This is a genomic window from Kangiella sp. (assembly GCF_048265365.1).
Classification (GTDB): domain Bacteria; phylum Pseudomonadota; class Gammaproteobacteria; order Enterobacterales; family Kangiellaceae; genus Kangiella.
Genome location: NZ_JBLXBT010000001.1, coordinates 1,439,414 through 1,497,084 on the forward strand (window position 1 = coordinate 1,439,414; position 57,671 = coordinate 1,497,084).

At 43.4% G+C, this 57,671-nt stretch carries 50 protein-coding genes, 1 tRNA gene and 1 riboswitch (2 of these 52 running past the window's edge); of the genes, 27 read left to right on the plus strand and 24 right to left on the minus strand.

The genetic code is table 11. The features are described from left to right. The 4 genes from metB to metF all read left to right on the plus strand — a co-directional run. Nucleotides 1–562 carry the final stretch of a cystathionine gamma-synthase gene (gene metB, locus ACN0VI_RS06705; protein WP_417446209.1) on the plus strand. 617 nt of this gene lie to the left of the window's left edge, so 562 of the gene's 1,179 nt are visible here — the last part of the coding sequence; its start codon lies beyond the left edge, outside the window; it ends in the stop codon at nucleotides 560–562. After that, nucleotides 555–2,135 (plus strand): aspartate kinase, encoded by a 1,581-nt coding sequence (locus tag ACN0VI_RS06710; RefSeq protein ID WP_417446210.1) that lies wholly within the window; start codon nucleotides 555–557, stop codon nucleotides 2,133–2,135. The genes metB and ACN0VI_RS06710 overlap by 8 nt, the downstream gene beginning before the upstream one ends. Nucleotides 2,136–2,207: 72 nt before the next feature. Continuing rightward, complete coding sequence (locus ACN0VI_RS06715) at nucleotides 2,208–3,029, plus strand: hypothetical protein (RefSeq protein WP_417446211.1); 822 nt, start codon at nucleotides 2,208–2,210, stop codon at nucleotides 3,027–3,029. Beyond that, nucleotides 3,029–3,952, plus strand: a complete 924-nt coding sequence (metF, locus tag ACN0VI_RS06720) for a methylenetetrahydrofolate reductase (protein ID WP_331892470.1) — start codon at nucleotides 3,029–3,031, stop codon at nucleotides 3,950–3,952. Before ACN0VI_RS06715 ends, metF begins: the two co-directional genes overlap by 1 nt. A 71-nt stretch (nucleotides 3,953–4,023) precedes the next feature. On the opposite strand, the gene ACN0VI_RS06725 is transcribed toward metF, so the two are convergent. The 5 genes from ACN0VI_RS06725 to metH all read right to left on the minus strand — a co-directional run bounded on the left by ACN0VI_RS06725 (nucleotide 4,024) and on the right by metH (nucleotide 14,422). Continuing rightward, the gene (locus ACN0VI_RS06725; protein ID WP_417446212.1) at nucleotides 4,024–7,155 is read right to left on the minus strand and encodes an efflux RND transporter permease subunit; all 3,132 of its coding nucleotides are present in this window, start codon (nucleotides 7,153–7,155) and stop codon (nucleotides 4,024–4,026) included. Continuing rightward, nucleotides 7,152–8,753: an efflux RND transporter periplasmic adaptor subunit gene (locus ACN0VI_RS06730; RefSeq protein WP_417446213.1), complete on the minus strand. Its 1,602-nt coding sequence runs from the start codon at nucleotides 8,751–8,753 to the stop codon at nucleotides 7,152–7,154. The genes ACN0VI_RS06725 and ACN0VI_RS06730 overlap by 4 nt, the downstream gene beginning before the upstream one ends. A 16-nt stretch (nucleotides 8,754–8,769) precedes the next feature. Further along, nucleotides 8,770–10,128 (minus strand): TolC family protein, encoded by a 1,359-nt coding sequence (locus ACN0VI_RS06735; protein WP_417446214.1) that lies wholly within the window; start codon nucleotides 10,126–10,128, stop codon nucleotides 8,770–8,772. Between the two features lie 148 nt (nucleotides 10,129–10,276). Further along, nucleotides 10,277–10,642 (minus strand): hypothetical protein, encoded by a 366-nt coding sequence (locus ACN0VI_RS06740; protein WP_417446215.1) that lies wholly within the window; start codon nucleotides 10,640–10,642, stop codon nucleotides 10,277–10,279. Nucleotides 10,643–10,738: 96 nt separating this feature from the next. After that, nucleotides 10,739–14,422 (minus strand): methionine synthase, encoded by a 3,684-nt coding sequence (metH, locus tag ACN0VI_RS06745; RefSeq protein WP_417446216.1) that lies wholly within the window; start codon nucleotides 14,420–14,422, stop codon nucleotides 10,739–10,741. Nucleotides 14,423–14,570: 148 nt separating this feature from the next. Then, a riboswitch (cobalamin riboswitch) is annotated at nucleotides 14,571–14,780 on the plus strand. Nucleotides 14,781–14,854: 74 nt separating this feature from the next. On the opposite strand from metH, the gene ACN0VI_RS06750 reads away from it, so the two are divergent. The 3 genes from ACN0VI_RS06750 to ACN0VI_RS06760 are packed head-to-tail and all read left to right on the plus strand — an operon-like array spanning nucleotide 14,855 to nucleotide 17,911. Beyond that, nucleotides 14,855–16,804, plus strand: coding sequence for a TonB-dependent receptor (locus tag ACN0VI_RS06750; protein WP_417446217.1), 1,950 nt, complete (start codon nucleotides 14,855–14,857; stop codon nucleotides 16,802–16,804). Between the two features lie 25 nt (nucleotides 16,805–16,829). Continuing rightward, the gene (locus tag ACN0VI_RS06755) at nucleotides 16,830–17,378 is read left to right on the plus strand and encodes a cob(I)yrinic acid a,c-diamide adenosyltransferase (RefSeq protein ID WP_331891833.1); all 549 of its coding nucleotides are present in this window, start codon (nucleotides 16,830–16,832) and stop codon (nucleotides 17,376–17,378) included. An 11-nt stretch (nucleotides 17,379–17,389) separates the two neighbouring features. After that, nucleotides 17,390–17,911 (plus strand): DUF6580 family putative transport protein, encoded by a 522-nt coding sequence (locus tag ACN0VI_RS06760; protein ID WP_417446218.1) that lies wholly within the window; start codon nucleotides 17,390–17,392, stop codon nucleotides 17,909–17,911. A 66-nt stretch (nucleotides 17,912–17,977) separates the two neighbouring features. Here the strand turns inward: ACN0VI_RS06760 and ACN0VI_RS06765 are convergent, their stop codons facing one another. The 5 genes from ACN0VI_RS06765 to ACN0VI_RS06785 all read right to left on the minus strand — a co-directional run bounded on the left by ACN0VI_RS06765 (nucleotide 17,978) and on the right by ACN0VI_RS06785 (nucleotide 22,389). Beyond that, the gene (locus tag ACN0VI_RS06765) at nucleotides 17,978–19,504 is read right to left on the minus strand and encodes an amidohydrolase family protein (RefSeq protein WP_417446219.1); all 1,527 of its coding nucleotides are present in this window, start codon (nucleotides 19,502–19,504) and stop codon (nucleotides 17,978–17,980) included. Between the two features lie 140 nt (nucleotides 19,505–19,644). Further along, the gene (locus ACN0VI_RS06770; RefSeq protein ID WP_417446220.1) at nucleotides 19,645–20,760 is read right to left on the minus strand and encodes a helix-turn-helix domain-containing protein; all 1,116 of its coding nucleotides are present in this window, start codon (nucleotides 20,758–20,760) and stop codon (nucleotides 19,645–19,647) included. Nucleotides 20,761–21,022: 262 nt separating this feature from the next. Further along, nucleotides 21,023–21,113: transfer RNA gene (locus ACN0VI_RS06775), tRNA-Ser, on the minus strand. A gap of 86 nt (nucleotides 21,114–21,199) precedes the next feature. After that, nucleotides 21,200–21,769, minus strand: coding sequence for a PhnA domain-containing protein (locus ACN0VI_RS06780; RefSeq protein ID WP_331891827.1), 570 nt, complete (start codon nucleotides 21,767–21,769; stop codon nucleotides 21,200–21,202). Between the two features lie 86 nt (nucleotides 21,770–21,855). Continuing rightward, nucleotides 21,856–22,389, minus strand: coding sequence for a hypothetical protein (locus ACN0VI_RS06785; RefSeq protein ID WP_417446221.1), 534 nt, complete (start codon nucleotides 22,387–22,389; stop codon nucleotides 21,856–21,858). 296 nt (nucleotides 22,390–22,685) lie between these two features. Here ACN0VI_RS06785 and ACN0VI_RS06790 point away from each other — a divergent pair, with 296 nt between their 5' ends. Beyond that, nucleotides 22,686–23,204 carry a hypothetical protein gene (locus tag ACN0VI_RS06790; RefSeq protein WP_417446581.1) on the plus strand — a complete coding sequence of 173 codons (519 nt, stop codon included), beginning with the start codon at nucleotides 22,686–22,688 and terminating at the stop codon, nucleotides 23,202–23,204. Nucleotides 23,205–23,207: 3 nt separating this feature from the next. Here ACN0VI_RS06790 and ACN0VI_RS06795 read toward each other — a convergent pair whose 3' ends face one another. Next, nucleotides 23,208–25,058 (minus strand): tetratricopeptide repeat protein, encoded by a 1,851-nt coding sequence (locus tag ACN0VI_RS06795; RefSeq protein ID WP_417446222.1) that lies wholly within the window; start codon nucleotides 25,056–25,058, stop codon nucleotides 23,208–23,210. A gap of 274 nt (nucleotides 25,059–25,332) precedes the next feature. Here ACN0VI_RS06795 and ACN0VI_RS06800 point away from each other — a divergent pair, with 274 nt between their 5' ends. The 9 genes from ACN0VI_RS06800 to arfB all read left to right on the plus strand — a co-directional run bounded on the left by ACN0VI_RS06800 (nucleotide 25,333) and on the right by arfB (nucleotide 34,417). Then, the gene (locus tag ACN0VI_RS06800; RefSeq protein ID WP_417446223.1) at nucleotides 25,333–27,534 is read left to right on the plus strand and encodes a M3 family metallopeptidase; all 2,202 of its coding nucleotides are present in this window, start codon (nucleotides 25,333–25,335) and stop codon (nucleotides 27,532–27,534) included. A gap of 698 nt (nucleotides 27,535–28,232) precedes the next feature. After that, nucleotides 28,233–29,429, plus strand: a complete 1,197-nt coding sequence (locus tag ACN0VI_RS06805; RefSeq protein ID WP_417446224.1) for a GNAT family N-acetyltransferase — start codon at nucleotides 28,233–28,235, stop codon at nucleotides 29,427–29,429. Nucleotides 29,430–29,504: 75 nt separating this feature from the next. Further along, nucleotides 29,505–30,191 carry a DUF502 domain-containing protein gene (locus ACN0VI_RS06810; RefSeq protein WP_331891820.1) on the plus strand — a complete coding sequence of 229 codons (687 nt, stop codon included), beginning with the start codon at nucleotides 29,505–29,507 and terminating at the stop codon, nucleotides 30,189–30,191. A 6-nt stretch (nucleotides 30,192–30,197) separates the two neighbouring features. Next, complete coding sequence (locus ACN0VI_RS06815; protein ID WP_331891818.1) at nucleotides 30,198–31,193, plus strand: serine/threonine protein kinase; 996 nt, start codon at nucleotides 30,198–30,200, stop codon at nucleotides 31,191–31,193. An 89-nt stretch (nucleotides 31,194–31,282) separates the two neighbouring features. Continuing rightward, nucleotides 31,283–31,792 (plus strand): C40 family peptidase, encoded by a 510-nt coding sequence (locus tag ACN0VI_RS06820; protein WP_331891817.1) that lies wholly within the window; start codon nucleotides 31,283–31,285, stop codon nucleotides 31,790–31,792. A 20-nt stretch (nucleotides 31,793–31,812) separates the two neighbouring features. Then, nucleotides 31,813–32,106 (plus strand): GIY-YIG nuclease family protein, encoded by a 294-nt coding sequence (locus tag ACN0VI_RS06825; protein ID WP_417446225.1) that lies wholly within the window; start codon nucleotides 31,813–31,815, stop codon nucleotides 32,104–32,106. A 17-nt stretch (nucleotides 32,107–32,123) separates the two neighbouring features. Continuing rightward, nucleotides 32,124–32,804 carry a M48 family metallopeptidase gene (locus tag ACN0VI_RS06830; protein WP_417446226.1) on the plus strand — a complete coding sequence of 227 codons (681 nt, stop codon included), beginning with the start codon at nucleotides 32,124–32,126 and terminating at the stop codon, nucleotides 32,802–32,804. A 128-nt stretch (nucleotides 32,805–32,932) separates the two neighbouring features. Then, complete coding sequence (locus ACN0VI_RS06835) at nucleotides 32,933–33,997, plus strand: rhodanese-related sulfurtransferase (RefSeq protein WP_417446227.1); 1,065 nt, start codon at nucleotides 32,933–32,935, stop codon at nucleotides 33,995–33,997. Between the two features lie 3 nt (nucleotides 33,998–34,000). Continuing rightward, nucleotides 34,001–34,417, plus strand: a complete 417-nt coding sequence (gene arfB / locus ACN0VI_RS06840) for an alternative ribosome rescue aminoacyl-tRNA hydrolase ArfB (RefSeq protein ID WP_331891811.1) — start codon at nucleotides 34,001–34,003, stop codon at nucleotides 34,415–34,417. On the opposite strand, the gene ACN0VI_RS06845 is transcribed toward arfB, so the two are convergent. Next, on the minus strand, nucleotides 34,414–35,451 hold the full coding sequence (locus tag ACN0VI_RS06845) for a 3-deoxy-7-phosphoheptulonate synthase (protein WP_417446582.1): 1,038 nt from the start codon (nucleotides 35,449–35,451) through the stop codon (nucleotides 34,414–34,416). The genes arfB and ACN0VI_RS06845 overlap by 4 nt on opposite strands. A gap of 20 nt (nucleotides 35,452–35,471) precedes the next feature. Beyond that, nucleotides 35,472–36,668 (minus strand): prephenate dehydratase, encoded by a 1,197-nt coding sequence (pheA, locus tag ACN0VI_RS06850; RefSeq protein WP_331891809.1) that lies wholly within the window; start codon nucleotides 36,666–36,668, stop codon nucleotides 35,472–35,474. Nucleotides 36,669–37,443: 775 nt separating this feature from the next. On the opposite strand from pheA, the gene ACN0VI_RS06855 reads away from it, so the two are divergent. Then, complete coding sequence (locus tag ACN0VI_RS06855) at nucleotides 37,444–37,635, plus strand: PspC domain-containing protein (protein ID WP_331891808.1); 192 nt, start codon at nucleotides 37,444–37,446, stop codon at nucleotides 37,633–37,635. A 66-nt stretch (nucleotides 37,636–37,701) separates the two neighbouring features. Here the strand turns inward: ACN0VI_RS06855 and ggt are convergent, their stop codons facing one another. Continuing rightward, the gene (gene ggt, locus ACN0VI_RS06860) at nucleotides 37,702–39,444 is read right to left on the minus strand and encodes a gamma-glutamyltransferase (RefSeq protein ID WP_417446228.1); all 1,743 of its coding nucleotides are present in this window, start codon (nucleotides 39,442–39,444) and stop codon (nucleotides 37,702–37,704) included. Between the two features lie 104 nt (nucleotides 39,445–39,548). Here ggt and ACN0VI_RS06865 point away from each other — a divergent pair, with 104 nt between their 5' ends. After that, nucleotides 39,549–40,022, plus strand: coding sequence for a peroxiredoxin (locus tag ACN0VI_RS06865; protein ID WP_417446229.1), 474 nt, complete (start codon nucleotides 39,549–39,551; stop codon nucleotides 40,020–40,022). Nucleotides 40,023–40,081: 59 nt separating this feature from the next. On the opposite strand, the gene ACN0VI_RS06870 is transcribed toward ACN0VI_RS06865, so the two are convergent. The 7 genes from ACN0VI_RS06870 to ACN0VI_RS06900 form a co-directional block, all read right to left on the minus strand. Further along, nucleotides 40,082–40,738: an ABC transporter substrate-binding protein gene (locus ACN0VI_RS06870; protein WP_331891804.1), complete on the minus strand. Its 657-nt coding sequence runs from the start codon at nucleotides 40,736–40,738 to the stop codon at nucleotides 40,082–40,084. 216 nt (nucleotides 40,739–40,954) lie between these two features. Then, nucleotides 40,955–41,281: a TusE/DsrC/DsvC family sulfur relay protein gene (locus ACN0VI_RS06875; protein WP_331891802.1), complete on the minus strand. Its 327-nt coding sequence runs from the start codon at nucleotides 41,279–41,281 to the stop codon at nucleotides 40,955–40,957. 10 nt (nucleotides 41,282–41,291) lie between these two features. Then, on the minus strand, nucleotides 41,292–41,564 hold the full coding sequence (gene tusB / locus ACN0VI_RS06880; protein WP_331891801.1) for a sulfurtransferase complex subunit TusB: 273 nt from the start codon (nucleotides 41,562–41,564) through the stop codon (nucleotides 41,292–41,294). A 9-nt stretch (nucleotides 41,565–41,573) separates the two neighbouring features. After that, complete coding sequence (gene tusC / locus ACN0VI_RS06885) at nucleotides 41,574–41,939, minus strand: sulfurtransferase complex subunit TusC (RefSeq protein ID WP_331891800.1); 366 nt, start codon at nucleotides 41,937–41,939, stop codon at nucleotides 41,574–41,576. A gap of 6 nt (nucleotides 41,940–41,945) precedes the next feature. Continuing rightward, a complete protein-coding gene (gene tusD, locus ACN0VI_RS06890) occupies nucleotides 41,946–42,338 on the minus strand; it encodes a sulfurtransferase complex subunit TusD (RefSeq protein ID WP_331891798.1) in 393 nt (130 codons plus the stop codon). 163 nt (nucleotides 42,339–42,501) lie between these two features. Beyond that, complete coding sequence (locus ACN0VI_RS06895) at nucleotides 42,502–44,253, minus strand: dipeptidyl-peptidase 3 family protein (RefSeq protein WP_417446230.1); 1,752 nt, start codon at nucleotides 44,251–44,253, stop codon at nucleotides 42,502–42,504. Between the two features lie 36 nt (nucleotides 44,254–44,289). Then, nucleotides 44,290–45,021, minus strand: a complete 732-nt coding sequence (locus ACN0VI_RS06900) for an FAD-binding oxidoreductase (RefSeq protein ID WP_331892723.1) — start codon at nucleotides 45,019–45,021, stop codon at nucleotides 44,290–44,292. Nucleotides 45,022–45,242: 221 nt separating this feature from the next. Here ACN0VI_RS06900 and ACN0VI_RS06905 point away from each other — a divergent pair, with 221 nt between their 5' ends. Both ACN0VI_RS06905 and ACN0VI_RS06910 read left to right on the plus strand, forming a co-directional pair. After that, entirely contained in the window at nucleotides 45,243–46,493 is a 1,251-nt protein-coding gene (locus tag ACN0VI_RS06905) for a choice-of-anchor H family protein (protein ID WP_417446231.1), read from the plus strand. Nucleotides 46,494–46,674: 181 nt separating this feature from the next. Then, complete coding sequence (locus ACN0VI_RS06910) at nucleotides 46,675–48,921, plus strand: DUF5916 domain-containing protein (RefSeq protein ID WP_417446232.1); 2,247 nt, start codon at nucleotides 46,675–46,677, stop codon at nucleotides 48,919–48,921. Nucleotides 48,922–48,988: 67 nt separating this feature from the next. On the opposite strand, the gene ACN0VI_RS06915 is transcribed toward ACN0VI_RS06910, so the two are convergent. Next, on the minus strand, nucleotides 48,989–49,972 hold the full coding sequence (locus ACN0VI_RS06915; RefSeq protein WP_417446583.1) for an HpcH/HpaI aldolase/citrate lyase family protein: 984 nt from the start codon (nucleotides 49,970–49,972) through the stop codon (nucleotides 48,989–48,991). Between the two features lie 173 nt (nucleotides 49,973–50,145). Here ACN0VI_RS06915 and ACN0VI_RS06920 point away from each other — a divergent pair, with 173 nt between their 5' ends. The 6 genes from ACN0VI_RS06920 to ACN0VI_RS06945 all read left to right on the plus strand — a co-directional run bounded on the left by ACN0VI_RS06920 (nucleotide 50,146) and on the right by ACN0VI_RS06945 (nucleotide 55,992). Next, nucleotides 50,146–51,267 carry an aldolase/citrate lyase family protein gene (locus ACN0VI_RS06920; protein ID WP_331891361.1) on the plus strand — a complete coding sequence of 374 codons (1,122 nt, stop codon included), beginning with the start codon at nucleotides 50,146–50,148 and terminating at the stop codon, nucleotides 51,265–51,267. 8 nt (nucleotides 51,268–51,275) lie between these two features. Continuing rightward, nucleotides 51,276–52,937 (plus strand): acyl-CoA synthetase, encoded by a 1,662-nt coding sequence (locus ACN0VI_RS06925; protein WP_417446233.1) that lies wholly within the window; start codon nucleotides 51,276–51,278, stop codon nucleotides 52,935–52,937. A 32-nt stretch (nucleotides 52,938–52,969) separates the two neighbouring features. After that, a complete protein-coding gene (locus tag ACN0VI_RS06930; RefSeq protein WP_417446234.1) occupies nucleotides 52,970–53,875 on the plus strand; it encodes an HpcH/HpaI aldolase/citrate lyase family protein in 906 nt (301 codons plus the stop codon). Nucleotides 53,876–53,927: 52 nt separating this feature from the next. Then, nucleotides 53,928–54,989, plus strand: a complete 1,062-nt coding sequence (locus tag ACN0VI_RS06935; protein ID WP_417446235.1) for a MaoC family dehydratase — start codon at nucleotides 53,928–53,930, stop codon at nucleotides 54,987–54,989. 105 nt (nucleotides 54,990–55,094) lie between these two features. Beyond that, the gene (locus tag ACN0VI_RS06940) at nucleotides 55,095–55,751 is read left to right on the plus strand and encodes a DMT family transporter (protein WP_417446236.1); all 657 of its coding nucleotides are present in this window, start codon (nucleotides 55,095–55,097) and stop codon (nucleotides 55,749–55,751) included. Continuing rightward, nucleotides 55,726–55,992, plus strand: a complete 267-nt coding sequence (locus tag ACN0VI_RS06945; protein ID WP_417446237.1) for a DMT family transporter — start codon at nucleotides 55,726–55,728, stop codon at nucleotides 55,990–55,992. Before ACN0VI_RS06940 ends, ACN0VI_RS06945 begins: the two co-directional genes overlap by 26 nt. A 16-nt stretch (nucleotides 55,993–56,008) precedes the next feature. On the opposite strand, the gene pyk is transcribed toward ACN0VI_RS06945, so the two are convergent. Together pyk and ACN0VI_RS06955 are read right to left on the minus strand one after the other, a co-directional pair. After that, a complete protein-coding gene (gene pyk / locus ACN0VI_RS06950; protein ID WP_417446238.1) occupies nucleotides 56,009–57,454 on the minus strand; it encodes a pyruvate kinase in 1,446 nt (481 codons plus the stop codon). Between the two features lie 197 nt (nucleotides 57,455–57,651). Beyond that, on the minus strand, nucleotides 57,652–57,671 hold the end of the coding sequence (locus tag ACN0VI_RS06955; protein ID WP_417446239.1) for an efflux RND transporter permease subunit. The gene runs 3,163 nt beyond the window's last position; only the last 20 of its 3,183 coding nucleotides appear in the window; its start codon lies off the right edge, out of view — the gene reads right to left on this strand; its stop codon occupies nucleotides 57,652–57,654.

Sequence of the window (57,671 nt, forward strand, 5' to 3'; positions counted from 1 at the left end):
AGGTGCGGTGATTGCCAAAGAACAGGAGCTGTTTGAACAGCTTACCTGGTGGGCTAATTGTATCGGCGTTACGGGTTCGCCTTTTGATAGTTTTATTACTAGTCGCGGACTTCGCACCTTGTCTGTCCGCATTCGTCAGCACCAGGAAAATACTCAGCAAGTTATTGAGTATTTACAGAAACAACCACTGGTAAAAAATATCTACTACCCCGGTCTAAGCTCGCACCCCACACATGATATCGCTAAAAACCAGCAAAAGGGTTTTGGCGCGATGTTGTCCTTTGAGTTACATACAGAACAGGCCAATCTGCGAACATTTGTTAATAGCCTAAAGCTTTTTTCGTTAGCTGAGTCATTAGGTGGGGTCGAGAGTTTGATTTGTCATCCGGCAACCATGACCCATGCTGCAATGGCTCCTGATGCTCGATTAAATGCAGGCATTAGCAGTAGTTTACTTCGCCTCTCAGTCGGTATTGAAGATGCTGATGACTTAGTGAGAGATTTAGACAGTGCCTTTCAACGATGTCAAATTAAAGTATTACACGGTGAGCAACATGCCTGAGCAAGTGCATATCAATTCAGCTGAAAGCACCAAGCCTATTGTTGACGCAACTAGCTATAAAAACTTAGGCATTAATGTTCATAAGTTTGGTGGCTCAAGCTTGGCAACCTCTGAGCAGCTGTTAACAGTGTGCAATATAGTCATCGAACAAACCAGACCCGGCGATATTATCGTTGTCTCAGCCAACGGTAATGTTACAGACACTTTGTTGGATGCCATTCATGGTCGAGTCAACTCGTTATCAGGCATTAAGTCGTTCTATAAGAGGTTAGTGTCTGGTCTAAATATTAATACTGAACATTTTATTGAGCTGATTAATAATGATATTGAAGAGGTTCGAGAGTTGTGTCGACACTGTCCTACCCACAATGATGAAATACTTTCTTTCGGTGAGAAGTGGTCAGCACATTTATTGACTCAATTATTGGCTAATTTGGAATGCGAAGCGCAGGCGGTTGATGCAAGCAATTATCTGAAACTGACTTCCTTGCATGAATACAACCAGTTTGATGAAAAGTTTGCGGAAGATAATTTTTCAAACTTGTATCAAGTGCTATATGAAGGTCACAAAGACTGCTTGATACGTTATGTATTCACAGGCTTTATTGCCCGCAACAATAATGATCAGTTAATTACTTTAGGCAGAAATGGTAGTGACTACAGTGCAACTATCATTGCTCAGTTAGTTAAAGCTAAATCCGTAACCATTTGGACTGATGTTGATGGTATTTTTACAGCTGATCCTAATATTGTTCATAATGCCAAAAGAGTAGAGCATTTATCATTGTGTGAAGCACAAGCAATTTCTGAGTTGGGCGCAAATGTGCTACACCAAAAGACTGTCACGCCTTTGTTAACCTATAAAACAGAAGCTTTCATAAAAAGTTCCTTTATTGAAGATTCTTCAGGGACACAGATTACACAACTCCCTGTTTCATCGGGTTATGTTAAGACGATTGCCATTAAGCAATCACTGACACGCATTGTTGTTAATAATATTAATGAACTGAGTGCTCGAACTATTCAGCAGCGTATATTGCTAAACCAGATTGCCAGTTATGCCAGCAACTTTGATCGAACTCTGGATCGGCTGACTTTATATGTGGCAGAGTCTGATCGCTTTAATACCGTTTCTATTATCCAGGCTGCTCAATTTTATCCGATTGTTGAGAAAAACAACTTGTCTTTGATCAGTTTGGTCGGGCAAAGTATTCGTCAGAATCAAAAGATTATCAGCAAGTTTGTTAACAGACTAGAGCGCTTTTCTGTTGAGGAAATTCACTATCCTGCTAATGCACATACTCTGTGTGTTCTGATTGAAGATAAACAGGCTATTACTTTACTGCATGACTTGCACGATACTTTCTTTGTTTTAGAGCCTTCAATTCCAATTGTGGTTTTGGGCTTTGGCAATATCGGCAAGCAGTTCATTCGAATATTGCAGGATAATAAAAATGAGATTGAGACTTCCTTGAACCGATCCTTATCTTTGTTGGGAGTAGCCAACAGTCGCAACTATACATTGTCTAAAGCTTGTTTACTCGATAACACTGATGCTATTGATCTACTTTAGCAGGAAGCGTTACCGCAAAGTTCTCAATCTGAAAATGTTATACACAGTAATCATCGTAATGAAATTCTTGATGTGCTTAATAACTATGTTCACAAAGAGCTGGTGATAATTGATCTGACTGCTAGTAATGATATTGCTGAATTATATCCCAGTTTTGCCTCTAATGGCTGGCACTTAATCTCTGCTAACAAAATAGCAGCATCTAATCATCAGCTTGCTAGTCAAGTTGAAAAGATACTGCAAGACAATAGGCGCTTTTGGTTTAAAAATACTACTGCTGGTGCTGGCATACCTATTCAATCCAGTATTAAAAAGCTTAAAGAGTCAGGCGATAAGATTATCAGTATTTCTGGAATTTTCTCGGGCTCACTTTCCTGGTTGTTTGGGCAGTTCAATGGCCAGCAAAAGTTTAGTGACTTATTGCTGCAAGCCAAGGCCAATGCCTTCACAGAGCCTGACCCAAGAGAAGACCTTTCAGGTAACGATGTTATTCGTAAAATTCGAATTTTAGCTCGCGATGCAGGTTTCACTGATGCCATTGAAAACTTCGAGCCTGCATTGGATAAAGCCTTACTGGAAGGCAGCCTACACAATTTTTGGGATAACTCAAGCCATATTGATGAGTATTATGAAAAGTTATACCAGCAGGCAGAAAAACAAGGCGGTTTGCTGCGTTATATCGCCACGCTCACTAACGATGAGCTTAGTTTAAAGCTGGAGATCATTGAGCCAAGCCATCCTTTCGCCAACCTTAATCCCTGTGACAACGTGTTTGCTATTCGTAGTCAATGGTATAACGACAACCCGCTTATTCTTCAGGGGCCTGGTGCGGGTAGAGAGGTTACCGCCGCAGGCGTGTTAAATGATTTATGCGATTTGCTAAGGAGTGCCTAATGAGCAGAGTGGAGCACCAGTATTTTCATGCAAAAGAATTGGAGCGTATCAACCATGACTTTGCCAGCTTGTCGGGTAACGTCAATATTTCATTTGAATTTTTCCCGCCCAACAGCAATGAAATGAACTCGATATTATGGAGTAGCATCAAAAAGTTAGAGCCATTGCAGCCAGACTTTGTGTCGGTGACTTATGGAGCGGGGGCCAGTACCCGCGAAAGAACTCATGGTGTAATCGAGAAAATTCTTACCGAAACCAGTCTTAATGCTGTACCTCATTTAACCTGTATTGATGCAACTGAGTCTGAGATTGAGACTATTGCTCATCGCTATTGGGAGCTAGGAGTTCGCCATATCGTGGCCTTGCGTGGCGATAAGCCTGATGAGGATTCACATGTGGGTGACTTCAATTATGCCACTGATCTGATTTATAAGCTGAAAAGTTTATATGACTTTGATATCAGTGTGGCAGCTTATCCTGAAGTTCATCCCGAAGCATTAAGTGCTCAGGCCGATCTTGATAACCTTAAGCGCAAGGTCGATGCTGGCGCTAATCGTGCAATAACCCAGTTCTTTTTCAATACTGAAAGCTTTCTGCGATTCAGAGATAAGTGTGCACAAAACAGCCTAGATGTTGATTTAGTACCTGGCATTTTGCCGGTAACTAATTTTATTCAGCTTCTAAAATTTGCCCGTTTTACTCAGGTTGAAATTCCAGGATGGATGCACAAGCTTTATCAGGGGCTTGATCAAGATGTGATTACTCGACAGTTGATTGCTTCGCACATTGCCATTGAGCAGGTTAAGCTGCTCTCGAAAGAGGGTATTAAAAACTTTCATTTTTACACTTTAAATCGAGCAGATTTAACTTATGCTATTTGCCACAGCTTAGGGCGAAGAGATTGCTTTGCAGCAGCAAGTTAATACCACTGATGCAATATGCATCAGTGGTATTAGTCACAAAAAATCAAATGCGAGAGACTAGCTACAAGAGATTAACTTTTCTTTATTGATGCTGAGCGCCAAAGGAAGTATACCAATGGCAAGACAATAAGAGTTAATATTAGAGCACTGATCATGCCTCCTACCATTGGCGTAGCAATGCCACTCATTAGCTCTGAACCTGCGCCACCGCCAAACAATATCGGTAGCAAGCCCAAAATGATAGAGGCAGCAGTCATCATAATCGGGCGTACACGCATTGATGCTCCTTCAACAATTGAGTCCCGCAAGTGCGACTTATCTATTTGACGAGTATTATCACTGATAAGAGCCTGGTAAGCTTGATTGAGATAGACCAGCATGATGACTCCAATCTCAACCGCCACCCCTGCAAGTGCGATAAAGCCAACCCAGATTGCCACTGAGAAATTAAAGCCCATTAAATAGGTTAACCACAAACTGCCGATAATGGCTAAAGGTAGGGTGCCCATAATAATGATAACTTCAATCACGTTTCTGAAGCTCAAGTACAGTAGCACCATGATTATGGCTAGAGTTAATGGCAGCACGTAACTGAGTTTTTCTTCTGCCCGTAACATATACTCATATTGGCCTGCCCAGGTTAGCGAGTAGCCAGCGGGAAGTTGCAACTGATCATTAACCGCTTGTTGAGCTTGCTCAATGTAGTGTCCAATATCTACATCATCAATATCGATAAAAACAGTACCATTAATGCGCGCGTTTTCACTTTTGATTGCGGGTGGTCCATCGATGATTTTGATTTCAGCTACATCACCCAAAGCAATCCTTTGGCCAGCTGGCGTTACGATAGGTAACAGCTTTAACTGTTCGGGAGAATTGCGGTACTCTTGTGGGTAGCGAAGATTGACTGGATAACGTTCAAGACCTTCTACGGTCTGTGTGATATTCATGCCACCGACTGCTGTTGCTATCACTTGTTGTATCGCTGAGATATTTAATCCGTAACGTGCAGCTTGTTGCCGATCAATATCAATATCAATATAGCGGCCACCTGCAACTCGCTCAGAGTAAACCGATGCGGTTCCTTCAACATCCGTCAGAATATTTTCTAATTGGCTGCCAATATCTTGTATCACACTTAAATCAGGCCCAGACACCTTGATACCCACTGGTGTCTTGATACCAGTTGCCAGCATGTCAATGCGCGTTTTAATCGGCATGACCCAGGCATTGGTTAAACCAGGAATGGTAACCAGTTGATCCAGCTCCTGTTTTAAGCTGTCGGTAGTGACGCCTTCGCGCCATTGATCGCGTGGCTTTAACTGAATAAAGGTTTCGATCATAGTCAATGGTGCAGGATCAGTCGCGGTATCGGCACGGCCAATTTTACCAAACACTGTCTCAACTTCAGGGATAGTTTTGATAAGCTTGTCCGTTTGCTGAAGAATTTCTCGTGCTTTACCGATCGACAAACTTGGATAAGTAGTTGGCATGTACATCAGGTCGCCTTCATCCAGAGTTGGCATAAACTCACTACCAATTTTGTTTAAAGGCCACAACCCTATGAGGAATACCACCAGTGTTATACCTAGTGTTGTTTTGGGATAATTGAGAATGGTTTTAAGCAAAGGTTTATATACGGCAATGAGACCACGGTTAATTGGATTATTGTTTTCAGACTTTATTTTGCCACGCACAAAATACCCCATTAACACCGGTATCAAGGTGATGGCCAAAGCCGCTGATGCCGCCATGGCATAGGTTTTGGTGAATGCTAATGGAGAAAACATTCGACCTTCCTGTGCTTCCAGGGTAAAGACAGGAATAAAGCTGGCGGTAATAATCAGCAAACTAAAGAATAGGGCGGGGCCAACTTCAGTTGCTGATTTTGCGACAATCTGCCAGCGTCTTTCGCTGCTCATGGACTGATTGGTTTCTGCTTCTTTTTCCAGATGCTTGTGCATATTCTCAATCATCACAATGGCACCATCAACCATGGTTCCGATTGCAATGGCAATACCACCAAGTGACATAATATTGGCGTTTAAACCTTGCCAATGCATGATGATAAATGCGGTCAGAATTCCAACGGGCAAACTGATCACTGCGACCAATGATGAGCGAACATGGAACAGGAAAATCATGCAGACCAGCACAACGATGATCAGTTCTTGCAGTAGTTTCTGCCAAAGGTTATCAACTGCTCGCTCAATCAAGCCACTTCGGTCATAGACAGTGACCAGTTCTACCCCATCAGGCAGACTCGATTTTAAATCAGTTAATTTCTCTTTGACTGCATTAATGGTTTCCTGAGCATTTTCACCATAGCGCATGACAATGATGCCGCCCACGGTTTCACCTTCGCCATTAAGTTCAGCAATACCGCGACGCATCTGTGGGCCAATACTTATTTCGGCAACATCTTTCAGTAGCAGGGGAGTGCCTTGATCGTTGACGCCTAATGGAACATTGCCAATGTCTTGCTGGTTTTTGAGATAGCCGCTGGCTCTGACCATATATTCAGCTTCGGCCATTTCTACCACAGAAGCTCCCACCTCCTGATTGCTTAGCTTGATGGCTCGTTGAATTAGATCCAAAGGAATGGAGTAAGCTCGTAGCTTTTCAGGATCAACTTTGACCTGATACTGCTTGACCATACCGCCCACCGTGGCCACTTCAGACACACCGGAAACCGTTTGCAGTTCATACTTTAGAAACCAGTCCTGCAAACTACGCAATTGACTGATGTCATGCTGACCTGTTTTATCGATTAAGGCGTATAAATAAACCCAACCCACTCCAGTTGCGTCAGGTCCTAATTGTGGCTTAGCAGTCTCGGGTAATGAGGGAGTAACTTGACTGAGGTATTCCAACACACGTGAGCGAGCCCAATACATGTCAGTGTCTTCATCAAAAATAATATAGACATAAGAGTCACCAAAAAACGAAAAGCCGCGTACTGTTTCTGCGCCAGGCACCGAAAGCATGGCGGTAGTTAGTGGATAAGTGACTTGATCTTCCACTACTTGCGGCGCTTGACCAGGATAACTGGTTTTAATAATCACCTGCACATCCGATAAATCGGGAATGGCATCCACCGGTGTTTTCTTTAGCGAATAAATGCCTAGACTGATTAGGATTAAGGTCGCCAATAAAACGAAAAACCGATTATGGATCGACCAGCGAATAATAGACGCTATCATTGATCACTCTCCTCATGGTTCATGCCAGAATGGTCCATGTTGGAGTGATCCATGCTTGAATGATCCATCTCAGAATGATCCACCTCAGGTTGTTCTTCTTCAATTTGTTCTTCTTCAGTTTGTTCGGGAATATGAATCTGAGTAATCAGGTAACTATTATCAGGGTACTTGGTTATTTGAATATGGACTGTCATGTCTTGTTTTACTGACGATAAATCTAGATTCTCAGCGGTATCCAGATCCATAGTCATTGATGGCCAACCCCATTCTTTAACTGGGCCATGGCTGACGTTCAACATATTGTGGTGAGCCATAACGCTTTCGATAGTGGCTTCGACCCACACAGATTCTTCAGCCGCTTCATTATTAGTTGTGTCGTCTGATTGATTGCTCTGGCTCATGCGCTTAAAGTCTGAGTTCTTGCTCGACTCCGAATCAATAAGGAACTGCGCTGAGGTTACAATGCGATCACCGGTATTCAATCCATCGACTACTTCCACATAATCTTGACCAAACTCACCGAGTGTCACCGCAACCGACTTGAACTTACCATCGCCAACAGCGAGAACCACTCGGTCTTGTTTTCCAGTACGAATCACCGCTTCATGAGGAGTCAATATCGCTTGTTTCTTGCCATTCACATGTATGGTGACGTTGCTAAACATATTTGGCTTTAGCGCAAAATCGGGGTTATCAAATCGAATGCGCACTCGTGCGGTGCGATTGCTTGCGTTGAGTGTTGGGTAAACGTAATCCACTTCACCTTGCCAGGTGTCTTTTGCGCCAGTATCTAAGGTCATAGTTACTGCAAGTCCTGGCTCGAGTAGTCCAATTTGGCGTTCAAAAACTTCTGCTTCAACCCAGACTTTATCTAAAGCACCAATCGACATCATGGTAGTGCCGGGTTTAACAAAGAAACCTTCACGAATATTCAGCTCATTAATAAAGCCATCGGTTGGAGCATAGAAAACCACACTTTGACGTATAGTACGCTTTGTTTTTATATCCTTAATAACCGAGTCTGAGAGTTGCAATGCTCGTAGGCGGCTTTCTGACGCACGAATTAATTCGCGATTATTGCGCTTTAATGCAAGCAATAACTCTTCTTGTGCATTGACTAATTGTGGGGAATAAAGCTCATAAAGCGGTTGGTCCTTACTCACTGGGTTACCAGCGGCTTTGACATACAGTTTTTCGATCCAGCCTTCGACTCTTGGATGAATATGAATCAGCTTGTCTTCATCAAACTGCACATAACCGACGGTATTAATTTCATGAGAAATGTAACCTTCCTTAACCTCAGCAGTCCTCACCGATATATTATTTTCCACCGCAGAAGAGATCTTAATGGTGCCTGGTGAATCTTCACCTGCGTCTTCTTCATAAACGGGCACCAGATCCATGCCCATAGGTGACTTGCCTGGTTTGTCACGTCTGTAATTGGCATCCATTGGTGCTACCCAATATAAAGGTTCTTTTTTGCCTGAGGTCTGTTCCGTTGAATCACCGGAGCCACTAAATAATGCCATTGCAGTTACGCCCAGGATGGTACCGACTATACCGGCAATGATAATGCTTACTAGAGATTTGTTATTCATAGTTTCACCCTGGAGTTTACTGTTTAGCTTGAGTTAAAAGGTAGTTAAGTTGTGCAACGGTCTTGAGATAATTGATCTCGACGTTTAGCGCTTCAATTTTGGTGTTGAGCTCATCAATTCTGGAACGCATCACTTCAGTGAAATCACCGTTGTCATTGGTGTATGCATTGAGTGTTGCTTCGGCTTGCTGATTCATCTCTTCTAATAAACTTTCTTTATACAGAGAGCGACGTTTGTTTAGCTCATTCAGTTGGCCGTGATAGTTTATTGTTGTGGATAACAGGCTACGAAGTAGTAACCATTTATCAGCTTTCATGGCTTCTCTTTCTTTAACGCTGGCCGTGACTTCTTGATCCTGGCGGTTACTGGTAAATATCGGTAAATCAAAGCTGACGCCTACAGAGAATAAGTCTGAACGGCTGTTACCCATTGGGTTGTCATCGCGATGACCGTAACTGGCGTTAACACTCCATTGAGTCTTGTATTTTTGCTTTGCCAGATCAATATTGGTTTCGCTGGCTTTCACTTTTTGCTCAAACGCTAAGACCTGCGGGTGTTGTTGCAGGTGTTGAATGAGTGCTTGTTTATCCTTGGAAGACTCCAGTGAAATTACTTGCTTATGATCTAACGAGAGCATCGGCATGGCAGCGGGAAGTGAAAAATAATTGTGCGCAAAGGCTAAATGACTATCATTGATGAGCCATTCTTTAAGCATCGATGTTTTTGTCGCCAGTTCTTGATGCAATTTACTTAAACGGTCATCGAGTCGAGTCAGTTCCACCTGAGCACGAATTACATCTTGTTGTCGGGTTTGTCCCATCGCGCTGGAGTAGTTGAGAGAAACGGTTTCTGCAAGTTGTTCAAAGAGCTGTCGATCGCGCTCAATTAAGTTGATGGTTTGTTCTGCCAGGTAAATATCAAGCCATAGTTGCGTGACTGTCGCTTTAACTTTGGCTTTTCGATCTTGGCGCTGTAACGGAAATTCCTGACTGAGTTGGTTTAGTCTTTTTTGCGTTAATTCCAAGCTGTCGCCACGCGGGAGGGCTTGTGTGACTCCAACTTTTAATTGGGTCATGGCCTCCTGAGAAAAGTCAAAGCTATCTACCGGAAGGTTAGCTGCGGAAATTGAAATCATTGGATCGGCATAAGTATTTGCTGAAATACTTTGTGCTTCAACCGCCTGCTGACGGTATTGATTGCTTTGTAGCCAGGGGTCATTATTTTGAGCCAGGCTTATTGCCTGCTCAAGAGTTAAGCTTTTCGCGGCCTGTTCTGAGCTGGCTTGTGCAGCTATGTTCACACACGAAGCGCAGAAAAGCAGTACTGCTACTATGAATTTCAGAGTCACGTTATGACTATAGAATAAATTAAACATATCACTCCTCCAGCAGAGCGATGAACCAACAAAGTTGGGTTTAAACCTAATGCTTATGAGTAGAGTGTTTAATTGACACCACTAACTCAGCGTTATGTCTTGCGAGAGCTTCTGTCGAACAGAGAGCTCCAGACGGATCGAGGCTGTGTTAGTAGTTTATGGGTGGGCGATAGAGAGAGCTGGAAATTGAGGTTATCGCCTGATCTGAATATAAGTCGATGGATTGGTTGTGTTGGTTTGCCTGAGAGTTGGTTTGTGGTTCCAACACCATAGCCAGCGTTGAGCAGGTGGTCATATTGCAGTTGCCACCATCTTCGCAACAGTCCATTGGCTGAACCATCGCTTGTTCCATTGAATGAGCCATATCAGCATGGTTCATTTTAGAGTGATCCATTTGATGAGCAGGTTGTTGGTGCATGTCCATACAAGGCATATCAACCATAGCATTCGACTGGCCGATAAACGCCAGTAATACCAATGTAATGGTCAAGATGTGTATGAATTTATGCTGCACGAAATAACCTGTTAATAACCATGAACCCCAGTAGGATAGCTTATTTTAGCTAAAGTTCAAAGTTTGCATTCATTATAACCATGCTTAGAGCAATGTTTAGGCATCATAGTTTAAGGTGGGTGCTAGCCACTTTTCAGCTTTTTCCAGGTTCCAACCTTTACGTTGCGCATAATCCTTGACCTGATCCTTTTCGATTTTACCGACACCAAAATAGCGAGATTCAGGATGTGCGAAATACCAGCCGGAGACTGCTGCGGTAGGATACATGGCAAAGTGCTCAGTAATGTTCAGCTCAATTTCGCTATCGGGCTTGAGCATGCTCCACAGCGTTCCTTTTTCAGTATGATCAGGGCAGGCCGGATAGCCCGGGGCAGGTCGGATCCCCTGATATTGTTCAGAAATTAGTTCTGCATTATCAAGATTCTCATCCGGAACATAACCCCAATAGTCTTTGCGTACCAGCTCATGCATACGCTCAGCGAAAGCCTCCGCCAATCGATCAGCTAAGGCTTTTAATAATATGGCATTATAGTCATCGTGCTTTGCTTCGAAGGCTTTGACATGCTCATCAATTCCGATTCCAGAGGTTACTGCAAATCCACCGATGTAATCCCTAAGCGCAGTTTCTTTCGGGGCAATAAAGTCAGACAGACAATAGTTAAACTTTCCATTGCGAGTTTGTTTTTGCTGGCGAAGATGGTGCAGTGTATGGACTATTTCTTGCCGTGAGTCATCGGCATAAATTTCGATATCATCGCCTTGAGCATTAGCGGGGTAGAAGCCAATAACAGCACGGGCCGTTAACCACTTTTTCTCGACAATAGTTTTGAGCATACTCTGAGCATCGGCATATAGCTTTTGTGCCGTTTCTCCGACAACCTCATCATCCAGTATCTTGGGAAACTTGCCAGCTAGCTGCCAGGAACGGAAAAATGGCGTCCAATCGATGCGTGGCAATAAGTCTTCCAGTGGATAATCCTTGAATACTTTGGTGCCGAGGAAAGAGGGCTTAGTAATTTTTGTTCCAGACCAATCAATGTTTGCTGCAAATTGTCTTGCTTGCTGAAGGCTAGCCAGGCTTGATTTTTTCTGACGCTTTTCACGGTCAGTTCTGAGCTTGTCGTATTCGGCTTTGACTTCGCTGACAAATTCATCTTTGTGTTCGCCTAACAATTTATTCACCACACCGACAACACGCGAAGCATCCATCACATACATGGCAGGATGCTCATAATGAGGCTCGATTTTAACGGCGGTGTGAATTTTTGAGGTAGTAGCGCCGCCAATCAGCAATGGCAGATCTAACCCACGACGCTGCATTTCTTTGGCCACATGGACCATTTCTTCCAGCGAAGGGGTAATCAAACCGGACAGTCCGACAATATCGCAGTGGTTCTCGATTGCAGTGTCCAGGATTTTATCGCAAGCAACCATGACCCCTAAATCAATCACTTCATAACCATTACATTGTAGTACAACGCCGACAATATTTTTCCCAATGTCATGCACATCGCCTTTAACGGTTGCGAGCACAATTTTGCCTTTTGGTTTATCAGCAAGCTTGAGTCGTTTCTTTTCTTCCTCCATATAGGGAAACAGGTAAGCCACCGCTTTTTTCATCACTCGCGCAGACTTAACCACTTGTGGCAGGAACATTTGACCAGAGCCAAATAAATCACCCACCACATTCATGCCATCCATTAATGGCCCCTCAATAACATGCAAAGGGCGCACAGCCTGTTGACGAGCTTCTTCAACGTCCTCATCAATAAACTCAGTAATACCTTTGACTAGTGAATGTTCCAGACGTTTATTAACCGGCCATTGTCGCCACTCTTGAGTTTCTTTTTCTTTGACCTCCTGACCTGAGCCACGATATTGCTCGGCCAGATCGAGCAGTTTTTCAGTCGCCTCGGGTGAGCGATTAAGCACCACGTCTTCAACCGCTTCTTTAAGGTCTTCAGGAATGGCGCTATAGACTTCAAGCTGACCAGCATTAACGATGCCCATGTCCATACCAGCACTGATAGCATGGTAGAGAAAGACAGCGTGAATGGCTTCGCGTACTGTATTGTTACCACGGAAGGAGAAAGAAACGTTGGACACACCGCCTGAAACGCGAGCGCCAGGTAAGTTCTGTTTTATCCAGCGCGTGGCTTCGATAAAGTCCACCGCGTAGTTATTGTGTTCTTCAATACCGGTAGCAATGGCGAAAATATTAGGGTCGAAAATAATATCTTGCGGATCGAAGTTGAGCTTTTCTATGAGAAGATCATATGCTCGCTGACAGATTGAGGTTTTGCGTTGCAGTGTGTCAGCCTGGCCATCTTCATCAAAGGCCATGATAATAACAGCTGCACCGTAGCGCTGAACCAGTTGCGCTTGTTCGAGAAACTGGGCTTCACCTTCCTTTAATGAAATTGAATTGACGATGCCCTTGCCCTGTATGCATTGCAGGCCAGCCTCTATGATTTCCCACTTGGATGAATCAAGCATGATGGGCACGCGGCTGATGTCTGGCTCGGATGCGATCAGGTTCAAGAAACGTTGCATGGCCGCTTTAGAATCCAGCATGCCTTCATCCATGTTGATGTCGATAACCTGGGCGCCGTTCTCGACTTGTTCTAAGGCGACCTCAATGGCGGTCTCAAAATCATCCTCCTTTATCAACCTAAGAAACTTGGCTGAGCCGGTGACATTGGTACGTTCGCCAACATTGACGAACAGGCTTGCATCATCCAGGTTTAATGCTTCCAGACCCGATAACCGACATTTAGGTTGCTGATTGAAGTTTGCTCTCGGTTTGGCGCCTGCAATCATTTCATTAAATCGTGCAATGTGAGCTGGTGTTGTACCGCAACAACCACCAATAATGTTAATGAAACCTTTTTCAATCCATTCCGACATTTCGTCGGCCATGTCATCTGGCGTTTCATCGTAACCACCGAACTCATTTGGCAAACCTGCATTAGGGTGGGCTGAAACGGCAAACTCACTGATGCGCGAAAGCTCTTCAATGTAGGCGCGCAAATCTTTTGGCCCTAATGCACAGTTGAGTCCAACGCTGATAGGGTTTGCATGACGAATAGAGTTGTAGAAAGCTTCGGTGGTTTGGCCGGTTAAGGTTCTGCCTGATGCATCTGTAATAGTGCCAGAAAGCATAATAGGGTAGTCAAGCTGGTGGTCATCGAAGTATTTTTTTACTGCAAAGATAGCGGCTTTCGCGTTCAGAGTATCGAATACGGTTTCAATCAGAATGATGTCTGCGCCACCTTCAATTAACGCCTGCGTCGATTCGTAATAAGCTTCGGCGAGCTCCTCAAAGTAGATATTACGAAAACCGGGGTCATTAACGTCAGGTGAAATACTACAGGTTCTGTTAGTTGGCCCAATGACACCAGCCACAAAGCGCGGCTTGTCTGACGTTGAGTATTGATCGGCAATAGCTCTGGCTAATCGTGCTGACTCTCGGTTAATTTCTGCCGACAAGTGCTGCATACCGTAGTCAGCCATCGCCACACGAGTTGCATTGAAGGTGTTGGTTTCAATGATGTCTGACCCTGCCTCAAAATAGGCTTTGTGAATATCGGAAATGATTTTTGGCTGGCTTAAACTGAGTAGATCATTATTGCCTTTAAGATCGCTCGGCCAGTCGCTAAAACGCTCGCCACGATAGTCCGCTTCTGTTAACTCATATTGCTGAATCATGGTGCCCATTGCGCCATCAAGCAATAAAATACGCTGTTTTAGTAAGTCTTGTAACTGTTTGCTTTTGCTCATTAAATATATATCTCAACGCCATGAATACGATATAACTCATGGGAATATGAAAAGACGTATAGACGTCTAAATGATTTTTGTTATAATAGCACCGCTTTTGCCAGTCGTGAACCTTTAAAAGAAAGTTTTATGCTTGGCGAGTAAATTGAGATTCATCCACTGATCAGGTCTTCAAAGTCAAATTGATTGCGAAGATAATCGGGAAATCAGTTTAAATCTGATGCTGCCCCCGCAACGGTAATTGATAGCGCTACTTGACAGACCACTGAGTAAACTTCACCAATGGAGCCAAAACTTGGGAAGGTAAGTAGCTAGATGATCATAAGCCCGGAGACCGGCCTGAACAGTACATCGCGCGGATCGGTGGGCTCTGCATCAAGATGGTAGATGAATCTTATCTTTTAATGCCCGCTCGTAATTTACGAGACTACAATGAGACACCTATTTAAATCGAGTTTAGTATCCCTTCTAATTCTGGGAGCTATATCCCAGCCTGTAGCAAAAGCTGAAGAAGACCAGGCTACTGACCTTAACAATATAGTTATTACAACCAGTCGTTTTCAAAGCGATACAGTTGAGCTTCCTAGCCATGTAACCCTTATTACTCAAGATGAAATCGAGCGTATCGCTGCAACCGATCTCAGTCAGGTACTGCGTCGCGTGCCTGGTTTGCAGGTTTCCTATACCAATGGAAAAACCAGTGTTTCCATGCGCGGTATTTCGGCGGAGCAAGCCAGTAGTAATGTGTTAGTTCTGGTTGATGGTCAGAGGCTTAATAAAACAGATTTAGCCTCTCCGGATTTAGATACAATTAATATTATCGATATTGAGCGCATAGAGATTATTCAGGGAGCAGCCAGCAGTCTTTATGGCGATCAAGCTGTTGCTGGTGTGATCAACATCATCACCAAATCTGGAAACCGCCAATCGAGTATTGTTCGCTATTCACAAGGCCGTTTTGAACATAAACAGGCAGCCGCTAATCTTGCCTTTGATCTTGATGAGCAGTGGTCGCTGATTTTGAAAGGTAACAAAAAGACTAGCGATAATTATCGCGAACATAATGAGCTAAACAATAACCAGCTCGGTGCTGAGTTGCATTATAAAGATAGCCAACAGCAATGGCGATTCTCTTATCGCTCACGCAATGAAACTCAACAGACACCGGGGGCATTACTAGAAGAAGATTTGGATAATCGAAGACAATCACGTCCTGAGTTTGCAGATGACTATGTCAGTACTGATGAGCATTTCAGTCGTCTATTTGGCCAAGTTGAATTGAATGCTAACTGGCAGTTTGCCATGGATCTGAATCATCAAGAAGCCGACATTGATAGTGTGAATAGTTTTATCAATTTTGCGACGACTGATGTCAATAAAACTCATCGAACTCAAAGTAGTCTGTATCCTAGAGTACAAGGCCAATGGCAGCTAGAGCAGGGTGTTGTACGCTGGATAAGCGGTGTTGATTATGATGAAGCCGACTATGCCTTTTCGCTATTGGCCCGCAGTAATCAACAAACGATGGAAAGTCTTTATAGCCAGTTATATTGGCCACTCTCAAAGCAGATCACTCTAGAGGTAGCAGGGCGCTTGGCCGAGGTGGAAGATAATTTGATTGATGCCGCTTTATATCCCGATGGTGTTGTTTTAAAGAATTCTGCAACAGCTTATGATCTAGGATTGAGTCATGAGTTTAGCGATTCGCTGGATGGCTTTATTCGCTACAGTAACAACTATCGCTTTGCTAAAGTTGATGAGCAGGCCTATACCGCAGAAGCTGTGTTGGGCCTTGAACCACAAAAAGGTCGTTCCATCGAAGCCGGTTTCACCGGTCAGTTTGACTCAAGCTCATTGCAGGCTTCTGTTTATCAGTTGAAGCTCCAAGATGAGATCTTTTTCGACCCTTCAGCGACACCACCAGCTGGTGCATTTTTTCCCGGGGCGAATGTAAATGGCGCAGAATCAATACGACAGGGTTTGATGCTTGATTATCGGCTCTTTATCGAAGAAGACGAGCTTGGAGTTTCCTATCATTGGGTTGATGCCAAAGCTGAGCCTACTGATAATACAGTGCCCGGTGTGTCAAAAAATACCATCACCAGCTGGTATAACTGGCAAGTGACGAATGAAGTGAGTTGGTATCTTGAAACACATTATCGTGGCGAACGTTATCAAGCTGGAGATACAACTAATTCATTGGTCAAGGTTGATGGCTATACCTTAATGAACAGCGCTTTATACTGGCGTTTAGATAATGCTCGAATCGGACTAAGAGTCGATAATTTGTTGGATAAAGAGTATATTGATTACGCACAATTTAATGGTTATTACCCAGCAAAAGGTCGTGATCTAACGCTGACTTTTGATCTGGTTTTCTAAATTGACATTAAACAACGGAGAGTCAATGAGTAATCGATTAACTCGCATCACAACAGGGCAGGGCGATAAAGGGATGACTCGCCTTGCTAACCAACAGCATGTGAAGAAAAGTCACCCACGTATAGAGGCAATCGGTACAGTGGATGAGTTAAATGCGGTGTTGGGTATGTTGGTAGCATCTATTAAGAAACCGCAACACGAAGCAATCGTGAGTGCGCTGAAGAACATTCAAAACCAGCTGTTTAGTCTGGGTGGTGAATTGGCAAGTCCATCTCAAGTGTTCTTAAAGACATCGGATATAGCGCAGCTGGAAGCATGGATAAAAACCTGGAACCAGAAGCTACCACCGTTAAAAGAGTTTGTAATTCCCGGCGCTTGTGTTGCTTCGGCTAATGCACATTTTGCCCGTTGCGTCGCGCGTAGAGCTGAGCGGCGATTGGTAGGTTTGGCAGAGCAAGAAGAGGTGACAGAGTTGGGTGTTATTTATCTTAATCGACTGTCCGATTTGTTATTCATTATAAGTCGTATGATTGCCCGAACTGAGTCAACTAAAGAAGCTCAGTGGCAACGTTAAAGGAAACTGGAATGCAAAAAATAACCCCTAAAGTTTATACCTTAATTGCACTGATTGTAGCAGTGTCACTCTATCGCATTTTTCCGCACCCACATAACATCACGCCTGTGATGGCTCTGGCTTTATTTGCCGGGACTTACTTTGATAAAAAGTGGATGGCCTTTGGTGTGCCATTGACTTCCATGTTTTTAGCTGATCTTTTTTTAGGACTTCACAACACTATCATTTTTGTTTATGGAGCTATGGCTATTGCAGTTGTTATCGGTTTCTGGTTGCATAATCGAGTGAGCAGTCTAAAAGTTATCGGCGCAACCATCGGTAGCTCATTAGTCTTCTTCCTGCTCAGTAACTTTGGCGTTTGGCTGGTTTCAGGTTTTTACAGCAAAACCTGGGCAGGGCTTGTGGAATGTTACACCATGGCATTGCCATTCCTGCAGCGCAGCATGATGGGCGACTTATTGTTTAGTGGGGTATTATTTTTGAGCTACTGGCAGATACAAAAGAATTGGTTAGGGAAGCCAGTAAAGAATTAGATAGGTAGGTCGGATAAGCGAAGCGTATCCGACTTACGGTTTCTACCTAAAGAACACCTATATCGACTAATGATACTTGTCTATATTGAGCTTTCGACTGTTCGCGTTGGCTTTCTTAACGGCTTCTAGCATTGCATCAAGCTGACCGCGGTCAAATACTCTACCATTAAGGATCACTGTATCGATAGTCCGGGTGTTTTCAATATCGATCAGTGGATTCTTGTTGAGTATAACCAGATCCGCACGTCGCCCAGCCTCAATAATCCCTGCATTGCTATTCATCAGCTCGGCCGGGTTCTTAGTGGCAGTAGCGAGCGTTTGCGCAGAACTCATACCCCCTAAATTAAGTGATGTTAGTTCATCATGCATTGAAAATCCCGGCACTACTAAGTTTGCTCCAGAGTCTGTGCCTGCGACGATCTTAACGCCACGTCTAACCATTGCTTTTAACAGAATATGATGTGCTTTCTCTCGAGCTTTCCAGAAAATGTCATTCTTTTTATAGATTTCTTGTGAAGGATCGCTCGTAGCTTCGAATTGGTTGTAGCCGGGTAACCAGCCCACTTTAAATTCTTCAGAGTCTTTGGTGCCTTCAACAAGACCAGGGTTGGCATATTCGATAGCTACTTCCTGTAAGGCCACCTCAAGATTGCTGAATTGGTCATGGATACTTTCCATAAACCACAGTACCGAGTTTACGGTAATATCGTTTGCCAATAGATCATCAATAATGTCATCGCTGCGGCCTTCTACGTGGGCATAGAAGGCATCACTGCCTTTGTCATTGATCGATCCAAACTCTCGAATAAGCACACGAACAATTTCTTCAAGATGGGCAACTTCTTTTTGCTGTGTTACAGCAAGCTCGGATAACTCCATTGTTAATGGGAAATGACCAGTTGTCGGCACACCCAGTTCGGCGGCCAATCCGTTTACAGCTCGATAACTAGGCATATCAAGGTGGTAGATTTTAATGGCATCGTAACCTTGATCGGCAAACTCTTTTACCATGCTTTTTGCATGATCCACATCGTGCGTGTTTTTATGGAATGTAATAAACTCCCAAAAGGTACCCTCGAGCAGACCCATCGAATCAATAGGTGGTGATGCTACAAACATACGCGGGCCAACTCGGCCTTGCTCAATCTCATCACGTATTTGCAGACGCTCAGCAGGCCCACCCAAGTCACGAATATGGGTGACTCCATTGGCAACGTAAAGCAACAGGTCATTAGGACTTTTCAGAATATGAGCGTGTGAATCCACCAAACCTGGAATCATGTATTTACCACGCCCATTAATAACTGTTGCATTGGCCGGTACAGTGCCGCCGACAGTCACTGAAAGAATCTTTCCGCCATCGATTACTACTGTCCGATCAGCAAGCATCGTTTGACCGTCTGGCGAGAGTACGTTGATATCCGTAATCACAGTCAGCTCAACCGGTGAAGCGAAAACCGTATGATCGACCTCTTTAGTGTGGGCGCCATAGATAAAATTGACGCCGTGTTTGAACCACAGTAGATATGCTGTGATAAGAATAACCGTGAAAGTTAAGAGGCCAAGAAGCCATTTCGAAAGTGTTTTTAACATGAGTAGTTTCCATCTGTTATTGATGGCCTGATTTCAACACTTGAGCGGGGCAGGTGCGTCCAGCTTTATAAGATTAGACGTCCAATAGCGTGGTTTCACGCCTGTTCAAGACAAGAATATCAATGTGAGTCTTACAGACTTCAGTGCTGGCTTCGGTACTGGCTTGGGGTTTGCCCGGTGAGCTTTTTAAATATGGCATTGAAACTGCTTTTTGACGAAAAACCAGCATCCAGCGCCAGATCAATCAATTTGCGTTCACTGTTGTGGTCGAGTTGCTCACAAACCTCCGCCACCCGGTATTCGTTGATAAATTGATTAAAATTTTTGCCGCCGTATTGATTCAAGGTCTCTGACAATTGATGCACACTAACTCCAACATTCTCAGCAAGCATTGCCAAGGTAAGTTCGCTATTTCGATATAAAGCCTGCTCTTTTACTTGGTTTTGTACTAATTGCAAAATACTTGAACGTGTCTCTTGATCTAATAAGCCACTGGACGTCTGTTGGTCGTTTGGTGACCTTGGTTGCTCCAGCTGAGTGTCCAGTTGCGACGAAAGTTGCTGAATATGAAACAGACCAGGGTTGCGCCATTGAACAATGGCAACAAAATAAACCATGATTACCAACAGACCATCGGCCAGAAGATTTAATATTGGCGCTGGGCTAATAAAGTAAAACAGCACTTTTAAACCCCATATCACAACCATGAAGGTAATCAGGCTCCATAGCCATCTAAAAATATCGGGATTATAAGATGACAGTGTTTTTTTAGCTTTCGCTTGGTAGCGACTGACCATTCTGATCAATAGCGCTGCGTAAACGACGGATTGACCGTAAAAAACGATTTTTGTGAGGGTATGTTTGAACTGCGTGACTTCAGGCATTCTTACAAAGTTCAACGCCTTTTCGGCTGAAAACAGAATGTCATAATTAAGCAGATAGCATATTGCTAGCGGCAATAGGTGCAGAATATCGATGCGTTTAAGCGCCGAGCCTGTAATTGCTGTTCGACAATACAGGTAAGTAAGAGCGCCATAACTGGCAGGTAGAAACACCAGGAAGCCAATCAGCCAGGCAAATTGACTTTCTCCTGTGGCAACAATTAGCGGTAGCGCAAAGGTGGTCGCTAAAAACAGACATAATATACCCAGTAATTTACTGGCGTAGTTAACTCTCTTGTCACTCACTAGAAGCGTGAATAACAGAAAGCCCTGAAATGCTCCAATGGTCAATATTAAAGTCTGAGTTTGCGACATGATTGTTTGCGTTGGGTTAGAGTCATAAGAGGGCGTCAGTCTATCTATTAGGAGTGCTGATGTCGATTTGTAGTCGTGTTATAAAACCAGGAGTTTAGTAGGTAGAGAGTAGTGGAAGCTAAGCTCCGGAGGATTACAGGAGCACTAAAGCTAGATAAGTAATCATCTATTTCAGGGAGGGTTACTTTGCTCGGTTCGAATTGAGAGTTCTCATCCTTTCCGTAGATACAAAAATACCCGCACAAGGCGGGTATTTATTTTATGGCGGTGAAGGAGGGATTCGAACCCTCGATACGCTATTAACGTATACACACTTTCCAGGCGTGCGCCTTCAGCCACTCGGCCACTTCACCGTAAATCACTAAGACTGCCTAGTAATCTAGGCGGCGTAAGATATATGAATTGCCTTAAAAAGGCAATCCTTTGGAATATTTATCGGTTATGACTTCTTTACGTAGGCGGCAATAATGACAATTCTTTGTCCGTTTACGCGTCCTTCAATATGTAGCGGGTTGTCGCTTAAGGATATTCCGCGCACTGCTGTTCCCCTTTTGGCTGTGAAGCCTCCACCTTTGACGTCTAAATCTTTAATTAATACAACGTTGTCGCCAGTTTGCAGTGGTGTGCCATTACTGTCTAATGTAGGTTCGCGTGATTCATCAGCAAGAGTCATTTCAGCCCATTCACGTGTTTCATCTTCCATGTACATCATATCCAGCTGATCCTGAGCCCAGGTTTCACCCATGCTCGCCAGTTTTTTCAGCATGCGCCAGGACACGACCTGAACCGCTTGAACCTGACTCCACATGGAGTCATTCAAGCAACGCCAATGGTTTACATCGATGGATTCAGGGGCTTCAAGTTGGCCTGCACACGTAGAGCAAGCTAGTACACATTTATCCGAATGGGCTTCGGCCGGCGGGACTTCATAAACAGATAGGTTGTCGCTCGCGCCGCATAACTCACATTGATTGTTGGCGCGCTCAGTTAGGGTATTAAGAATGCTCATGGCAAGGGCTCCCTGAAAAAGGCGCTATTATGCCTCTTTCAGGGGCGGATTGAAATGCGGGGCTTGAATACTCCTCTTACATTAAATCAGTGCATACGTTCCATAATGTGCATCGGAATGGTAGTTTCCACCTCATCACTGACCAGCTTCAGGCTAGGATGATACTCTAACACTGCTTTGATATGTTTAGCTTCCGCTAAACTTAAATCGATCAACAACAAGTATTTGCCTTCATCAACAAAGTGGAAGAAGTCTTTTAAAGCATGATTCTTGGTTTGCAGACCGATAAAGCCACCTAACCAGGTGCCGAATGCGGTAAACACAACTAGAGTAGTGAGAATCCCCATAAAGCCGTAGTAACCACTAAAGACTCCAGATGCGGAGAATAATAAGCTGGCAAGAATACCTGCGGCCAAGCCATATCGAACACCCTGACTCCAGCCGTTCAAGATATCGGTTTTGTACCAGGTGTTGGCAGCATTTAAGCCACGCCTTAGTAGGCGTCCATCCTGTTTGGCTATGACATGCAGGTGGGCGTCTTCAACGCCTGCATTGCGGAGATCCTTATAGGTGTTTTCAACTTCTGCGAGATTATCGCAACGGTAAAGTAAGCGTGACATGAAAAACCTCCTTTTCGAGTCTTACCTACGATTATCTTAACATGCTTGCTGTATAAAAAGTGTACAGCTGTGCGCAATAATTGATTAATTTTGGTTAGAGGCTACTTGGTCGCTGGGGCGTAATCTGCAAGAAAGAATCGAATTGAATGGATCAGAGGTGATTTGCATTTTGTATGTTACTCTTTGTTTTTATGACTATTTACCCATTTTTACCCTATATAAAGCTGGTTATTCTTAAATTTGGCGCTTACATTGTAGGCTGACAAATAAAACAAATCATTGGAGTCACATTGATTATGAAAAAACTTTGCTTTGCTATCACAAGCCTAGCTTTGCTTTCACCTTTAAAAGCTCACGAATTGCCAACCGACACATTTAATACTAATAATTCCAATGTCGCTGTGGTGGTGAGTTTCAACTATAGTGAAGCGCAATTGAACCACCAATATACTAATTATGCTCAGTTTTTTGATTATGCAGGATGGTTGGCACACAAGAAGGGTGGCACACAATCAAAAGAGAGCTTTGAGTCAGATAGTGACAACGTATCTAACCAGAAGACATGCGGCCAGGTTGATCACTTTTATCAGGCGGCAATGATTGCGACTAATACCTGTAATGCATATTCTTCATTACATGCAGATCAATATCCACAAGGATTGATTCCACGCTTTACTGCACCGCGTAGTTTTATTGATAACCAGCAAGCAGCTGATGGCCATCATAATAACTACGACTTCTCACAAGGCTTAAGTTTTGACTGCGTGTATGAAATCTATGAGGCGGAGCCGGTAAAAGTTCGCAGTACTTTTTAAAGGTTAACCATGTTCCATGGACCGGGCTTTAATAAGGGACATAACTTGCTCAAGTTTGTTTTCCAACAAAGCTCGGTCAGTCTGCATCAGATCACATTCTGCTAATACGTAGTGACTGGTTTTGACCACGTTTCGCCAACGCGGGTTTTGTGGTATTTTCTGGATGTTGAGATATTTATCCAGCGACCGCGTTCTTAATCGTCCTTCATCAATCGATACACGCCAAATCCGGCTTTTTTCGGCTAGTTCAACCCGATCCGATTGAGTCACTTTCTCCCATAAATTGACGGTTTCTATCAGCAGCTCCACCAAGGACTGTCTGAACTGTTCGTCGGTACAGGCCTCTTCCTCGGCCCGTTCAGTTAACGAGTTTTCGCTCTCTGCATCTTTATCTTCTGAACTATCTTTGTCTTGTAAAGCTTCAGACTCTAGCAGTAATAACTTTTCTTTATGTGACTTGATGGAAGCGAGCAAAGCCTGCTTTTCTTTGCGTTTACGGTAAACCAGAAAAATCACCAGAAAGGCCAGTGCCAAGAGAATGATTAAGGAACCGAGAATGATATTGGAAAGTGAGCGGATTCGATTACTCTGTTTTTCATTGGCCAGTTGCTCAGTGACCAGTTGGCGTTCCAGCCTTTCCTTAGATATCTGCTCAATGATTAACTGATGATCAGTTTCATACTGCGCCTGCAATTCCTGCTCTTTGTATTGATAATGTTTATTCAGGTGAGCGAAAGCTTTCTCATATTGGCCCTGCTGCTCGAAGATGGTGTAGAGCAGCTGATGAGAGTCACTTAACACTTGTGGTTCATTATGTGTTTTAGTATGACTTATCGCTTGATTGGCCAGCGTTATGGCTTGCTCATAGTTCTGCTCTATATAACTGATATAAGCTTCAATATAGTAGATTTCATTAAGGTAATTTGAGTCATCTCCTGCAAATTTTCGTGCTTCAGTTATAAATTTTCGCGCCTCGCTACTTTGCTTCTGTTTGATATGAACGAGTGCGAGGTTTTTGAGTGCCCTGACTTTTTCATTGTTTGAAAGCTTGGTAGAAAAAGTGGCAATAATTTTATCAATGTATTGGTCTTGCTTTTCACTGTTGCCGCTAAGGGTATAAACCACTGCAAGATCTTCGTAGAGGTGAGAAATGTTGGAAAACACACGGACATCAAAATCCTCAGTCTGGGTGTAATCAAAAAAGGTATCCAGCGCCTGTTCGTAGTAACTGATAGCTAGGTCTGTTTCACCCCGATCCTTATTCAGCAATCCAAGGTTATTGAGAGTGGTGCCGATATAATAAAGATTGCCCAGAGATTCTTTATGCTTGAGGCTTTCTTTGTAATAGAGAAGAGCGCTTTTGTAATCAAGCATCTTGAAGTGAACCAGCCCTAGATCATTGCTGCTTTTGGCCAGCCACTCGATATTCTGCTCCCGCTCTGCAATGGTATAAGCATGGTTGAGCTTTGTTCGAGCCTGCTCGTGCTCTTCTTGATGTAAGAGTCTTAGGCCGACTAGTCGATACCAGCGGTATTGGGTTTCAGTGTTGCTAAGAAAGAATTCGCTTTGCTTAATTTTGGACAGGTAATAATCAGCATCGTCGTAAAGGCCTTGTTGCGAATACAGGTCGGCTAATTCAAGCCACAGTTGGGTTATTGTTGCTGACTTTGTTTCCTTGGTATATGGACTCTCTGTTTCTAGAACCTCGGTTTCTAGGCTTTCCAGGCAAGTCTCCAATGCCTCGGCATGGGGGCGTGACTTAATCGCATCCTGGCATTGGCTAAGAGATGTAGAATCACTGCCCATACTGGCGTTCGATAAGACCAAAATCAGTAAAAATACCCCAATCCGCATAGTGTTTTATATTTCTAGAATAATGTTGGCAAAGCATAGCATATCAATAGCTTAACTGAGTATTAACAGAATGTAGCCCGCAAGCAAATGATGCTTGAAATACCTCTTAACGCTTATTTTGTTGAGATTTGTTACATATTAGCGGTTGGCGTACCTTGCCTATTAGTAGCAGAGTCCGTATAAACGATGGGTTATGTAGGATTTTGGCGCGCTTGTTTGCAGGTGTGCATTGGGGAAATCTAAACTTAAAGTAACTATGATCAAGGTAATTATGATGAAAAAATTAACCGTAGCCGCAGCCGTAATGTCTGCATTCATTGCAGCAGGGTGTTCGAACGATAGTTCCGAGCAAAAGAGCCCTGTTGATTCGGAGAAAGCTCAGTCTGTAGAGTCAGTGGATGGAGCTAACGGTACGGATACCAAGAACGATGCAACAGCATCCAATCCATTTTTTGAAAAGTGGGATACACCGTATGGTATGCCACCTTTTGATCAGATCAAAGATGAACACTTCAAGCCTGCTTTTGAACGTGCCATTGCAGAGCTTCGTATCGAAGTTGATGAGATAGCCAACAATCCAGAAGCGCCTACCTTCGAAAACACCATTGAGGCGATGGAATACAACGGCAAGCTTTTAAATAAAGTCACCAGTGTTTTTTATAACCTGACGTCAGCTCATACAAACCCTACATTACAAGCAGTTTCAAAAGACATTGGTCCTCAGCTTTCTTCGCTGCGTGACGATGTTAATTTAAACGAAAGCTTATTTAAGCGTGTATCCGCCATCTATGAAAAAAGAGATGAGCTAGGTTTGCGCGTTGATCAAATGCGTTTACTGGAAGACCAGTATCTCGGTTTTGTACGTGGTGGTGCTGAATTAAATGATGAGCAGAAGCAGCAGTTCCGCGAGTTGAACCAGAAATTAACCGAGCTTTCATTAGAGTTCGCTGAGAATGTCCTGGCAGAAACTAACAACTGGGAATTGGTTATTGATAATAAAGAGGATCTGGATGGTTTGCCGCAATGGGCCATTGATGCTGCTGCCAGCGCAGCAACAGATCGTGGTCATGATGGCAAATGGGTGGTCACGACGCATCGCCCAAGCAAGAACGCTTTCTTAATGTATGCGACCAATCGTGATATTCGTGAGAAAGTTTTCCAGGGTTATACAAACCGTGGCGACAATGATAATGAATTCGACAATAAGAAAATTGCCGCTGAAATGGCGCAATTGCGTGCTAAGCAAGCCCAGCTTCTAGGTTACGATACTTACGCTGATTTCGCTTTAGAAGAGCGTACTGCGAAAAATGCTACCAACGTTACCAATCTACTCGATCAAATCTGGCCTGCGGCATTGAAACAGGCTAAAGCTGAAGTAGCTGAAATGCAGGAAATCATTGATGAAGAAGGCGGTGATTTCAAACTGCGTGGTTCAGACTGGCGCTTCTATGCGGAAAAAATCCGTAAGTCTAAGTACGAGCTTAATGATGCTGAAATTAAGCCTTACTTTTCGCTGAATAGTACTTTGGAAGGAGTTTTCTATACTGCGAATCGTCTGTTTGGCATGAACTTTAAAGAACGTTTCGACCTACCGAAATATCATGAAGATGTTCGTACCTTTGAAGTTACTGATAATAATGGTGAATTAATTGGTATCTACCTTGCTGACTTCTATTTGCGTGATAGCAAGCGTGGTGGTGCCTGGATGAACTCTTATCGTAAGCAGTTTGTTACGGAAGAAGGTGAATTCATGAAGCCGATTATCGTCAATGTTCTTAACTACCCAAAACCAACGGGTGATGGTCCAACCCTGTTAACCTTCGATGAAGCCAGCACCTTATTCCATGAATTTGGTCATGCAACACACGGCTTACTATCAGACGGCATTTATCCATCGCAAACGGGTACTTCAGTACCGCGTGACTTCGTTGAGTTCCCGTCCCAAGTGATGGAAAACTGGATGATGGAGCCAGAGGTGCTCGCACAGTTTGCAAAGCATTATGAAACCGGTGAAGTGATTCCACAGCAGTTGGTTGAGAAGATTCAAGCAGCGTCGCAGTTTAATCAAGGCTTTGCTACTACTGAGTATATGGCTGCAACCTTGTTAGACCTTGCCTGGCATACATTAGACGGTAAGGAGCTGAAAGATGCAGCGAAGTTCGAGAAAGAGGTTCTTGATGAAGTTGGCTTGATCCCAGAGATCCCACCACGTTATAGAACAACCTACTTCTCGCATATCTTCTCTGGCGGCTATTCTGCGGGTTATTACAGCTATATCTGGTCTGATATTTTCGGTGCTGATGCCTATCAGGCATTCCGTGAAAACGGTATTTTCGATAAAGAAACGGCTGATAAGTTCGTCGAATATATCTTGTCGAAAGGTGGTACCGAAGACCCATTGGAGTTGTATAAGAAATTCCGTGGTAAAGAAGCCGATCCAAAATACTTGCTGAAAAGTCGTGGTTTGATCGATTAAATCAAACTGACTAATCATACAAGTCTCTAAAAGCCACCTTCGGGTGGCTTTTTTTATGGCTATAACTTATCCGTTAGCGATGATTTTGGCTGTATGAACACGGAAAAAACACAACCAGTTAACACTTTCAAATCAATGTCTTAGAAAGCTCAAACTTGCTATACCTCAATGACTGCGTGTGGCTCCAATAAACGGTTTCATTTATGCTTTTGCCGTTTTCATAAGTATTAGAGTAACTTAGCTGAATTAATGGATTGAGACGCTGATGCAATATTGCAAAAATGACTTTTATTATTAATAAAACTAATGCTTGCCCCTAAAAAATATCCAGCGAATTTGTCTTAAAAATGTCACATAAGAGGCGTAGAATTCATCCCGTAACAGAGACATAGCGCCATTAACTGAAGGAGATAGACATGAATGAGATTACTGAAGGTGCATTAGAGCTAGTAATTGCAGCACTCGTTGTTTCAATGTTAGTCATTGCATTAATATAAATTATGAATTTCGTCAGGATTTATAATGAATTCTGATGATTTGCCCCTTTTTGCGTCTAAAGGGGCGCCCCTATAGATTGTTTTGATTTGATTTACCTAAAAACTTACCCCCAAGTTTAGCCCACTTTGCTTTTGAGTGGGCTTTTTTTTGCTTAACGTTTCATGATAGCTTTACCTTTATCTTGTTAAAGGCTGCCACTCTTGAATACATTCTCAGGCCAAAATTCCGACAAAACTACTGCAGATGGCTTAAGCATTACCTTTGTCGAGTCGCTATCTTCTATTTCTAGCGCTGAATGGCTGTCTTTGGGATTTACAGCTGGTAGCACCAACCCCTTTATCGATTACCGTTTTTTGCAGGTGCTGGAGGAAAGCGGTTCGATTACTGCAGAGAAGGGCTGGAAACCGCTGCATCTTGTTGCCTATTATAATGACCAGCTTGTAGCTTTTATGCCGCTGTATATCAAAGGACATTCTTTCGGAGAGTTCGTCTTTGATTGGGCATGGGCCAATGCTTATCAACGACATGGTCTGGAGTATTATCCTAAAGCACTGACTGCTTCGCCTTTGTCACCCATTACTGGCCCCAGGTTGTTACACAAGGATCTTAAAGTAGAGCAGCAGCTAGCGATTATCAATACCGTGTCTGAGTGGCTAAAGCAAAATCACATTAGCTCATGGCATATCAACTTTCTGGATCATGATGGAGTTGAGCTGCTGTCTAACAGTTCTTTGTTGCCTCGGTGCGATATTCAGTTTCATTGGATGAATCAGAATTATGTTTCATTTGATGACTTTCTCTCGAGCCTTAAACCCAAAAAACGCAAGAACATATCAAGAGAGCGCCGTCAGGTCGCGAGTCGTGGCTGGACTTTTGAGTGGTTATCCGGAGCTGAAGCTACTAAGGAAGATTGGCAGCTGTTTTACGAGATGTATAAGAAGACCTTTGCTGAGAAGGGCAGCTGGTCGCAGTTAACCCCTGAGTTTTTTCCTCTGTTGGCTAAAAACATGGGGGATCAGGTGTTATTGCTGTTTGCCAAGAAAGATGGAGAGCGTTTGGCAGGAGCCTATTTTATTCGCTCAAAAACACACCTGTATGGACGTTACTGGGGCTCGCTGATTGAGGAAGAATTTCTGCACTTTGAAACCTGCTATTACCAAGGGATTGATTATGCCATTAGGCAGCGGCTTGAGGTTTTTGAGCCCGGTGCACAGGGTGAACATAAATTATCCCGCGGCTTTAACCCTGTTTTGACTTACTCATACCACGACATTGTTGAGCCAGCTTTTCGTGAGGCAATTGATAAGGCACTACGTTATGAAGCCAAAGAAATTGATCAATTGTTAGGATACTATCAGGCACACTCTGCCTACAAATCAGCCGCAAAGCATTCATAGTCGCTACGCAGTAAGTATGCTATTGTTTTGGCATGTTTTCTCGAACGGAATAATGACTCAATGAAGATTGGTGGTATGAAAGATATTAGCGCAATTTTCCTGCAGGGATTGATTGCAATTCTGCCTATTTTGTTAACTATTGCCCTGATTGGTTGGTTACTAAGTACGCTTGAAACTTATCTGCGCGAGATTTTGTTGCTGGTTATTTCTGAAGATGCTTATTGGCCCGGACTCGGTTTAATACTGGGATTGTTGCTTATTTTCGGATTGGGGCTTTTGATTAAGTTTTATCTGGGGCAATTGATTTTATCAGGGCTTAATAAGTTGATGGAACGCATTCCTCTTGTTAATACCATCTATAATGCCTTCAATGAGATTATGCGTTTCTTGTCCCCCGATAAAGATGAAGACTTGAAGCAGGCAGTTTTATGCGAAGTTAGCGAGGGTGTTGAGGTGATTGGGTTTATTACCGCCAGTGATGTTAGCTTGGGCGAGCGAGATGAGCTGGTTGCTGTTTACGTGCCTATGAGCTATCAGATAGGGGGCTTCACATTTTTTATGCCGAAGTCGAAGTGTAAAGATTTGGATATGTCGCCTAGTGAAGCCATGAAGAAAGTACTGACCGCATCGATGGGAACGGATAAATCTGTCGTCACGCCAGATAAAGCCGAAGCCATTAACGGTGAGGATGAGTCTAAGAAAGATTCCAAGAAAGACGCTAAGAATCAGTCCAAGAAAGATAAGGACAATGATGAAGGTTAACTTTTCATGAGCGAGTACTCGCAAGCCCATCCTTTCAATAAACTGACCCCAGACTTCATTCTCGATGCGATTGAAGCTTTGGGTTTTTATAGCGATGGTCGAATATTAACCTTGAACAGCTATGAAAATCGAGTCTATCAAATTGGTATCGAAGAGCAGCAACCGATCATCGCTAAGTTTTATCGCCCAGAGCGCTGGACACAAGAGCAAATTTTAGAAGAGCATGAGTTTACTACCGAGCTGGCAGAATCTGAGTTACCCGTCGTTGCGCCATTGTCACTGCACAGCAAAACTCTGTTTGAATATGACGGCTTTTATTATGCACTGTATCCGCGCAAAGGCGGTCATGCACCGGAACTGGACGATCTGGATAGCTTATTTACTTTGGGCCGATTTATAGGCCGTATTCATGCAATGGGTGAGATCAAACCGTATCAGTTCCGCCCCAGCTTAACGGTAGAAACTTTTGGACAGCAAAGCTTTGAATATTTGATGGAGCATGCGGTGCCAAGAGAATATCACTTGCCTTATCGAACATTGGCTGAGGATGTTCTGAAAGAAGTTCGTAAGCAGTGGCTGGAAGTTGGAGAGTTAGACTATATTCGGACCCATGGAGATTGCCATATTGGGAATATTTTATGGCGCGATGATAATCCGCATTTTGTGGACTTTGATGACTCACGGATGGCCCCGGCAGTGCAGGATTTATGGATGCTATTGTCCGGCGAACGGCCACAAAAGTTGTCTCAAATTGCAGAAATAATCGAAGGCTACGAAGAGTTTCAAAAATTTCCTGTGAAGCAGCTAAAGTTAATCGAGCCTTTACGAACCTTGCGCATGTTTTATCACAGCGCCTGGCTCGCAAAACGCTGGAGCGATCCAGCATTTCAGCAAGCTTTCCCGTGGTTTGACTCAATTCGCTACTGGGAAGAGCAAATTCTTGATTTGCGCAGCCAGTTTGCTGAGCTACAAGAACCGGTATTAGAGTTGCCAAACTTGTGATTCAGGTTATATCTTTGTGTATGCAGTGGCGCATAATGAATGTGCGCTGGTTTAGGGTAAGTTCAGATTCCATCTGCTAGGGTAGGGCAATGCATAAAAGATTCTTACTATTAACTGTGACAATTGTCGCGAGCATATGGCTTGGGGCTTGCTCCAGTTCGCCAGAAAGAGTGACTAATGACACTCGACAGCCAATTGATGTAACAAGGTTTGAGCAAGGCTCCACCAAAGGCGAGAACATTGCCAGAATGGCTCAATCAATGTTGGGAAAACGCTATCGCTATGGTGGTTCATCGCCTCAACAGGGCTTTGATTGCAGCGGACTGGTTTATTTTACCCATACTCAGGTCGGTGATTATGTGCCGCGCACTTCAATCGATCAGTTACAAGCTTCAAAAGCAGTAACTTTGGATGAGCTGGAACCGGGTGATTTATTGTTTTACCGTATCAATGGCAAACCATCACATGTCGGCATTTATATTGGTAATAAGCAGTTCGTTCACGCACCTTCGAGTGGCAAGACCGTTTCTGTAACCTCTATGGACAATCCCTATTTTCAGCCACGCCTGATCCGCGCTGGCCGTCTCTATAAAGAGTAACTAAAGAGTTAACAAATACAATGAGTTGGCACCTGTATATTTTACGTTGTGGTGATGACACCCTTTACACGGGTATCACTAATGATCTGCATCGTCGCTTTGAAGAACATCAATCCAACGGCCCGAAATGCGCTAAGTATTTGCGTGGCAGACAACCATTGACCATGATTTACCACACCGAATTTGAAAGTAAATCTGAAGCGCTTAAAGCAGAAATTAAAGTTAAGCGGCTGACTAGAGAACAGAAAAAATTATTGGCATCGGGTAAGCTGATCGTCAATGAGATACCGCCTAAAAGTAAAATGAAACTATAAGCCATAACTTATAAACAATGCAGCACGAACCTTTTAAACTAACCATCACGCGTAGTAAACGCAAAACTCTGGTCATTTATATTCGTGATGATGGCGTTGAAGTGCGTGCGCCTTTAAAGGCTCCGCAAAGCTGGATTGATGAATTTGTTGAACTCAAAAAGCCCTGGATTCTAAAAAAGCTCAAACTTCAAAAGCAAAAGAGCAGCGAACGCTTAAAGCTGGAACAGGGCGAAACTATTCTGTTCTGTGGCAAAGAATATAAGCTCAGTCTTTCGCAAGGGAAAAACCAGGTTAGGGTAGAGAGCGATATGCTTTGTATTCAAGCTCGCCAACTTGAAGAAGACTATTTAAAAAAACAACTTCAGCAGTGGCTACTGCAGCAAACTAAAGAAAACTTTGAACCTAGAGTATGGCAACTTGCATCAGTCATGGGCTTAGATGATAACGTTAAGGATGTTCGATTCCGTAAGACCAAAACCAAATGGGGGCACTGTACCGCACAAGGTGTTTTGCAATTTAATCCGCTTTTAATGATGGCCCCAATATCTGTGCAAGACTATTTAATCATCCACGAACTGTGCCATCTCAAATACATGAATCACTCCAAAGACTTCTGGCAACTGGTAGAAGGCAACTGTCCTGATTACAAAGAGTCAGAGCAGTGGCTAAAGCAGCATGGGCATAAAGTATGGTGCTGAAGGTTAATTAGCTAACTTGCCAGCCAGTATAAAAATCAACCATAATACCTACACAAACCACTCAAAAACCGTTACAATCGCGCCTGAATTTTGCACTGGTTTTACGTTCCAGAGAGCGAGAGGTAATAATGAGTCAAACCAAATCTGTATCAGCAGAATCGTCTGCTGTGTCTACATCTTCTTCTGTTTATAACGAAACGACGCATCCTATTGTCGTTTGCGCCATGTATAAGTTTGTCACTCTTGAGGATTTCGAGGCTATCCGACAGCCGTTGCTGGATGTGATGCTGGAGAACGAAATCAAAGGTACTTTACTATTAGCGAAAGAGGGCATTAACGGTACTGTGGCGGGAACGCGTCAGGCGATTGATACTCTTCTGGGCTGGTTTAAGCATGATGAGCGTCTGGCCGATATTGACCATAAAGAGTCATATGACGAAGAGATGCCGTTTTACCGCACTAAGGTTAAGCTGAAGAAAGAAATCGTGACCATGGGTGTTGAGGGGATTGATCCGAAGCGCGTGGTCGGTACTTATGTGAAGCCAAAAGATTGGAATGCATTAATTTCTGATCCTGAAGTGGTGCTGGTGGATACTCGTAATGATTATGAGGTTCAAATTGGCACCTTTAAAGGTGCGCTTAATCCGAGCACAGAAACTTTCCGTGAGTTTCCTGAGTACGTTAAACAAAACCTCGATCCCAATAAACACAAAAAAGTAGCCATGTTCTGCACCGGCGGTATTCGCTGCGAAAAATCGACGGCCTATTTAAAAGAGCAGGGGTTTGAGAATGTTTTCCATCTGGAAGGCGGTATCTTGAAGTACCTGGAAGAAGTGCCCAAAGATGAAACCTTATGGGAAGGCGAGTGTTTTGTTTTCGATAATCGTGTTGCTGTCGACCACGACCTCAAGAAAGGTCAGTATGACCAATGCCATGCTTGCCGTATGCCGATTACTGCAGAAGAAATGCAACACGAGAAGTACGAGAAAGGTGTGAGTTGTACTCATTGCTATGACCTGCAAACACCTGAACAACGCCAGCGATACGCGGAGCGCGAGCGTCAGGTTCAACTGGCAAAAGCGCGCGGAGAAGAACATATAGGTTCTGATGTGATTACCGCAATTGCACAGCGTCGCCAACAGAAAAAACGTATAAAAGAAATACAGAAACAATCGCATAAGGGCAAGCGCTAATTTATGCCTCTGGTCATTTCAAACAACGTTGTACTAGCTGATTCTGAAATAGAGCTAACGGCCATCCGTGCGCAAGGTGCGGGTGGTCAAAATGTGAATAAAGTTGCTAGTGCGATTCATTTACGCTTTGATATTAACGCTTCCTCATTACCTGATTTTTACAAGACTGAATTGATAGCGCTTAATGACAACCGCATCACTCAAGATGGAGTGGTTGTCATAAAAGCGCAAAAACATCGCACACAAGAGCGCAATCGTGATGATGCCTTGTCGCGTTTGCGTGTCCTAATTCAGTCGGTTGCAAAGCCCAAGAAAAAGCGTATTAAAACCAAACCATCCAAAGCTGCAAAACAACGACGTCTTGATAAGAAAACGCAGCATGGACAGAAAAAATCGATGCGTAAGAAACCGCAGATTTAGTACAAGCTTTCAAAGGTTTCATTTAACAGTTTCTTTGTCACTTCCCAGCTAATACAGCTATCGGTAATCGACTGCCCATAGGTTAGATTCGGCCCCAGCGATTGATTACCTTCTTTTAAATGACTCTCCAGCATGACGCCTTTAATATGGTGGTTACCCTTTAAGATTTGTTCAACTACATCCTGCATAACCTTTGGTTGATTGTTATGATCCTTGTTTGAGTTACCGTGACTGCAATCAATAATAACGGCTGTGTTGAGTTTTTTTTGCTGTAACTTCTCAACACACTCCGCAACGCTTTGCACATCATAATTTGGTTTAGCCCCACCTCGTAAAATGATATGGCAGTCGGGATTCCCTCTCGTATGGAGCAGGGCGGTTTGGCCACTGTTATCAATGCCGATAAAACTGTGTGGTGAGGATGCAGCCAGAATGGCATTGACAGCCGAATCAAGCGAACCGTCGGTGCTGTTCTTAAAGCCTACAGGCATGGATAACCCCGAAGCCATTTCACGGTGGGTCTGCGATTCAGTGGTGCGCGCGCCAATGGCCGACCAACTGATGAGATCCGAAATGTATTGTGGAGTGATTGGATCGAGTGCTTCTGTGGCAACCGGAAGACCTAATTCCGCTAACCAAAGTAACAAAGAGCGAGCTTTACGCAGTCCTAAATTAATATTGTTGTTACCATCCAGCTCGGGATCGTTAATTAAACCTTTCCAGCCAATATTGGTTCTAGGTTTCTCAAAGTACACTCGCATGACAATAAAAAGCTTATCACCCAGTTCTTGATGAAGTTGGTGCAGTCTTGTTGCATATTCTTTAGCACTGTCGATGTCATGAATAGAGCAGGGGCCACTGATAACCATCAGTCTTTTATCTTGCCCGTTTAAAATATTTTGAATGGTTGAACGACTGTTTAAGACGGTAGCTTTAGTCTGTCCTGAAAGTGGCAGATGATGTTTGAGTTGCTGTGGTGGTGTCAGCAGATCAAGCCGCTCAATATTGGCATTCTCAACTTTAGTCTGTTTGATTGGTATGGGGTTGGCTGAGTTCATTGGTTGTGCTCCGCGTGTTCAATAATTGAGGTATCAAGCTTAGTAGCGACAACATCATGTTTCGCGTAACAACCTAAGCAGTGTAGTGTATTAGCAGCTTTCTCAAGCTCCATCAGAGCCTTTGACACATTGTCATCGTCCATATTGCCTTCGAGGTCAATGTAGAATCGCTCATGCCAAGGTTGAGTGGGGATTGGGCGAGATTCCAACTTGCTCATGTTGATCTGATATTTTTTCAGGATCTGCAAGCAATCGAGAAGAGCTCCGGGCTGCTGTCCGGTCTCCAGAGCTATAGTGGTTTTTGCGGGTATGACTGTGGGAACGCTTATGGCTTGCTTGGCGACCATTAAGAAGCGAGTGTAGTTTTCTTGGTAGTTATTAATGGCATAAGACAAAACCTTCAGTCCCGACTGTTCGGCTGCTTGTTCGCTTGCAATAGCGCCAATACTGGGGTTCTGGTATTCAGCCACTAGCTTAATTGCAGAGCTGGAGCTACTGCGGAAGTGACTTTGGATATGAGGATGTTCAAGGAAAAACTTTTTACACTGGGCTATTGCTTGAGGATGTGAATATACATCTTTTAAAGATTCGATAGATGACTGCTCAGTGCCTACCAGGCAATGACGCACTTTCAGCTTTTCTTCGCCAACAATTTTAAGATGATGCTCTGCTAGTAAGTCGTAGATTTCGGTAATGTTTCCTGAGGTAGTATTTTCGATTGGTACAATACCGAGATCCACTGAGCCATTGTCGACTTCTTTGAAGATGTGCATGAAGGTATGGCAATGCACTGTTTCAAGCTTTTGCTTCTTGGTGGAGAAATGATTTTTCAGTGCAATGTGACTGTAAGATTCAGGCTCACCTAAAACGGCAACCTTTACTGTGTGGGTTCCTTGCGCTTTTTCTTGTTCTAGAAAGAAGTCGTACTGACTACGCACCGAGTCTTCAATAATGCTGTGGAATAGGGTTAGGGTGGTGTTGGGGGCGATTCCAAATTCCAGTCCTTTGTCGACTAGTCGAGTAAGCAGTTTCTTTTCCCGACTTTCGTCTCGAATCTGTCCATTGTTGGCCAATTTAAAGGCTGCTACCTGCAAGCTTAGTTGACGCCTCTGCGCAAATATATTGAGCAGTTCTGAGTCAAGGCTGCTGATGGCCTTGCGAAGTTTATTAAGATCGATTTCAGGTTTATTCATCTCACATTCTCTACATTAAATAGTTTGGGCAAAAAAAAACCTCCCAAGAGGGAGGTTTTTCAGTCGTTCTTTGTGTTTTACTTTTAGTTACGCGAACAAGACTCCTCCGAGGGTTTCAGAGTAAAGAAATAAAAGTAAAACTGTTGGATGTGCTTGTTCATGCTTCAATCCTATGAAGCTGGTGTCGTTCTGTCAACTTAATTATCTCGGCCTCAACGCCTTTATGCCCAATAGTTATATGCGAGCACCTAGTTATAATGAAATATCTAGATAAATCTTAGAGCTTGCTCTAGAATGCCACTTGTTCGCTTTCCACTGCTGATTGTAGTCTTTGTTTTTAACTAAAACGGATATTTGGAAATAACAAAGTGGTAGATTATTACTGTTAATTTAACTCATTAACGGATCGGGATAATACGCGGTAAGTAGCTAAGCATTTAGCTTAGTTTTTTGGTTTAGTTCTCGCTTAAACCAATTCAAATTCACTTATCGCTTAACTACCAATACAAACAATTAGCAAATAGCTGAAGGAAAGCTAACTAAGACCTTTCATAAATTGTTTTTACGTAAGGTTCTACCCCAGAGCCGCTATATGACTGTATGACTGAGCAGTCTATAGCGGCTCGTCCTTATTCTCTTTCGGTATCTTCAAGCCGTTCTCCTGGGTTCCTCAACATTTCCGGTACTACCACAAAGATTTACATGCTCCTTGTTGGTCAAAGAGGTAGCTACTGTTATGCTGTAACTGTAGATATTATGAAAAAAGGAGATTTCTATGGCACAACTTAAGCGTACTAAAGATCGAGTGATTGCAGGAGTTTGTGGTGGTCTAGCCAAGTGGCTGGGCTGGAGTCCTAATCCAACTCGCTTACTCTATGCAATATTGACTATTTTCACTGCCTTTGCAGGAGTCATTGTTTATTTGGTTTTATGGATAGTGATGCCAGAAGAGGGAGTATTGGAATAATCGATTGCCTCTAGCACTCATGCTAGAGGCTTTTTTCTAAGATTTACTTATAACTAAATGCGTCGCTTAATAACCTGCGGCATGGCCATCTTTGCGAGATTCTGAAGCGCCATAATAAACACCTTCTTCTTCATCCCACATAATGGCCTGATAACCACCAAAGCCACCATTACCAAATCGAATGTCATGTCCTCGTTGTTGCAGGTCGCGTAATACTTTTTGCGGCACGCCTGACTCTAATTCAATATAGCCACCATCAGTAAGATAAGCTGCCTGACTTTCTGTCGGTTCGGTTGAGCCCAGGTGTTGCCAACGCGTTGCATCGCCAGCTTCTTGCAGATTCATGCCGTAGTCCACCATGTTAATCAGAATCTGCACATGCCCCTGTGGTTGCATGGCACCCCCCATCACGCCGTAACTCATGAAGGGCTTACCGTCTTTGGTGATAAAGGCTGGAATAATGGTGTGGAAAGGGCGCTTGCCGGGTTCATATACATTGGCATGCTCTTTATCCATTGAGAATAGCTGTCCTCGATCTTGGAACACGAAGCCAAGCCCAGGTGTGACGACACCAGAACCCATGCCGCGATAGTTACTTTGTATCAGGGACACCATATTGCCGTCTTTATCGGCGGTGGTCAGATAAATGGTGTCGCCTTCTTCAAGTCTTGGATTACCAGCCTGAACGGTGCGAGCCGCACGGTCGCCAATGAGTTTGGCGCGTTGTTTGCCGTATTGTTCTGAAATCAGTTCATCAATGGGCTGTTTACTAAAGTCTGTGTCCACATAGAATTTAGCGCGATCTTCGAAGGCCAATTTTTTAGCTTCAACCAAGGTGTGTAAGGATTCTGTGGTGTTAAAGCCCATTGCTTTTAAGTCGAAGTTCTTCAGAATTTGCAGCATTTGCAAAGCTGCAATACCTTGGCCGTTCGGTGGAAGCTCCCATAAGGTATAACCCTTATAGTCAACACCTAGCGGTTCAACCCAGTCCGAAGTGTGTTTTGCAAAGTCTTCATAACGCAGGTAACCGCCATTTTCTTTCATGAAAGTATCTATCTTGCGGGCAATTTCGCCTTTATAGAACGCATCACGGCCTTTTTGGGCAATAATGCGGTAAGTATTGGCCAAATCAGGATTTTTGAAGATCTGGCCCTTGTGCGGAGCTTTGCCATCAAACGTAAAGGTTTCTGCAAAAGCGCCTGGTTGCGGGCTTAGACGAGGAACGCTGAGGTTCCAGTAGTAAGCAATCAACTCTGTGACTGGGAAGCCGTTTTCAGCGTAGTTGATCGCTGGCGCTAGAACTTGCTTCATTGGCAATTTGCCAAATTTATCGTGTAACTCAAACCAACCATCCACTGCGCCGGGTACCGAAATCGGTAACATGCCGTAAGGGGGAAGGTCTTGGCGATTTAATTTATCCAGCTCAGCTTTTAATTCGTTATAAGACAGACCAAAAGGAGAGCGTCCTGAAGCATTAAGGCCATGCAGCTTCTTGTCCTTGGCGCTCCAGACAATGGCGTATAAGTCGCCACCAATACCGTTACCAGTGGGTTCCATGAGGCCTAAGGCAGCATTGGCCGCAATCGCTGCATCAATAGCGTTACCGCCTTGCTTCATAACATCCAAAGCAACTTGGGTTGCTAATGGATGACTGGTTGCTGCCATGCCATTTTGAGCAATGACTTCAGAGCGTGTGGCGAATTCCTTACCAGTAACTCGGTCGGCAGCTTGCAGGCTTGCTGTAAGCATGGTGGAGGATAGGCTTAGCGATAATGTGAACAGAGCGAGGTTTCTGAATGATAGTTTCATGAATTTTCTCCTGTGGTGTACTGGCACTCTAATAAACTTTGCCCTATAAATAAATATAGCGTTAAGATAATAGTTCAAATACTAGAATGAAATAGAGGAAAACTATGATTGGAATCGGTGATAAATTACCTAATGTAACCCTGAAAGTGATGGGTAAGGATGGTCCACAGGATATTTCAACGGACGATATTTTTTCCGACAAAAAGGTTGTGCTGTTCGCTGTACCTGGCGCTTTTACGCCAACTTGCAGTGCCTCTCACCTTCCAGGCTTTGTAGTGCAAGCGGATGATATCAAGTCGAAAGGCGTTGATACCATTGCATGCATGTCGGTTAATGACGTATTTGTGATGGATGCCTGGGGTAAAGCTCAAAATGCTGATGAGATTATGATGCTAGCTGATGGTAATGCTGACTTTACTGAAGCAATGGGCATCGAAATGGATGCTACCGGCTTTGGGATGGGTGTTCGAAGCAAGCGTTTTGCCATGATTGTTGATGACGGTGTGGTGAAAGCACTTGAAGTCGATGAGAAAGGTTTTGAAAAGAGTTCTGCAGAAAATATTTTGAGCAAACTTTAATTTGCTCATCGGATAAAAAAAGGCCAGTTTAAAACTGGCCTTTTTTCTTAGCTAACTTATTATGATTTTTGTCCTGGTAATTCATCGCTGATTTCAGTGGCATTTTTAGCTTTTTTGTTTTCTTCAGCTAATTCTTTCAAAGTTTCTTCGATACCAATTTGCGCGATTCTCTCACGGTATTGAGTGGCGTAGCTTTTAGCCATGCTCACGCCTTCAATAATCACATCAGTGACTAACCATTTATCATCAGCGCCAAGTTTTAGGCGGTAATCGATAAGAATAGGTTCGCCCTCTTGCGGCATGATAATCGAACGAACATTGGCAGTGTTTCCACTGGTTGAGTATTGAGTGTCTTCATAAGTGATCGGCTGACCTTCATAGTTAGCTAAGCCTTTCGCGTAACTATTGAGCAATAAGCTGATGAACTGTTCAATAAAGGTCTTACGCTGCTCTTCTGTCGATTCAGTCCAATAAGTACGGCCAAGAATACGTTTTGCCATGTATTCAGTGTCTACTTCGGGAAGTAAGTAGGTTTCAATCAATCCCTTGGCATAATCTGCATCAGCTTTGATCTTGTCTTTATTATCTAGAATCTCGGCACTGATTTGTTCCGTCACTTCTTCTAAGTGTACTTTAGGGTCAACTTTTGCATGAGTTGCAAAGCCCAGTCCAAAGAGTACTATCACTGTCAGCGCTTGATTAACGATGCGTTTCATAGGTTCACCTTAACCTTATAAATTTTGGTTGTTATGCTTAGACGCTATTAACGTCAAAAATAGCCATGTTCAAACTGGCTGTTATTTTACTATTGCTTGCTATCCTAAACAATCAAACTTAACACAAGCTTAATGTGAAATTTGTAACACCCTATATATTATTGACACAATTAGATAACTCTCATAATATCAGTCAGTTACAATTGTTTTTTAATGTCAGATACAGCGTGCAGGCTTGGGCAACCCAGCTATTTTAGTGGCCTGTTTGGCCGGTCCTTCAGGGAATAGGATATGTAGATAGATGCTGGTCCCTTTTTCAGGTGACCACTCTTTGGCCAAATACTTTACCAATGGGCGAATAGAAGGGCTGGTATTGAACTCTTCATAAAATTTTCGAACATACCAAACTACCTGCCAATGGTCGTCGGTTAGTTCAATACCTTCTGCATTGGCAATAGCTTTAGCAATGTTCTCATTCCAAAGGCTTGAGTCAGTCAAGTAACCCTGTTTGTCACGCGGTAATCCCGCCAGTAAATCACTCATCAAAAAAACCTTACAGCCAGGAAACTGATTTATCGTACTGTAGAGTTAATTCTACGAACTGAGGGTAGTTGACCACTTCCCAGTCACTTGCAACTTTTTTATGTAATCCACGAGCGATGAGATCTTCTTCTAAAACATACTGCTTTAAACCATGCGGCTGTTTTGTCTCTCTGGTCGCTAACACAACAGCGTCTTCAATCAGCACAATACCGTCATGCTCAGCAAAGTAAGGCTGTGCTTCTTCGGATTTTTGTGGCTGGTTAATAATATAAAGGGTTTTCATAAACAGACCTTATAGCGTTAACACAAAATCGCTTTGTGCGATTTTGGCTCTAATGCCATCGGTTGTTGCTTGTTGCAATCCGTCAATTTCGAGCAGTTGATGGATGTCGAGTTTAAATTGTTGCATCGCTTGTTGTTCAACATAAACCTCTTCAATGCCATAAAGAGGAAGCGCTTTAAAAGTAGCTGAGTGGTTTTTAATATGCAAAATGTCAGGCTCTTGACCTTTCAATAATTGATAAACACCTTGGTCAATAAATATAGCAGTAATCGGCATGTCAAAGGCGGCTGCCATTAAAGCAATGTCCAACAGTTCGCGACCTGACTGAGATCCATAAGGTGCTTTGTTAAATACAATACAAATGGATTTGTTCATAATCGTTTATCCAAATGTAATGAGGCGATCGCTTTCCAGCATCGCTTCCGTTAATTGGCCGAGCCCACTGATTGCAAATGCAGGGTCAAGGTTGTCGCCCGTTAAAGCATTTCGCTCAGCTTCTGCTGCATTGACGATGCCTCGCTTATTGGCAGCGGTAACGCAGGCAACAAGTTCGATATCTTTTTCAATGGCTAACTTGGCCCAGGCTTTAGTTAAATTGATTTCATCAGCAGGCGGAGCATGTAAACGACTAGCTACCAGAACACCATCCGCATAGAAAAATACGCGCATGAGCTGGTGGCCTTGCTCAAGCAAGGTTTTGGCAAATTGAATAGCGCTAAACTGTCCCTGAGAAGAGTAGGGGTTAGCGGTAACGAGTAATGAAAAAGTTGCCATAACGAAAAGCTGTATGCTTTGTTAGCCCAGTCAGTTAATGCGATGGGCTATTTTAGCAGAGAGTGACAGGCAGTCCTAGCTATCAAATATAATGTACGATATGAAAAAAGGCGTCCGAAGACGCCTTTTCTTTGATAGTAGAGTATTTACTAAGAGCTAGCTCTTAGTCGAGACCTAATACTTTTTTTCCTTGATTAAATACCACATCCACAGGAATTTGTTTTTCTTCCAGTAATTTTAAGTCGCTTGCTAGTTGATCATCAATGATCCCTTGTTCTTCTAGCAGCTTTTGCGCGCCTTCATAATCACCATCACCCTGGATGGTTAGAATTTTATTGGAAAGGGCATCTATTGCTGCGGTCATTTTGTCAAAGTTGACGCTGTAATAGCCTGTTTCAGGGGCACGGCTGAATGCACCAGCTTCTTTGAAGAAGTTGAAGCGAACCATGTTTGCGCGACCATGTGCGCTGGAAGCGCCAAAGCGAACTGAACGGAAGATACCGGCAAGGAAGGTGACGTAGTTATCCATCAGCTCACCATCTTTAATTTCACCTTTTTCGTACAGCTTGCTTACCATGTATAGGCCGAGAATGTCGGCTTTGCCTTCTTCCAAAGCTGAGGCGGTATCTTTTAGTGCTGCGCGAACGGTATTTGAACCATCAATAGTATTTTTAATGCCCAGGCCGTGCGCAACTTCGTGGAACATGGTGTTGGCGAAGAAAGCATCGAAAGTAATATGTTGACGCTGGTCTGGTGTAATTAGTTGCTCAGAAATAGGTACCAGAATTTTATCAAACTTAGCCTGCATTGCATTTTTAAGCTGTAAGCGACGAGTACCTTTCGCTAATTGAACCTGTTCATCATTGGGTAAGTTAATAGCAATCGTTTTTGACCCGGCGTTGCTATCACCCGCATAATAAACCACATCATAAGCATTGAGATCGCTGTCTGTGCCCGGCATTTCTTTTTTATACTTTTCGTCGACCGGCAAGCCTTCTTGTAACTCAGGAAGGAAGGCAGCGAAGCGAGACAGGCGCTCGCTCCATGCTAAATCTTTGATTAAGACATACGCTGAAAAAGCAGTTTTGTAACCAAATAGCTGATCTTCGTAGTTTTCGATAGGACCAATCACCACTTCAATTGGGTTGGTTTTCATATCCATCCAGGCCAAATCAGATGGCTGATAGTTATCGGTTAATAAGGCATCCGCACGCAGCTCCAAGTATTTCTTAAAGGCTTCATTCTCAGCAAGCAGGGCAGCACCTTTTAGCAAACGGCTAGCTTCTTCCAGCTCATCCTTAAAAGCAACTGAGTAAGGAACGAGTTTTAATTTACCACTTTCATCGCGACGGACCAGGGAATATAAGCCATCTTTATCTTCCTGCTCCCAAGCTTCAAATTGTGCGACAGTCATATCAGCTGGATAAAATTGTGCGCCTTTGCTTTTAACATCATAGCCTTCAATAAATGGCTGGTTGCCATCCAATCGATCCCATGGACCGTAGTTGATGATGGCAAACTGTTTGGCTTTAGGGTCTTCAATTTTGGCTAAAAGAGCTTCTTTGTCACCGTATGCCTGTTTCCAGAATAGGTTGTCCATGATTTTGCCAGCATCAATCAGTAAGCTGATCATTTTCTTTTGGTTGTCAGACAGGTGTGACAAGTCACTGGTTAAAGTAAAGGGAGCATAAATATCAAAGCGGCTATAATCGTCCACAATCACTTCACTTTGAGTATCAGCTGCTTTGGCCTGAGCTTCGCTGGCTAATTCAGTTTGTTGCTGATTTTCGACTGCTTGTTCGGCTGTGTCTGAGTCATTGCTGCAACCGCCAAGAGCTAGTGCTATAGCAAAAGATAATGAGTACATTGTCTTTTTAAAGTATAGGTTTTTCTTCAAATGTAAGGTCTTGTTCATAATGGTGTCCTGATTCTGATAATTCTAATGTATTGATTAGTATTTACTAAATACGTACTTTTCCCGTTTAACCTGCTTAACCCCAAACTCTTTATTTTTTAACAAGCTAAAAACATCATCAACCATATTCGGGTTGCCGCATAAATAGACCAGGTCGGTTTCTGGATTAGGCTCAAAGCTTTCTAACTTGTGTTGAACATAGCCTTTAGAGCAGTCGGTTGGTAAGGGTTCTTGCCTGCTTAAGCAACGATGGAAGAATATATTATCTTGCTCGGCTGCGTGTTTAAAATCATCCAGATAAAACATGTCTTCTTCAAATTGAGCGCCAAACAGGATATGAAACTCTGTGTCGGGATAGTCTTTAAGCTGGTTGAGCATACAGCGATAGGGCGCAACACCTGTTCCCGTTCCCACTAAAAACACCCGCCTTGGCAGTTCTTTAGGCAAACATAAAAGCCCGAATGGACCTGTGATATCAATTTCCACCCCTGGTTCGGCGTTAAAAAAGAACTCCGTTGCTTTGCCGCTTTCAACATAAGCCACCACAATTTCCAGGTACTGTGTATTTTCGGGGCTCTGCTCAAGATTGGCGATAGAATAACTGCGCTTTAAGGGCTTGTCGCCATCGTGTGGCAGGATAAAGGACACAAACTGCCCTGGGACGTAGGTAAAGTGTTGTGGCTCCACAAACTTGAAAACAAGTTTATGGACTTTTGGTGTTATTTGTTGGTTTTCGGTTAATTGAACACGAAAAGTGGGTAATGGCATACGGGCTCTCGATCTTCGATTTTGCCATCATTATAGGTTATAGCCCTGAAATTTCCACAGGCTAAAGCGTGCGGTCCCTGGCAAATACCTAACTATTCAGTTCAGGAAAGATTCAGTTGCAGATTGTTTTAATGAGGTCATTGATGAGTAATTAGATGGTTTTATCAGTCTTTTAACGGAGTTAAACAGTTATAAAAGGCATTGGGTACTAGGAGTCCATTATGAAGATAGCAAAAACATTACTGCCACTTAGCATAACCTTATCCTCTATATTGTTTGCGGGACAGGCTTTAGCAGAACAAACTCAGGTTAGAATTGCAGGCAAATCTGGAACTACCAGTGTGGTGGAAACTAAGAAAGATTCTGACCTGGTTAGTGATTCTGTTTCAAGCAAAGCAACAAAAGAGCCGGTTGATCTAAACCGCACCTCTTCTTATGCCTCAAAGCAAGTGACAACAAACTTAAAAGCTGAGTTGCAGCTTGAGCTTGATAAGTCCCCTGCTAAAACTCGTAGCGAAATGCGTGCTAAGAAAAGTGAGCTGCCTGAGAAATCAGAAAAGAGCATGAGCTCAAGCATGAATCACTTGTACATTTATGATGCTTCGGTGTATTTGTCAGAAGATTACGATGCCGATGGTTACTACACCAAGATCAGCGTGAACTTTGATGTTGATGCATACTATGATGAGCATTATGACGTTTATGCAGAGTTGTTTATTCGTAAAAATGGCGAGAGCGAGTGGACTCACTATTATACAACTAATGTGTTTAGCATTTATGGTGATAACACTTCTGATGATTATACGGTAACCACAAAGCTTAACAGTGGTTTCCCACCAGGTCGTTACGAAGTGTTGATTGATTTATTTGAGTATGGTTATTCTGGTGTGGTTGATACTTTTACTGAATATGATGACCCTGACTTAGGTTGGTTGCCACTAGAGGATAAAACCTACGAGTCCGGTAATGTATCGAGTGATACCTGGGTTAGCACGGTTAAGACTGAAATTTGGACGGATAATGATAACGATGGGTTTTATCGTGACTTTACCATCAGTTTCGATGTGGACACTGAACAAAGTTCAAGAGATGTCTATGCGGTGCTATACCAGAGAAGACCTGGTTTTAGTTGGGAGTATGAAACTGAAACTGCCGTATTCACTGTGGTGGGAGCCAATGCGGATGATGTCATATCAATCGATGCAGAGTGGCAGTCAGGCTACCCAACCGATTACTACGATTTCCGTATCGAACTGATTGATGCCAATACTGGCGAAATATTAGATGATGTATCTAGCGAATTTTCTCCACTTCTTGAAGTGCCACTGGAGGATGCCGGTCGTGATACGCAGAGTACAGTTGTAAATCCGCCTCCATCATCAACCAGTTACGGCTCAGGCGGTGGTAGTTGGAGCTTATTAGGTGTGTCTTTACTTGGTTTATTTGGCTGGGCTCGTAGAAAGCGGAGTTAATGGCTTAGTTAACCTTGCCCATAAAAAAACAGCTGCTAGTCAGCTGTTTTTTATGCTTGAAACTTGAAAGCATGTTTCTTGTAGTCTATAAACGCTTGTAATATCCTGTTACAAGTTTTGCCACCATAAGCTTATGTTTAAATTACAATAATCGCCATTCGAAGGAAACTTAATAACTATAATGCAATTGTTGAAAAGCTGTTTAATCTCTATAGTACTTGCTGCCGGCTCATCTGCTGTATTCGCCGAGAAAATTGATACGCTCAATATCCCACAAGTTGAGGGAGAGCTTACTTTGGACGGTAAGCTTGATGAGGCGATTTGGGATAGGGCGGAAAAAGTTACTTTAGACTATGAAACCCGCCCTGGTGAAAATACGCCGGCGCCGGTTAAGACTACTGCCTATATTGCACAAAATGGCACATCCTTATTGGTCGCTTTTGTCGCAGAAGACCCAGAGCCAGAAAAATTGCATTATTCCTATCGGGACCGTGATACGGCGTGGGGGGATGACCAGGTAGGTTTTAAGGTTGATACCTTCAACGATAGTCGCAAAGCCTATAACTTCTTTGTTAACCCTGTTGGCATTCAATCGGATAGTATTGAAGATGATGTCAGTCTGTCAGAGGACACTTCATGGAATGGGATCTGGTATAGCGCTGCAGAAATTACTAAAACAGGTTATACCGTTGAGATAGAGCTACCTTTTAAGGTGTTACGCTTCCCTGATGATAAGGGCGTAAAAACCTGGGGTATTGATTTTGTGCGTTTTTACCCTCGTGGTTTTATGCATCGTTTCGCTCTATCGCCACAACAAAGAGATGTTAATTGTTATGTTTGCCAGATAGACAAAGTTCGGGGCTTTGAGAACATTGAAAGTGGTCGCAATCTGGAATTAACGCCTTACATCGCGGCTCAGGATTCAGAAATACGTAACCCTCCGACAGATCCTGACTGGCAGGGCGAGGGCGTCGATTGGGATGCGGGGATGGATTTGCGCTGGGGAATCACCGACAGCTCGATGCTTAATGCCACCATTAATCCAGATTTTTCACAAGTTGAAACGGATGCCGCACAACTGGATGTTAACACTCAGTTTTCGTTGTTTTTCTCAGAGAAGCGACCGTTCTTTTTAGAAGGGGCTGAATATTTTAGAACTCCATTTACGTTGCTGCATACCAGAACCATCGCTGACCCGGACTTTGGCGCAAAATATATAGGTAAATCTGAAGGTCATTCCTACGGCATTCTTGCCAGCCGCGATCAACAAACATCCTTCTTAATTCCTGGCAGCCTAAGTTCTAGTTTTGCAACTCTACGAAATCCCGATGGCAGTGATATGGAGTCCGATGTCTTTGCGGCACGGTATGCTTATGACTTGGGTGAGAAGTCGCAGATTGGAGGTATGGTTACTCACCGTGGTGGTGAGGGATACAGCAATAGTGTTGCAGCGATTGATGGGAAATACTCGATTACAGATGTGGATGAGTTACGGTATGAAATCATGTACTCAGATTCAGAAAACTCAGAACAATTGCAACAGGAATACGGTCTTGCTTCTACCAGTAGCGGTTTAGGTTATCGACTGAATTATTCGCATAACGGACGTAACTGGGATGTCTTTGCTACTCATATCGACTTCGACGAGGATTTTAGAACTGATCTTGGTTTTAAGCCCCAAGTAGGTTACGACAGACAAGCTTTAGGAGTGAAGCGTCGATGGTTCGGAGACCAGTCACAGGGTGACTTTTTTGAGAACTATAGCATTCAAGTAAAAGGTGAGCGGGTCACAGAATATACTGATCAAAAACTCTGGGATCTGGCAACTATCACTCTGAATGCCAACGGTGAATATCGCTCAAATTTTAATCTTATTGGTAATGTGAGTTATGAGTTTTATCAAAATAACTGGTTTCCACAACAATACTATTCACATACCGGCTCCTTCTATCCAGATAATGCTTTGCAAGTTGGTTACCATCTAGATTGGGGGGATAGTGTTGATTATCGTCATGCCAGAGCAGCTGAATTTACTGAATATGGTTTTTTTGCTAGTTGGCAAGTAAATGCACACTGGTCGTTTAGAGGCGAGTGGCAGTTTACTGATTTTGACGTTAATCAAGGGCAGTTATTTGAAGCTGACATATTTAATTTCGACTCACGTTACCAATTCGATAATTATAGCTTCCTTAAATTAGTGCTTCGTTATACGGATGTTGATTTTAATGCACCACTTTACTCGGACCCGAACCAGGTCAGTAAAGAAACCATCGTTAACAGACAGATTCTTTATGGGTATAAATGGAACCCGAGGACGGTATTTTATTTAGGTTATTCAGATAATGGTTTTGAAGATGACACGGTTAATCGTTTTGAGAAAACAGGTAAAACTTTCTTCTCAAAATTCAGTTATGCGTTCCAACTTTAACGCTTCCTTTATCATAAAAAAAGCAGCCAAAAAAGGCTGCTTTTTTGTGTCTAACTTACTGGGTAAGTTATGCAAAGAATCGTTTTTGTGCTTCAGCTGGCAATGCTAAATCACTGACGTGAGCGCGCTCTAGTAACTGCCAATAATAACGATAGGTAGCGCGATCATGGAGCTCACCGTCGTATTGAATGGGACCCCAGTGGTTATCTTGTGCAGCGATTAAAATATTGGCTGCATCATTCACTTCAGAGTAGTCTGGTGTCATGGCGTCAACAATTGATTTGATTTGAGTAGGATAAATACTCCACATACGTAAGAAACCAAATTCATTACGTGCGCGTTCAGCATCCTTATAAGTTTGGTAAGGGTTTTTAAGATCGAGTGTTACGTTATGAGAAGGAACAACACCATTAGCCAATGCTGCCGCTGACATTTCAACTTTGGCGCGCGCCAGCAGAGGATGTTCAAACTGACCTGGGCTGCGCATACAGGATGCAGGTATGGCACCTTGGTGACTACTAACAAAATCCATCATGCCAAAATCCAGAACCTGTACAGTTTCAATTTTAGCAATCTCCCAAACTTCTCTTAAAGCACCGTGTGTTTCGATTAAAACATGCACTGGAATGCTGCGATCAATCCCGTGCTTTTTACACAAGGTTTTAATGTAATCGACCATTTCTTGAATATGTGCAGCGCAGGTTGTTTTGGGTAGGGTAAAATAAGTAACAATGTCACCAATTTGGGGAATCAGAATATCAAGGTCTGCTTTCCAATGAGGGTGCTGATAGTCATGAATGCGCACACCTGCCATTTTGTGCTTGTTGGCTTCGCTTGATAGAACTTCGGCAATCATGGTCGCGTGTTCTTTTTCCTTGCCTGCCTGAGCGCCATCTTCACAGTCACAGGTGATATCAAATACGGGCCCAATGGTGTCCTGCATTTCGAGTGCTTTTCGGATTAATTTTTCGCTACCAGCGAAGTGTTCGCAGCTTGGAATGACTGGAAATGGCTTTTCGGCATCAAATAATGCATCTTTCGGATGGACCATTGAACTCACTATATTCTCCTTATTTATCAACCAGATAGTTTAAGTTGCAACCTATTACCCAGGTGCGATGTCTAATTTATACTAGCGCGCAGCAAATAAAATTCAAACAAAAATTTGAAATAATCGTTTGAATATGATTTATTTATGCTAAATAACTGGTCGGATTAGTTAAAATGATGCAAGAGCATTCTTTCTTAGAAAAAGTGGATGAACAGATCGTGTTGGGGGGCTTCTGGCCAGGGATTCAGCTGTATTATCCGCCAGTTAAGTACTCTCCGGCCGATGGTGTCTATGAAACGATGGAGCAAGCCTCCGCCCGTATGCGTAAGTATGCTCATAACACCAACGCGCATACTCTGCTGTTTGATCTTGAGGATGGCTGTCGACAAAAAGCCATGAGTCGAGAGTTATTACGTCAGGAACTCCCTTTATTCGAAAATCGAACCTTTCAAATTGCCGTCCGCATAAATCCCTTCCGAACTGACGAATATGAAGAAGACTTAAAACTCATTCGAGACATGTCGGATTATGTTGATGTGATCGTTTTGGCTAAGGCGGGAGAGGTGTATGGTGCAGCAGAAATTCGCGACTTATCCTCCTGGCTGGTTAGTGTTAATCCAAAAATTGAAATTCAGCCAATCATTGAGCACCCGCGTTCATTAAAGATTTCTCCAGAATTAATGCAGTTCTCAACCGTGCGTCACGTAGTGTTTGGTATACATGATTTCTCCAAAGCAATGGCTATTCATTTAACTCCAGAAGGTTGGATTGATGAGTTAAAGACTTATCTCCGCATGTTGCTGCTGGAGGCTCGTATTGCCGGGACGGGTGTGATAGGGGGCGTTGAAGTTTTAATTAATAAAACACCGATGCCAGAAAACTATATTGAGCCGCACGATGTTCGTCGTTGGTTGGATTTACATGGTGAAAGAGAATCTCACGTAGTGCATCAACATGCTTTGGTCGAAGCGCAAATGGGCTTGACCGGCAAGCAGGTGATTCATCCATTTCATATTCATTTGTGTAAAGTGGCTTTTACCCCATCGCCATTGCAAATCGAGCGTAACGTTAAAGTTCTGCAGGCCGCAATTGATGCAGATGCATTGTTAGGTGGTGCCATTAAATTTGAAGGCGAAATGCTCGACCCACCGATGTTTGGTAAAGCGCTACAAAGTTTACTTCGAGCTTATGCACTGAAATCACTGGATGAAAAAGATAAGGCTTTTGCACTGGATGTGCTGAAGCGATTACCGGTCCATGTGATTCGTGAAAATTGGCCGTATGGAATGATTTAAGGATTATTATGAAATATTCCTTTGAAAGCATTGTTCACTACAACCAGGATATAGGTGAGTGGCAATGGCAGCTCCCCAGTTATTTTAATATTTGTGAGGCTTGCGTTGATCAGCATGCAAAAACTGATAAAGCTGACCAGGCAGCACTGATTGTCGAAGATGAGACACTGGGCACCAGCCAGGTAACATATGATCAGCTAGCTCAGAAAACCTCGCAGTTTGCGAACCTGTTGCAGTCTTTGCACATTGAGTCGGACAATCGAATCTTAATTCGCTTACCTAACTCTTTGGAATACCCAGTAGCATTTTTTGGCGCGATTAAATACTCGGCGATTGCGGTCCCAACTTCCGCCTTATTGGCTGCCAGTGAGGTCGCCTATCTGGCAAATGACTCACAGGCTAGTGTGTTAGTGACCCATAAGTCTATGTGGCAAGAACTGGAAGGCGAGCTAAAGAATACGGCCATTAAAACTGTGTTCTTAACGGGGGCAGGGGAGTTACCGCAATCTGATGAGTTTCAGTTGGTTGATTTTGATGATGCATTAAATCGAACCTCTGCTGAATTCACACCGGTCACAACCGCTGTTAACGATCCTGCTTATCTGGTTTACACGTCAGGAACCACAGGCTATCCCAAAGGTGTTCTGCATGCACAAAGAGCTCTACTCGGGCGTCTGCCAGCCAGTCGTTACTGGTTTGATTTTCAGGAAGGCGTTACCGAACGTATTATGCATTCCGGTAAGTTTAACTGGACCTATGTGTTAGGTTCAGCTCTGATGGACCCCTTGTTGCATGGCCATACTGTGATTGCATACGAAGGTCATAATGATGCGCACACATGGCCGAAACTGATTCAGAAGCATCAGTGCAGTATCTTTATCGGCGTCCCCACTATTTATCGCCAGATCATTCAAAAGACTGAATATAGTGGCAAAGACCTCCCATCACTAAAACATTGCATGAGTGCGGGCGAACACCTTTCCGATGAAATGCAGTCACTGTGGGAAGAGCGATTTAATGCGCCGATTTATGAAGCTATCGGTATGTCAGAAATTTCCTATTATATTTCTCAACACAAACAAGCCAAAGTAGTGCCTGGCGCTGCGGGTTTTGTGCAACCCGGACATCAGGTTGCGCTGTTAGATGTCGAGAAGGATGAGTTAAAGCCAGTCCCTAATGGCGAAGAAGGTATGATTTGTATTCGAGCCGATGATCCCGGTCTATTTTTGTCTTACTGGAATCTGCCAGAAGAAACGGTAAAAGCAGTTCGTGATGGTTGGTTTTTTACTGGCGACTATGCCAAGCGCGATGATCAGGACTATGTCTGGTTTTTAGGTCGTAAAGACGACATCATCAATACTTTCGGTTTTCGTGTTTCACCGCATGAGATTGAACGTGTAATTAAAGCGCACCCAGATGTGGCTGACTGCGTTGCGTTAGGTGAAGAAGTAGGCAAAGATAAAACATTGGTCGTTGTTTGTGTTATCCCTGAGCAGGGGAAGCAAGTTACTGAACAGCAAATGTTAGATTATGGGCAGGAGCAATTGGCTAAATATAAAGCACCCAAAAAAGTTTATCTAGTGGGTGATTACCCGCGAACTAAAAATGGCAAAGTCCTTCGTAAGAAGCTATTGCAAAACCTGGACCAATATTTACTTTCGAATCATTAACCACAAAGAAATTAATTATCAAAGGATAAAAGATGGAACCAACACTCAATTATCGACCACGCAGAACCATGCTTTATGTGCCTACTCATGTCGAGCGTTATCTGGAGAAAGCCAGAGGTTTAGCTGCTGACAGTATTGTGTTCGATTTGCAAGAGTCAGTTCCACCACAGCATAAGCAAACCGCGCGTGATGTTTTACTGAAAGCTTTTGCCGAGTCATCGGCCTTTGAGTCCTCAGAACGCATTGTTCGTATCAATCCATTGCATACTAAGTGGGGAGAGCAGGATCTTGATGCTATAAAAAATATGGATATTGATGCCATATTGCTTCCTAGAATCGAGTCAGCGGAAAGCTTGCTAAAGTATATTGAGCAGGTTGATGCAGCACGTTCTGATAAGCTGAACATTATGATTAATATCGAAAGCCCGTTAGGAGTCCTGCATGCCGAAGAGATTTGTGCTGTAAGTGACCGTGTATCCTGTGTTGTCATGGGCGTTACTGATTTATCGAATGAATTAAAAATTACTCAGACCAATGATCGTGCAGGCTTGCTGACCAGTTTGTCCCTGGTGGTGTTAGCGTCGCGAGCTCACAAGAAGTGTGTGATCGATGGGCCGCATTTTGATTTAAAGAATGTTCAAGCTTGCGAGTTTTCTTGTCGTCAGGCACGCGATCTTGGCTTTGACGGTAAAGCTGTAGTTCATCCTATCCAACTGGACTACACCAATGATGCATTCACTCCAAAGTTGGATGACATCAATCGAGCAAAAGCAATCATTACAGCGATTAAGCAAGCCAATGAAGAAGGGCGCAATGTTGCAGTGATAGAGGACCGACTGATTGAGCCTTCGCTAAGAGAGTGGGCTGAGCGAGTATTAACGCTTTATGACACCGTTAAAGAGTTGGGTCAAAACGAGCTGATTGGCACTAGCCGTTAGGCGCTATTTAAGGTAGTGTTTAATCCAGTGATATAACGATAAGCGGTAGGGCATGAATAAATCATCTGTTGGACGTTTCTTTGAAGACTTTTCTTTAGGCCAGATTATTGAGCATCCTATTCCTCGTACCATTACTGAGGGGGATGTGAGTCTTTATATCGCGTTAACCGGTAGCCGCTTTAGTTTATTCAGCAGTCACCATCTTGCGCGTAAAGTTGGCTTTGATCGACCTCCTGTCGACAATCTTCTTCTTTTTCATGTCGCTTTTGGTAAAACCGTTCAGGATATTTCGCTTAATGCAGTGGCCAATCTTGGTTATGCCGAAGTGCAGTTTGTGTTGCCTGCGTTTATCGGCGATACCATTTCTGTGTTATCTGAAGTGATTGGTTTGAAAGAAAATTCAAACGGCAAGACCGGTATTGTCTATGTCCATTCGCGCGCCATGAACCAAGATGGTCATTCGGTGGCGAGCTGGAAGCGTTGGGTTATGGTGCATAAAAAAGCAGAAGGGATGTTGAATACTTTTGCGGTAGAGCCACAGCTTAATTCAGAAGTAAGTCCGGCTTACCTTGCCTTGCCTGATCAATTTAATGCTGACCAGTACAGTTATATTTCCAGTGGTGAAGAGTTTGCATTTAAGGATTATCAAGTCGGCGAGTGGATTGATCACATTGATGGACTGACTATTGATGCCAGCGAACACACCATGGCAACGAAACTGTATCAGAATAATGCCAAAGTGCATTTTAATTATCATCAAATGCAGGATAGCCCCCATCAGAAGCGCCTGGTTTATGGCGGTCACATTATTTCGCTATGCCGTAGTCTGTCGCATAATGGCCTGGCTAATGCGCAGTGGCTAGCTGCAATTAATAGTGGAGCGCATCTTAATCCTTGTTACGCGGGCAATACCATTTATGCTGCCACACAGGTCCAGAATAAGTATGAACTGGGCTTTGGCATGGGCGCACTGAGGCTTAGAACCATAGGCTTTAAGAATGTTCAATGGCAGTCCATCAAAGAACAGGTGTGTTCAGCCACTAACCCTAAAACAGACTTCCCAGAAAACGTGGTACTGGATCTTGATTACACCGTCTTAATTCCTAATACCTGAGCTTTCTAAAACTGTAGGCCTTGGTATCACTTTATGATAAGTTCCCTTATCTTTTGGCTCACACGCTGAGCTTATTGGCTTTTGTCACTGTATTGAGATTGCTTTATGACTTTCGGCTTAGGTGAGATATTCGCGCTGTCATCTGCGATATGCTGGGCAACGGCGATCATTTTATTCAAACAATCTGGCGAAACTCTTAGCGCGACCGCGCTGAATCTCTTCAAAAATACCCTCACGACTTTTCTGCTAGTACCTACTGCATTATTAATGGAAGGTTTTCATTTACCTCAACTTGATGCTTATCAATGGACAATTGTTGCCATTAGCGGCTTCATTGGGATTGCGCTATCCGATACCTGGTATTTTCTCGCTTTGCGAAAAGTCGGAGCAGGCAACACAGCAATAGTTTCCAGTCTCTACAGCCCATTTGTTATCGTACTGTCAGTTTTGTTCTTAAATGAAACGCTTCACTGGAGCCAGTTTTTTGGTTTCTCGATGGTGTTAATTGGAATCGTTCTGGTGACCTGGCAACGGAATCGTAAAAACGTTGATACACCTGTTTTATGGCAAGGGCTGGCATTAGCAGCCGGTGCTGTTTTCCTGAATGCGGTTGGCGTGGTGATGGTGAAAAGGATTTTAGAGGGAGACGGCTTCTTCTGGATTGTCAGTCTGCGTTTGATTGGGGGGTATTCTGGGCTCAGTTGCTTTGTTATTAATTGGCCGAAAATTCTTAAGTGTGGTTCGGGAGTTAAAGCAGCCTAGGGACTGGCGTATCTTAATCATTGCCAGTGTACTTGGTACCTATATCTCGATGATGCTTTGGCTGGGCGGTTATAAACACACTGACGCTATTATAGCTTCGGTGCTGAATGAAACTTCGATTGTGTTTATTGTGCTATTTGCCTGGTTATTCCTGAAAGAAGAGGTCAACCGTCGTCGTTTAGCGGGTGTGGTGCTGGCCTTCCTTGGCGTGATTGTATTTGTTTATAACAGTGGCGGTTAAAGTTGTTATTTAGTGGTTAATAAACCTGACCAACTCGCACAACTTTCATCGCATTGGTACCACCAAGCACACCCATAGAATCACCTTTAGTGATAATCACCAAGTCGCCATCTTCTACGAAGTTACGTAACCGTAGTTCTTCTACCGCTAAGCGATTGACGTCATGTTTCGCTAACACTGTCGGATCAAACTCAATGGCCTCGACACCGCGATAAAGTGCGACTTTGCGAAGCGTCTGCTCATTGCGGCTTAGTGCAAAGATCGGCATGCCTGAGCGAATACGCGACAGCCATAAAGTGGTGGAGCCGGACTCTGTCAGAGCGATGATGGCTTTAACACCTTTGAGATGATTGGCGGTGTACATGGTTGCCATGGCAATGGCTTCATCAATCAGTTCGAATGACATTTCATTACGGTGGCGAGACATGCGAATCATGGATTGCTTTTCAGCACCCTGACAAACATTTGCCATAGCTTGTACTGTTCGAGCGGGATTGTCGCCCGTTGCAGTTTCTGCACTTAGCATCACTGCGTCGGTACCATCTAATACAGCATTGGCCACGTCAAATACTTCAGCTCGCGTTGGAATAGGGTTGTGAATCATGCTTTCCATCATTTGCGTGGCAGTGATAACGACACGATTAAGAGCCCTTGAGCGTGAAATGATATGTTTTTGGACGCCGATTAATTGTGCGTCACCAATTTCAACACCTAAGTCACCACGCGCTACCATAACTGCATCGGATGCCATAATAATCGAATCTAATATTTTGTCATCGTTAACGGTTTCAGCACGTTCAATTTTTGCTACCAGATTGCTGTTGCCACCGGCTTTTTGTAAAAGCTTGCGTGCTTCATGCATATCATCAGCACTGCGTGGGAACGAAACAGCTAGGTAATCTACCTGCATCGCGGCGGCGATTTTGATGTCTGATCGATCTTTGTCTGTCAGCGCCGGAGCAGAAAGACCACCACCTAGCAGGTTAATCCCTTTGTTATTACTTAATACGCCACCAATAATGACTTCAGTGACGATTTCCGTAGCTGTTAAACGTTTAACCTCAAGCTGAATACGGCCATCATCAAGCATCAGATGATTACCTTCTTTTAAATCTTCAGGCAGCTGCTTGTAATCGATACCAACGCGTTCTTCGTCACCGGTTTCTTTTTCTAGCTCAGAATCTAGAATGAAGGTGGCACCGACTTCTAAATTAATTTTGCCATTCTTAAAGCGGGCGATGCGAATTTTGGGGCCTTGCAAATCACCTAGAATGGCAATATATCGATTCATGTCGCGTGACAGTCTTCTAATCTGTTCGGCACGATGAATATGATCCTTGGCTTCGCCATGAGAGAAGTTTAGTCGAAAGACATTAGCGCCAGCTTTGATTAATGAGCGTATGGTGTCATCAGATTCAGTAGCAGGACCTAGGGTGGCAACAATTTTGGTGCGTTTAAACATATGATTTTGTGCTCGATGTTAGATACTTAACAGTGTAAAGCCAGACTGGATAAAAACAACACTATTGTAGAGAAAAAAGGGCAGGGCTGCTATTGATGTGTATTAAGTTTTTATAAAACATTGCATAAAAGGGTTCATAAAACGTTTCATAAAAAAAAGGGGCCTAAAGCCCCTTCGTTTTTCGCATAATTACTTACTTAGTTGTTTTGATAGGCTT

Bases quoted from the DNA above. Each gene is read 5' to 3' on its own strand.
- ACN0VI_RS06930 (WP_417446234.1), top strand. From the start codon at position 52,970: ATGGAACCAACACTCAATTATCGACCACGCAGAACCATGCTTTATGTG.
- ACN0VI_RS06935 (WP_417446235.1), top strand. From the start codon at position 53,928: ATGAATAAATCATCTGTTGGACGTTTCTTTGAAGACTTTTCTTTAGGC.
- ACN0VI_RS06920 (WP_331891361.1), top strand. From the start codon at position 50,146: ATGATGCAAGAGCATTCTTTCTTAGAAAAAGTGGATGAACAGATCGTG.
- ACN0VI_RS06910 (WP_417446232.1), top strand. From the start codon at position 46,675: ATGCAATTGTTGAAAAGCTGTTTAATCTCTATAGTACTTGCTGCCGGC.
- ACN0VI_RS06870 (WP_331891804.1), bottom strand. From the start codon at position 40,738: ATGAAACGCATCGTTAATCAAGCGCTGACAGTGATAGTACTCTTTGGA.
- ACN0VI_RS06835 (WP_417446227.1), top strand. From the start codon at position 32,933: ATGAGTCAAACCAAATCTGTATCAGCAGAATCGTCTGCTGTGTCTACA.
- ACN0VI_RS06755 (WP_331891833.1), top strand. From the start codon at position 16,830: ATGAGTAATCGATTAACTCGCATCACAACAGGGCAGGGCGATAAAGGG.
- ACN0VI_RS06710 (WP_417446210.1), top strand. From the start codon at position 555: ATGCCTGAGCAAGTGCATATCAATTCAGCTGAAAGCACCAAGCCTATT.
- ACN0VI_RS06750 (WP_417446217.1), top strand. From the start codon at position 14,855: ATGAGACACCTATTTAAATCGAGTTTAGTATCCCTTCTAATTCTGGGA.
- ACN0VI_RS06940 (WP_417446236.1), top strand. From the start codon at position 55,095: ATGACTTTCGGCTTAGGTGAGATATTCGCGCTGTCATCTGCGATATGC.
- ACN0VI_RS06855 (WP_331891808.1), top strand. From the start codon at position 37,444: ATGGCACAACTTAAGCGTACTAAAGATCGAGTGATTGCAGGAGTTTGT.
- metH (WP_417446216.1), bottom strand. From the start codon at position 14,422: ATGAGCAAAAGCAAACAGTTACAAGACTTACTAAAACAGCGTATTTTA.
- ACN0VI_RS06790 (WP_417446581.1), top strand. From the start codon at position 22,686: ATGAAAAAACTTTGCTTTGCTATCACAAGCCTAGCTTTGCTTTCACCT.
- ACN0VI_RS06795 (WP_417446222.1), bottom strand. From the start codon at position 25,058: ATGCGGATTGGGGTATTTTTACTGATTTTGGTCTTATCGAACGCCAGT.
- ACN0VI_RS06800 (WP_417446223.1), top strand. From the start codon at position 25,333: ATGAAAAAATTAACCGTAGCCGCAGCCGTAATGTCTGCATTCATTGCA.
- ACN0VI_RS06820 (WP_331891817.1), top strand. From the start codon at position 31,283: ATGCATAAAAGATTCTTACTATTAACTGTGACAATTGTCGCGAGCATA.
- tusD (WP_331891798.1), bottom strand. From the start codon at position 42,338: ATGGCAACTTTTTCATTACTCGTTACCGCTAACCCCTACTCTTCTCAG.
- ACN0VI_RS06810 (WP_331891820.1), top strand. From the start codon at position 29,505: ATGAAAGATATTAGCGCAATTTTCCTGCAGGGATTGATTGCAATTCTG.
- ACN0VI_RS06730 (WP_417446213.1), bottom strand. From the start codon at position 8,753: ATGAATAACAAATCTCTAGTAAGCATTATCATTGCCGGTATAGTCGGT.
- ACN0VI_RS06785 (WP_417446221.1), bottom strand. From the start codon at position 22,389: ATGTCACGCTTACTTTACCGTTGCGATAATCTCGCAGAAGTTGAAAAC.
- ACN0VI_RS06765 (WP_417446219.1), bottom strand. From the start codon at position 19,504: ATGTTAAAAACACTTTCGAAATGGCTTCTTGGCCTCTTAACTTTCACG.
- tusC (WP_331891800.1), bottom strand. From the start codon at position 41,939: ATGAACAAATCCATTTGTATTGTATTTAACAAAGCACCTTATGGATCT.
- pheA (WP_331891809.1), bottom strand. From the start codon at position 36,668: ATGAATAAACCTGAAATCGATCTTAATAAACTTCGCAAGGCCATCAGC.
- ACN0VI_RS06735 (WP_417446214.1), bottom strand. From the start codon at position 10,128: ATGTTTAATTTATTCTATAGTCATAACGTGACTCTGAAATTCATAGTA.
- ACN0VI_RS06875 (WP_331891802.1), bottom strand. From the start codon at position 41,281: ATGAGTGATTTACTGGCGGGATTACCGCGTGACAAACAGGGTTACTTG.
- ACN0VI_RS06900 (WP_331892723.1), bottom strand. From the start codon at position 45,021: ATGCCATTACCCACTTTTCGTGTTCAATTAACCGAAAACCAACAAATA.
- ACN0VI_RS06905 (WP_417446231.1), top strand. From the start codon at position 45,243: ATGAAGATAGCAAAAACATTACTGCCACTTAGCATAACCTTATCCTCT.
- ACN0VI_RS06915 (WP_417446583.1), bottom strand. From the start codon at position 49,972: ATGGTCCATCCGAAAGATGCATTATTTGATGCCGAAAAGCCATTTCCA.
- ggt (WP_417446228.1), bottom strand. From the start codon at position 39,444: ATGAAACTATCATTCAGAAACCTCGCTCTGTTCACATTATCGCTAAGC.
- ACN0VI_RS06760 (WP_417446218.1), top strand. From the start codon at position 17,390: ATGCAAAAAATAACCCCTAAAGTTTATACCTTAATTGCACTGATTGTA.
- ACN0VI_RS06925 (WP_417446233.1), top strand. From the start codon at position 51,276: ATGAAATATTCCTTTGAAAGCATTGTTCACTACAACCAGGATATAGGT.
- ACN0VI_RS06825 (WP_417446225.1), top strand. From the start codon at position 31,813: ATGAGTTGGCACCTGTATATTTTACGTTGTGGTGATGACACCCTTTAC.
- ACN0VI_RS06895 (WP_417446230.1), bottom strand. From the start codon at position 44,253: ATGAACAAGACCTTACATTTGAAGAAAAACCTATACTTTAAAAAGACA.
- ACN0VI_RS06725 (WP_417446212.1), bottom strand. From the start codon at position 7,155: ATGATAGCGTCTATTATTCGCTGGTCGATCCATAATCGGTTTTTCGTT.
- metF (WP_331892470.1), top strand. From the start codon at position 3,029: ATGAGCAGAGTGGAGCACCAGTATTTTCATGCAAAAGAATTGGAGCGT.
- pyk (WP_417446238.1), bottom strand. From the start codon at position 57,454: ATGTTTAAACGCACCAAAATTGTTGCCACCCTAGGTCCTGCTACTGAA.
- ACN0VI_RS06780 (WP_331891827.1), bottom strand. From the start codon at position 21,769: ATGAGCATTCTTAATACCCTAACTGAGCGCGCCAACAATCAATGTGAG.
- tusB (WP_331891801.1), bottom strand. From the start codon at position 41,564: ATGAAAACCCTTTATATTATTAACCAGCCACAAAAATCCGAAGAAGCA.
- ACN0VI_RS06830 (WP_417446226.1), top strand. From the start codon at position 32,124: ATGCAGCACGAACCTTTTAAACTAACCATCACGCGTAGTAAACGCAAA.
- arfB (WP_331891811.1), top strand. From the start codon at position 34,001: ATGCCTCTGGTCATTTCAAACAACGTTGTACTAGCTGATTCTGAAATA.
- ACN0VI_RS06770 (WP_417446220.1), bottom strand. From the start codon at position 20,760: ATGTCGCAAACTCAGACTTTAATATTGACCATTGGAGCATTTCAGGGC.
- ACN0VI_RS06865 (WP_417446229.1), top strand. From the start codon at position 39,549: ATGATTGGAATCGGTGATAAATTACCTAATGTAACCCTGAAAGTGATG.
- ACN0VI_RS06815 (WP_331891818.1), top strand. From the start codon at position 30,198: ATGAGCGAGTACTCGCAAGCCCATCCTTTCAATAAACTGACCCCAGAC.